Origin of the sequence: Methylobacterium sp. J-048, from assembly GCF_022829515.1 — a bacterium.
Classification (GTDB): Bacteria; Pseudomonadota; Alphaproteobacteria; order Rhizobiales; family Beijerinckiaceae; genus Methylobacterium.
The window spans coordinates 54,705-112,375 of sequence record NZ_JAKSYL010000243.1 but is presented as its reverse complement, the minus strand read 5'-3'; the positions used below and the strand labels follow the sequence as shown (position 1 = coordinate 112,375).

General features: G+C 67.8%; 41 protein-coding genes, 1 tRNA gene and 9 pseudogenes (1 of these 51 only partly in view). 32 read left to right on the top strand and 19 right to left on the bottom strand.

The annotated features are described in order from the left end of the window. A protein-coding gene (locus MKL09_RS24735; protein WP_244024649.1) for a beta strand repeat-containing protein crosses the window boundary here: on the bottom strand, positions 1-2,307 show its 5' portion. 1,923 nt of this gene lie to the left of the window's left edge; the window shows 2,307 of its 4,230 coding nt (coding positions 1-2,307); the start codon lies at positions 2,305-2,307; its stop codon lies beyond the left edge, outside the window. A gap of 792 nt (positions 2,308-3,099) precedes the next feature. On the opposite strand from MKL09_RS24735, the gene MKL09_RS24730 reads away from it, so the two are divergent. From MKL09_RS24730 to MKL09_RS24710, 5 genes and pseudogenes are all read left to right on the top strand, one after another. After that, positions 3,100-3,726, top strand: a complete 627-nt coding sequence (locus MKL09_RS24730; RefSeq protein ID WP_244024647.1) for a GNAT family N-acetyltransferase — start codon at positions 3,100-3,102, stop codon at positions 3,724-3,726. A 166-nt stretch (positions 3,727-3,892) separates the two neighbouring features. Beyond that, positions 3,893-4,972, top strand: a complete 1,080-nt coding sequence (locus MKL09_RS24725) for an NtaA/DmoA family FMN-dependent monooxygenase (RefSeq protein WP_244024645.1) — start codon at positions 3,893-3,895, stop codon at positions 4,970-4,972. A 70-nt stretch (positions 4,973-5,042) separates the two neighbouring features. Next, positions 5,043-5,948 (top strand): annotated as a pseudogene (locus tag MKL09_RS24720) (amino acid ABC transporter permease); the annotation flags it as partial. Positions 5,949-5,961: 13 nt separating this feature from the next. Next, positions 5,962-6,177: pseudogene (locus MKL09_RS24715) on the top strand (ABC transporter substrate-binding protein); the annotation flags it as partial. A gap of 152 nt (positions 6,178-6,329) precedes the next feature. Then, on the top strand, positions 6,330-7,397 hold the full coding sequence (locus tag MKL09_RS24710; protein WP_244024679.1) for a PLP-dependent cysteine synthase family protein: 1,068 nt from the start codon (positions 6,330-6,332) through the stop codon (positions 7,395-7,397). A 21-nt stretch (positions 7,398-7,418) separates the two neighbouring features. On the opposite strand, the gene MKL09_RS24705 is transcribed toward MKL09_RS24710, so the two are convergent. Then, a complete protein-coding gene (locus MKL09_RS24705) occupies positions 7,419-8,162 on the bottom strand; it encodes a VOC family protein (RefSeq protein ID WP_244024643.1) in 744 nt (247 codons plus the stop codon). 234 nt (positions 8,163-8,396) lie between these two features. Here MKL09_RS24705 and MKL09_RS24700 point away from each other — a divergent pair, with 234 nt between their 5' ends. The 4 genes from MKL09_RS24700 to MKL09_RS24685 are packed head-to-tail and all read left to right on the top strand — an operon-like array spanning position 8,397 to position 13,541. Next, a complete protein-coding gene (locus MKL09_RS24700) occupies positions 8,397-10,073 on the top strand; it encodes a TIGR04028 family ABC transporter substrate-binding protein (RefSeq protein ID WP_244024641.1) in 1,677 nt (558 codons plus the stop codon). Positions 10,074-10,084: 11 nt separating this feature from the next. Then, positions 10,085-11,023: an ABC transporter permease gene (locus tag MKL09_RS24695; protein ID WP_244024639.1), complete on the top strand. Its 939-nt coding sequence runs from the start codon at positions 10,085-10,087 to the stop codon at positions 11,021-11,023. Then, positions 11,020-11,916, top strand: coding sequence for an ABC transporter permease (locus MKL09_RS24690; RefSeq protein WP_244024637.1), 897 nt, complete (start codon positions 11,020-11,022; stop codon positions 11,914-11,916). Before MKL09_RS24695 ends, MKL09_RS24690 begins: the two co-directional genes overlap by 4 nt. Beyond that, complete coding sequence (locus MKL09_RS24685; protein WP_244024635.1) at positions 11,913-13,541, top strand: dipeptide ABC transporter ATP-binding protein; 1,629 nt, start codon at positions 11,913-11,915, stop codon at positions 13,539-13,541. The genes MKL09_RS24690 and MKL09_RS24685 overlap by 4 nt, the downstream gene beginning before the upstream one ends. 37 nt (positions 13,542-13,578) lie before the next feature. Here MKL09_RS24685 and MKL09_RS24680 read toward each other — a convergent pair whose 3' ends face one another. Next, positions 13,579-14,346: a Crp/Fnr family transcriptional regulator gene (locus MKL09_RS24680; RefSeq protein ID WP_244024633.1), complete on the bottom strand. Its 768-nt coding sequence runs from the start codon at positions 14,344-14,346 to the stop codon at positions 13,579-13,581. 275 nt (positions 14,347-14,621) lie between these two features. On the opposite strand from MKL09_RS24680, the gene MKL09_RS24675 reads away from it, so the two are divergent. The 7 genes and pseudogenes from MKL09_RS24675 to MKL09_RS24645 all read left to right on the top strand — a co-directional run bounded on the left by MKL09_RS24675 (position 14,622) and on the right by MKL09_RS24645 (position 20,262). Next, positions 14,622-16,037: an ABC transporter substrate-binding protein gene (locus MKL09_RS24675; protein ID WP_244024678.1), complete on the top strand. Its 1,416-nt coding sequence runs from the start codon at positions 14,622-14,624 to the stop codon at positions 16,035-16,037. Then, the gene (locus MKL09_RS24670) at positions 16,034-16,891 is read left to right on the top strand and encodes an ABC transporter permease (RefSeq protein WP_244024631.1); all 858 of its coding nucleotides are present in this window, start codon (positions 16,034-16,036) and stop codon (positions 16,889-16,891) included. The genes MKL09_RS24675 and MKL09_RS24670 overlap by 4 nt, the downstream gene beginning before the upstream one ends. Next, on the top strand, positions 16,888-17,727 hold the full coding sequence (locus MKL09_RS24665) for an ABC transporter ATP-binding protein (RefSeq protein ID WP_244024629.1): 840 nt from the start codon (positions 16,888-16,890) through the stop codon (positions 17,725-17,727). The genes MKL09_RS24670 and MKL09_RS24665 overlap by 4 nt, the downstream gene beginning before the upstream one ends. Positions 17,728-17,933: 206 nt before the next feature. Next, positions 17,934-18,653, top strand: a pseudogene (locus MKL09_RS24660) (FAD-binding protein); the annotation flags it as partial. A gap of 26 nt (positions 18,654-18,679) precedes the next feature. After that, positions 18,680-18,913: a ferredoxin family protein gene (locus MKL09_RS24655; protein ID WP_244024627.1), complete on the top strand. Its 234-nt coding sequence runs from the start codon at positions 18,680-18,682 to the stop codon at positions 18,911-18,913. 5 nt (positions 18,914-18,918) lie between these two features. Further along, positions 18,919-19,872 carry a HEAT repeat domain-containing protein gene (locus MKL09_RS24650; protein ID WP_244024626.1) on the top strand — a complete coding sequence of 318 codons (954 nt, stop codon included), beginning with the start codon at positions 18,919-18,921 and terminating at the stop codon, positions 19,870-19,872. A gap of 162 nt (positions 19,873-20,034) precedes the next feature. Continuing rightward, entirely contained in the window at positions 20,035-20,262 is a 228-nt protein-coding gene (locus MKL09_RS24645) for a transposase (protein ID WP_244024624.1), read from the top strand. A gap of 275 nt (positions 20,263-20,537) precedes the next feature. Here MKL09_RS24645 and MKL09_RS24640 read toward each other — a convergent pair. The 6 genes and pseudogenes from MKL09_RS24640 to MKL09_RS24615 all read right to left on the bottom strand — a co-directional run. Beyond that, positions 20,538-21,389: pseudogene (locus MKL09_RS24640) on the bottom strand (methyl-accepting chemotaxis protein); the annotation flags it as partial. A gap of 753 nt (positions 21,390-22,142) precedes the next feature. Further along, positions 22,143-22,403, bottom strand: a pseudogene (locus tag MKL09_RS24635) (IS5/IS1182 family transposase); the annotation flags it as partial. A gap of 77 nt (positions 22,404-22,480) precedes the next feature. Continuing rightward, positions 22,481-23,688, bottom strand: a pseudogene (locus MKL09_RS24630) (IS3 family transposase); the annotation flags it as partial. 106 nt (positions 23,689-23,794) lie between these two features. Beyond that, positions 23,795-24,412 (bottom strand): annotated as a pseudogene (locus MKL09_RS24625) (tyrosine-type recombinase/integrase). Positions 24,413-24,549: 137 nt separating this feature from the next. After that, positions 24,550-25,458, bottom strand: a complete 909-nt coding sequence (locus MKL09_RS24620; RefSeq protein WP_244024622.1) for an amino acid ABC transporter substrate-binding protein — start codon at positions 25,456-25,458, stop codon at positions 24,550-24,552. A gap of 47 nt (positions 25,459-25,505) precedes the next feature. After that, complete coding sequence (locus MKL09_RS24615) at positions 25,506-26,828, bottom strand: aspartate aminotransferase family protein (RefSeq protein WP_244024620.1); 1,323 nt, start codon at positions 26,826-26,828, stop codon at positions 25,506-25,508. A 119-nt stretch (positions 26,829-26,947) separates the two neighbouring features. Between MKL09_RS24615 and MKL09_RS24610 the strand changes: the two genes are divergently transcribed. From MKL09_RS24610 to MKL09_RS24595, 4 genes and pseudogenes are all read left to right on the top strand, one after another. After that, positions 26,948-27,934: a LysR substrate-binding domain-containing protein gene (locus MKL09_RS24610; protein WP_244024618.1), complete on the top strand. Its 987-nt coding sequence runs from the start codon at positions 26,948-26,950 to the stop codon at positions 27,932-27,934. Positions 27,935-28,181: 247 nt separating this feature from the next. Further along, a pseudogene (locus tag MKL09_RS24605) lies at positions 28,182-28,319 on the top strand (IS3 family transposase); the annotation flags it as partial. Positions 28,320-28,350: 31 nt separating this feature from the next. Continuing rightward, positions 28,351-28,461: pseudogene (locus tag MKL09_RS24600) on the top strand (IS5/IS1182 family transposase); the annotation flags it as partial. 167 nt (positions 28,462-28,628) lie between these two features. Next, the gene (locus MKL09_RS24595; RefSeq protein ID WP_244024616.1) at positions 28,629-29,477 is read left to right on the top strand and encodes a metal-dependent phosphohydrolase; all 849 of its coding nucleotides are present in this window, start codon (positions 28,629-28,631) and stop codon (positions 29,475-29,477) included. A gap of 481 nt (positions 29,478-29,958) precedes the next feature. Here MKL09_RS24595 and MKL09_RS24590 read toward each other — a convergent pair. Then, positions 29,959-30,035 (bottom strand) — tRNA-Met (locus MKL09_RS24590). A gap of 76 nt (positions 30,036-30,111) precedes the next feature. After that, a complete protein-coding gene (locus tag MKL09_RS24585; protein ID WP_244024614.1) occupies positions 30,112-32,127 on the bottom strand; it encodes an OPT family oligopeptide transporter in 2,016 nt (671 codons plus the stop codon). Positions 32,128-32,259: 132 nt separating this feature from the next. Here MKL09_RS24585 and MKL09_RS24580 point away from each other — a divergent pair, with 132 nt between their 5' ends. The 7 genes from MKL09_RS24580 (at position 32,260) to MKL09_RS24550 (ending at position 38,237) form a co-directional block, all read left to right on the top strand. After that, a complete protein-coding gene (locus MKL09_RS24580) occupies positions 32,260-32,703 on the top strand; it encodes a CHRD domain-containing protein (protein ID WP_244024612.1) in 444 nt (147 codons plus the stop codon). 270 nt (positions 32,704-32,973) lie between these two features. After that, positions 32,974-33,240 carry a hypothetical protein gene (locus MKL09_RS24575; protein WP_244024610.1) on the top strand — a complete coding sequence of 89 codons (267 nt, stop codon included), beginning with the start codon at positions 32,974-32,976 and terminating at the stop codon, positions 33,238-33,240. A gap of 253 nt (positions 33,241-33,493) precedes the next feature. Beyond that, complete coding sequence (gene mdcG, locus MKL09_RS24570; RefSeq protein ID WP_244024608.1) at positions 33,494-34,168, top strand: malonate decarboxylase holo-[acyl-carrier-protein] synthase; 675 nt, start codon at positions 33,494-33,496, stop codon at positions 34,166-34,168. Further along, entirely contained in the window at positions 34,165-35,085 is a 921-nt protein-coding gene (locus tag MKL09_RS24565; RefSeq protein WP_244024606.1) for an acyltransferase domain-containing protein, read from the top strand. The genes mdcG and MKL09_RS24565 overlap by 4 nt, the downstream gene beginning before the upstream one ends. A gap of 150 nt (positions 35,086-35,235) precedes the next feature. Then, complete coding sequence (gmd, locus tag MKL09_RS24560) at positions 35,236-36,219, top strand: GDP-mannose 4,6-dehydratase (RefSeq protein ID WP_244024604.1); 984 nt, start codon at positions 35,236-35,238, stop codon at positions 36,217-36,219. 79 nt (positions 36,220-36,298) lie between these two features. Beyond that, complete coding sequence (locus tag MKL09_RS24555; RefSeq protein WP_244024602.1) at positions 36,299-37,780, top strand: aldehyde dehydrogenase; 1,482 nt, start codon at positions 36,299-36,301, stop codon at positions 37,778-37,780. A gap of 148 nt (positions 37,781-37,928) precedes the next feature. Further along, on the top strand, positions 37,929-38,237 hold the full coding sequence (locus tag MKL09_RS24550) for a hypothetical protein (RefSeq protein WP_244024600.1): 309 nt from the start codon (positions 37,929-37,931) through the stop codon (positions 38,235-38,237). Positions 38,238-38,440: 203 nt separating this feature from the next. Here the strand turns inward: MKL09_RS24550 and MKL09_RS24545 are convergent, their stop codons facing one another. The 5 genes from MKL09_RS24545 to MKL09_RS24525 form a co-directional block, all read right to left on the bottom strand. Further along, positions 38,441-39,472, bottom strand: a complete 1,032-nt coding sequence (locus MKL09_RS24545; RefSeq protein WP_244024598.1) for a substrate-binding domain-containing protein — start codon at positions 39,470-39,472, stop codon at positions 38,441-38,443. A 160-nt stretch (positions 39,473-39,632) separates the two neighbouring features. Continuing rightward, positions 39,633-41,342 carry a methyl-accepting chemotaxis protein gene (locus MKL09_RS24540; protein ID WP_244024596.1) on the bottom strand — a complete coding sequence of 570 codons (1,710 nt, stop codon included), beginning with the start codon at positions 41,340-41,342 and terminating at the stop codon, positions 39,633-39,635. 298 nt (positions 41,343-41,640) lie between these two features. Further along, entirely contained in the window at positions 41,641-42,438 is a 798-nt protein-coding gene (locus MKL09_RS24535; RefSeq protein WP_244024594.1) for a MetQ/NlpA family ABC transporter substrate-binding protein, read from the bottom strand. 83 nt (positions 42,439-42,521) lie between these two features. Continuing rightward, complete coding sequence (locus MKL09_RS24530) at positions 42,522-43,778, bottom strand: hypothetical protein (RefSeq protein ID WP_244024592.1); 1,257 nt, start codon at positions 43,776-43,778, stop codon at positions 42,522-42,524. A 121-nt stretch (positions 43,779-43,899) separates the two neighbouring features. After that, entirely contained in the window at positions 43,900-44,196 is a 297-nt protein-coding gene (locus MKL09_RS24525) for a hypothetical protein (protein WP_244024590.1), read from the bottom strand. 316 nt (positions 44,197-44,512) lie between these two features. Between MKL09_RS24525 and MKL09_RS24520 the strand changes: the two genes are divergently transcribed. Next, the gene (locus MKL09_RS24520) at positions 44,513-44,809 is read left to right on the top strand and encodes a hypothetical protein (RefSeq protein ID WP_244024588.1); all 297 of its coding nucleotides are present in this window, start codon (positions 44,513-44,515) and stop codon (positions 44,807-44,809) included. Positions 44,810-45,022: 213 nt separating this feature from the next. Here the strand turns inward: MKL09_RS24520 and MKL09_RS24515 are convergent, their stop codons facing one another. Further along, positions 45,023-46,237: a glycosyltransferase gene (locus MKL09_RS24515; RefSeq protein ID WP_313901204.1), complete on the bottom strand. Its 1,215-nt coding sequence runs from the start codon at positions 46,235-46,237 to the stop codon at positions 45,023-45,025. Positions 46,238-46,650: 413 nt separating this feature from the next. Further along, complete coding sequence (pucL, locus tag MKL09_RS24510) at positions 46,651-47,493, bottom strand: factor-independent urate hydroxylase (RefSeq protein ID WP_244024586.1); 843 nt, start codon at positions 47,491-47,493, stop codon at positions 46,651-46,653. Positions 47,494-47,641: 148 nt separating this feature from the next. Here pucL and MKL09_RS24505 point away from each other — a divergent pair, with 148 nt between their 5' ends. Genes MKL09_RS24505 through MKL09_RS24495 form a run of 3 tightly spaced genes read left to right on the top strand, consistent with a single transcriptional unit; the run spans position 47,642 to position 52,544 of the window. After that, complete coding sequence (locus MKL09_RS24505; protein ID WP_244024584.1) at positions 47,642-48,469, top strand: FAD binding domain-containing protein; 828 nt, start codon at positions 47,642-47,644, stop codon at positions 48,467-48,469. Then, positions 48,466-51,198 (top strand): molybdopterin-dependent oxidoreductase, encoded by a 2,733-nt coding sequence (locus MKL09_RS24500; protein WP_244024582.1) that lies wholly within the window; start codon positions 48,466-48,468, stop codon positions 51,196-51,198. The genes MKL09_RS24505 and MKL09_RS24500 overlap by 4 nt, the downstream gene beginning before the upstream one ends. Further along, the gene (locus MKL09_RS24495; RefSeq protein ID WP_244024580.1) at positions 51,198-52,544 is read left to right on the top strand and encodes an NCS2 family permease; all 1,347 of its coding nucleotides are present in this window, start codon (positions 51,198-51,200) and stop codon (positions 52,542-52,544) included. Before MKL09_RS24500 ends, MKL09_RS24495 begins: the two co-directional genes overlap by 1 nt. A 287-nt stretch (positions 52,545-52,831) precedes the next feature. On the opposite strand, the gene MKL09_RS24490 is transcribed toward MKL09_RS24495, so the two are convergent. After that, the gene (locus tag MKL09_RS24490; RefSeq protein WP_244024578.1) at positions 52,832-56,563 is read right to left on the bottom strand and encodes a vitamin B12-dependent ribonucleotide reductase; all 3,732 of its coding nucleotides are present in this window, start codon (positions 56,561-56,563) and stop codon (positions 52,832-52,834) included. 513 nt (positions 56,564-57,076) lie between these two features. Here MKL09_RS24490 and MKL09_RS24485 point away from each other — a divergent pair. Further along, on the top strand, positions 57,077-57,493 hold the full coding sequence (locus MKL09_RS24485; protein ID WP_244024576.1) for an NADH:ubiquinone oxidoreductase subunit NDUFA12: 417 nt from the start codon (positions 57,077-57,079) through the stop codon (positions 57,491-57,493). The last annotated feature ends 178 nt before the right edge of the window (positions 57,494-57,671 follow it).

Here is a 57,671-nt window from a genome sequence, read left to right as displayed (position 1 = left end):
CGTGTCGGCCAGGCTCTTGTACGTGTCGCTGGTCTTGATGTCCTTCAGGAATTGATCGAGGGCCTGCTTGTCTTCCTTGTTGCTCTTGTCCTTCGCCCAAGCCTGATAGGCGGTGACGCCGATCGCCTGCTTGATCTGCGTCCAGATCGTACCCACGGCGTCGGGATCGGAATCCTCGCGCGCCGCGATGCTGCCGCCCGTGCCGCCGCCGCCGCCGATGCTCTGCGCGATGATCCCATGGGATCCGTCGCCCGAAGTCGTGATCACACCGGCCGCGGTATTGGTGACGGTCACGTCGCTGCCGCTGCCGCCGATGCCGCCCTTGCCGCCGAGCGTCAGGCTCATAGCGAGCTTGCCCACGGCCGAACCCGACGTGCCGCCGCCATTGCCGCCGCCGCCGCCGATGCTCTGGGCCTCGACGCCGGACGCATCCGAACCGCCGGTCGTGATCATGCCTTGGTTCGTGACCGCGACGAGACCGCCCCGGTTGCCGGTTCCGGACCCGCCGCCGACCGTCGTCGTCAGCGTGAGGGAATCGGCGATCGGAAGCTTGCCGAGGAGGCCGTTGACGGTCTTGTCGAGGGAGAAGCCGGGGGCTGCCAGCGTCGAGCCGGCGCCGCCGTTGCCGCCGCCGCCCCCGATGCTCTGGGCGAGGATGCCTGTGGCGTAGGCACCACCAGTCGTGACGCTGCCGGCCTGCGTGACCGTGACCGTGCCGCCGGTGCCGCCGCCGCCGCCCGTGCCGCCGATGGCTAGCGACGCGTTGACGTTGCGGCGAAGGCTGAGGCTGTTGCTCGTCGCGGTGGCGCCGCCGCCATTGCCGCCGCCGCCGCCGATGCTCTGAGCCTCGATGCCGATGGCGCCGTCGCCCGAGGTGCGCACCACACCGCGATTCTCGGCCTTCACGGTGCCGCCATTGCCGCCGCCGCCGCCCGTACCGCCCAGCGTCGCGGAGGTGGCTACGGCCATCTCGCCCGGCGGCGCGACCGCCAGCGCATAGGCGGCGGCATCGCCGCCGATGCCGCCGCCGCCGCCGACGCTGAGGGCGAGAAGGCCCACCGCCGCGTTGCCGTAGGTCGTGACTTGGCCGGTATTGACGAGGCCCGCGGTGCCGCCGTTGCCGCCATCCCCACCCGAGCCGCCGATCGCCGCCGAGAAGGCGAAGCTCGGCAGCGACTTGCCGCTCGGCGTCACCAGCGGCGCCGTGATCGCCGTCGCGCTCGCGACGCCCCCGACCCCGCCGCCGCCGCCGATGCTGAGGACGGACAGGCCGTTGGCCGCGTAACCCGCGGTGGTCACGGTCGTGCTGCTGTCGATCTGTGCTTCGCCGCCGTTCCCGCCCTTCCCACCGCTGCCGCCGATCGCCACGGAGGCCGAGATCACTGCGCCGGCCGCGATGCTCTTGACGTCGCCGCCCACCCCGCCGCCGCCGCCGATGCTCTGCACCAGCACGGCCGTCGAGCCGTCCCCGCCGGTCTCGATCGCGCCGCCCAGGCCGGTGAAGCGGGCGAGGCCGCCATCGCCGCCGCCGCCGCCGCTTCCACCCAGGCCGATCGAGAAGAAGGCGCCCGCCGGGAAGGCGCCGCCGCCGGTGCCGCCGCTGCCGCCGATGCTCTGCGCCAGGGCCCCGAAAGCGGTCTCGCCCTCGGTCGTGATCCGGCCCCCGTCGTTGATGATCGTAGCAGGACCGCCCGCGCCCCCGGTGCCACCGGCACCGCCGCGGCCGAACCAGTACGAGATGCCCCCGGCTCCGCCGCCGGTGGTCTTGGACACCACTTCGAGGGCGGACAGCGGCAGGGCCGAAAGGGCGCTGCCGCCGCCGATGCTCTGCGCGACGAGGCCGCTCGCCCCCGCGCCGGACGTCGTCACCGTGCCGCTGTTGGTCAGGGTTACCGTCCCGCCCGGTGCGGCATCGCCGCCGCTGCCGCCGCCGAAGACGCCGCCGCCGCCCTTGCCGCCCGGCCCGCCGACCGATTGCGCGACGAGGCCCAGGGCGTAATCGCCCGCCGTGACGATCGTGCCGCTCTGCGTGACCGTGACCGTGCCGCCGTTGCCACCCCGGGCGCCGGGCTGCCCACCGGCATCGGGCTGATTTCCGCCGTTGCCGCCGATGCTCTGGACGAGGCCGCCGAGGGCGTAGTCGCCGGAGGTCCGGATCGTCCCGGACAGGTCGAGGCGCGCGGTGCCGCCCGCGCCGCCCTGCGTCACGAAGGGGTTGCTGTAGGCGGTCCCGGATCCGCGGATCGAGCCCGCGCCGCCGATGGACTCGACGATCACGGCCGTCGCCCCGACGCCGTCGGTGATCACCTGCCCGGATCTGCTGATGTGAAGGCGGGAGGCAGCGACGGGTGCGCGCTATCGTGTGACGCTGACGGAAGAGGAGCTCGCTCGCAAAGACACCCTGGATCGGCACGTCCAGGCTTGGCAGGACCGACGCAACACGGCGGCCATCCGCTCTGACTGGCGCTTCACAACCGCTAATGCCCGCATCAAGCTCCGTAAACTCTACCCACCACTACAGACCTGACAGTGCACGAGTTTGTCGAGTTCCAAGCATCGACCAACCCAGTTTGGCCGTGCACGACGGCGCATTCTTCGGTGAATCGCTACCTAGACGTCCCGATCCTGGCCGCGATTCCCTGCTTCTCGCACGGCTGCGACGCCGGGTTGGCTGGGAAGGCCAACGCTTTCGCGTCGAATCCAAGCGTAGTGGTTCGCAAGTCATACAATCCGTGCGGCAGGGTCGATTCTTGTGCTGGGATAGAACGACGCCGGAAATGAACACGATACCTATTTTTGTCTTCTACAATAGATTAACGTTCTAAAATGCCAGCGCAATATGAAGTGAAACTTCATTGACTTACATAACATGCAAAGTATAATTTATACCATATTATAGCATGCATAATCGAGTTAAAAATTGCGTAATTCTAAGCGATTTTTCGTGTTTCGGATCGTTCAACAATTCCAAGATCTAAGCTCCGATGAGCGTGATCGCGGCCAAATCGAAGGCACGAGCGGGCGTCATCGGCGCACAGCCCGGATCGGACCGCACATTCCGCGTCTCAGCATCCTGTTAATCTCTGACGGAGGCATGCTTTGGCTGGCGTCATCATCCGATCATCTCCCCTGGAGCCGGCAGCGCAACCGCTCCTTGAGGCGCTCGTCGCCGAGTATGACAGCCGCTACGGCACGGCGGGTCGTGCCGGGGGCGCATGGTCCGAAATCCTCCGCTACCCGGCGGAGGTCTATCATCCGCCGCTCGGCGATTTCCTGCTGATCGTCCGGGATGGTGAGACCATCGCCGGCGGCGCCTTCATGAGCCACGACGACGAGACTGTGGAACTCAAGCGCATCTGGACCCGGGCCGACCTGCGCCGCCAGGGGCTGGCGCAACGCGTCGTGGCCGCGCTGGAGGAGAGTGCGGGCCGCCTCGGCTACACGCGCGCCTATCTGACGACGGGGTTTCGCCAACCGGAGGCGACCGCGCTCTATGGCACGCTCGGTTATCGGCCGCTGTTCGACACGGCGGTGGATCCCACCCTGTACCGCTCCCTGCCCTTCGAAAAGCGCATCGGGAGCCGAGCAGGCCAGGCCGGAAACGCGCCGCTCTATCCGCCCGCCGCCTCCTTCGAGGAGGCGACCGCGCGCGTCTTGGCCCTGAAGGAGGCGCAGGAACGGAAGGTGCTGGATCGCCTCGCGAATCGCCACGCGGCGGCGGCCTGAGCCGCATGGTCCAGACCTCGCCGAGCCCGGACGAGGGTTGGCACCTGCGCCACCTTCCCTTGAGGCCGCGCCCGTCGCGTCCCGCGACCATTTCTCCGTGTCCGCGCCATTGTCGTGCGGAACGCTCGGCGGCTGCGACGGCCGCCCCTGCGGCTCGGCGCCGGTCATGACCGCGCTGCGTCCCCGGCACCTCAAGACCCTCGTCGGTGCCGCCAACGTGGTCGCCGCGTCGAACGACGCCGATCCGACGGTCGGCGTGAAGCGCGCGGTCGAACTCGCCCGCAAGGCCGAGGCCGAGAAGATCACCGGCCTGTTCACCGCCGACCTCCTGCAGATCGACCCGGCTGGCCTGGCTGGAACCGCCGGCGCACAGGAACCGCTCATCGCGCTCGCCGCCCTCAGTCAGGCGACATCCCGGATCGGGTTGGTCGCGACCGTATCGACGAGCTTCCACCATCCCTACAATCTCGCCCGGCAGATCGGCACCCTGGACCATGTCAGCGGCGGCCGCGCGGCCTGGAACGCTGTGACCTCCTCGGTCGGCGAGGAGAATTTCGGCCAGGCGCTCCCAGGCCCGGAGGCGCGCTACGCCCGCGCCGCGGAGTTCATTGCGGTCGTCAATGCCCTCTTCGACGCGAACGCGCGGGATGCGGCCCACCGCAAGGACTCGGGCACGATCGCCGTCGATCCAGCGAAGTTCCACCGGATCGATTATCGCGGGGAACACTTCGCCGTCGCGGGGCCGCTGAACATCCCGCCGCCGCCGCAGGGGCGGCCGGTGCTGTTCCAGGCCGGGCAGTCGGAGGCGGGGGTGGATGTCGGAGCCCGCTACGCCGAGATCGTCTACACCGCGCAGCCGACCCTGGAGGGCGCCGTCGCCTTCGCGACGGAGCTTCGTCGCCGCGCCACCGCCTACGGGCGCGGCGAGGCGCTGCCGCGCGTGATGAACTCCTTCCACGCCGTCATCGGCGAGTCCGAAGCGGACGTGGCCCGTCGGCTCCGGGAGAAGCACGCGCGGATCGATTACGATCAGGGGCGCCTCAAGCTCGCGGATATGCTGGGCGGCCAGGTCGACCTCTCGGGCCTCCCGCTCGACGCGCCGCTCCCCGCGGCGCTGCTGCCGGAGCTCGAAAGCATCAACCGCCGGCGCGGCCGGGTGGAGATCTTCCGGCACTACGCCCGCCAGGGCCTGACCCTGCGCGCACTGATCATCGAGGCCCAGGAGACCGGCCACTGCCCCGCTTGAGTTCCGCCCCGCCGAGACGGCCATCCCGAGAGACCCTGCCCCGCGAGACCCTGCCCCGAGAGAGCCTGACATGACCTTCGCCAGCGACGTGGCGAGCCTGCCCGGGCACGCCCGCAATCCAGGCTCGGCCCGCGACTTCAGCCGCGCCCGGATCGTCCCGGCGCGCTATCCGGCGCGCAGCATCGGGACGGTGTTCGCCGGTCTGGTGATCGCGGCGATCCTGTACTCGGTCCTCACCAACCCGCGCTGGGGCTGGGAGGTCTTCGCCGAGTGGTTCTTCGCCGAACCGGTCCTGGCCGGGCTCGGGCGTACCCTGCTCCTGACCCTGATGAGCGCGGTCTTCGGTTTCCTGCTCGCCGGCCTCCTGGCCTTCGCCCGCATCTCCGGCTCACCGCTGCTCGCCGGCCTGTCCTGGGGGTACGTCTGGCTGTTCCGCTCGGTCCCGCTGATCGTGCTGCTGCTGATCCTCAACAACCTCGGATACCTCTACCCGACGCTCTCGGTCGGGGTGCCGTTCACCGGGATCAGCTTCGGACCCTGGCAGACGACCCAGCTGATCACGCCGTTCCTGGCGGCGGTGCTCGGCCTCACCCTTCACACCGCGGCCTTCTCGGCGGAGATCGTGCGCGGCGGCCTCCTTTCGGTCGACCAGGGCCAGCTCGAAGCCGCGGCGGCGCTGGGTCTGCCGTGGCGTCGGCAGATCACCCGGATCGTGCTGCCCCAGGCGATGCGCTCGATCCTGCCGGCCGCGTTCAATCAGATCACCGAGATCACGAAGTATACCTCGGTGGTCTACATCCTGGCGCTGCCGGATCTGTTCTACACGGTGCAGGTCATCTACCGGCGCAACCTCGAAGTCATCCCGCTGCTGATGGTGGCGACGGTCTGGTACCTCGTGGTCTTGAGCGTGCTGTCCTTCGTCCAGCGCCACGTCGAGCGCTACTACGCCCGCGGCGCGCTGCGCGAGCCGCCGCCCTCGCTGATCGCCCATCCGGCAGGCGGGCACGCTCAGCGCCGGCTGGCCGCTGACATCGGATGTGGCGATCGCGACCCGCAAGGGCAGCGGCCTGGTCGATGCGCTGACGCTCGCCACCAACGACTTGATCGCCAACGGTACGTATGGCCGGGCCCTGGCCCGCTGGGGTTTGGAGGAGGAGGCGCTGCCGCGCTCCGAGACCAACCCGCCCGGCCTGCCGAAGTTTTGAGCGATGGCGCAGGCTTCGATCCGGCAGATCGCCTTCCCGATACTGGGCGACCCCGACGATTCCGATCCGCACGCCGGTCAGGAGCGGAGCCGGCCGGCTCGGCACCGGAGGCAGCCGCCGAACCGATCGGTCCGGACGACGGAGATCGACGCGTGAGCGAGTGGCCCGATCATCTCGGCGCGCTGATCGGCAACACGCCGCTGCTTGAGCTCAAGCGCTTCGACGGCGGGCAGAGCGGCCTCTGCCGCATCCTGGCGAAGATCGAGTACCTGAACCCGGCCGGCAGCATCAAGGACCGCACCGCCTGGGGGATCATCCGCGCCGCGGAGGCCGAGGGTCATCTCCGGCCCGGCCAGACGCTGGTCGATCTCACCAGCGGCAATACCGGGATCGGGCTCGCGGCCCTGGCCGCGGCCCGAGGCTACCGGGCGAAGTTCTACCTGCGCGCCTCCACCAGCCCCGAGAAGATCGCCCTGATCCATCAGTACGGCGCCCGGACGATCCTGATCGACGATGCCGAGTTCCTGCAGCCCGGCGCCGTCGACCTCATCATCGATCGGATGCGACAGGCGAATCCGGACGCCTTCTACACCAACCAGCGCGGCAATCCGGCCAACCCCCGCATCCATTTCGAAACGACGGGGCCGGAGATCTGGCGCGATACGGCGGGAGCGGTCGACATCCTCGTGTCGGCGGTGGGAACCGGCGGCACGGTCTCGGGCACCGGCCGGTACCTGAAAGCGCAGAAGCCAAGCCTGAAGGTGGTGGTGGTCGAGCCGGCGGCCGGGTCCGTCCCGACCCCCGACCATCCGGACGTGGACACCGTCGAGGGCGTGCACAAGGTGACCGAGGTGGACGCGCAGCATCTTCCCGGGAACTACGATCCCGGCGTCGTCGACGCGGTGATCGCGTGCGAGACGGCCCAGGCTCGGCTCACGGCTCGGGCGCTGGCGCGGGATGAAGGGCTCACGGCAGGGCCGTCCTCGGGCGCGGTTCTGTTCGCGGCAGCCCAACTCGCCGCACGGCCGGAGAATGCGGGCCGGACCATCGTCGCCATCGTTGCCGATAGCGGCGAGCGGTATCTCTCCCAGCCTGGCGTCGATGGAGACCGGACGCCGCAGCCCGATCCCGCACCCGGCCTCCAGCGCCGATCGGGCGCGTGGTCGGGCCCGGCTGTCGGAACCGATCCGAAGCCGAGCTATCATGGTCCCCTCGGCTGAGGGAATCGGCCGTCAGCCGGATCAGGCGGCGCCGAGGTGAAGGCGCGCGCCGTGCGTGCGGGCCAGATCGAGCTCCGCCGCCGGGCCGGGCGACCGGAACCGCACGGCGTAAGGCCCCTCGTCCCTTGCGTCGAGAGCCCGCGCGACCTCAATGCCCGACTCGCGTGCCGCGAGCCGAAGGACGCTGCCGCCCAGAGTGAATGCTGTTTGTCCATGGTCTGTGGCCAGCAGGGCCTGGTACCGTCGCGCACTGACCGCCGGATCCCTCACGGCGACCGCGACCTCGGCGATGCCAGAGACCTCGTTAGCGTGGTGCCGAGCCGCGCCCTCCGGCACCCGCAGCGCCCGGGGCGTGAGGTCGCCGCACAGGAAGGGCACGTCCGAGCGCGGCGAGCGCGCCGTCTGCCACCGCAGCACGGCGCCGTCCGGGCGGGCGCGACCGCCGTCGAACGGCCCTTCGAAATCGAGGCCGCGCGCGTTGGCACGCGCGATCGCGGCGCCGACATCGTCGGGGCGCAACGCGTAATCGACGAAGCCTTCGCCCGCCCGGTCGAGCAGCCGCCACCAGCGGGAATCCGGATCGGGCCGGCGGAACGCGATCAATTCCAGGTAGGTGCCGTCGGCGAAGACCACGAGGGCGTTGTGGGTGACGCCGCCCGCATGCTCGCCGCCCGGGATCACCGTGAAGCCCAGCGCCTCGTAATCCCGGATCGCGGCGTCGAGATCGGCGACGGCGATGACGATGTGGTCCAGGCTGAGCGGCATGCGGCAGGTCCATCCTCGCTGCTTCGCCGTTCGGAAGCGAAGCCGTTCACAGCTGCGCAGCGTGCCACGAAGGTCCTCTGCAAACAAAGCGATGGTTCTTTACAAAATCCCGGCAAGCAATGGATGAGTCATTCCCTGAAATCCTGGCTGGATAGAAGGATTTAGTTTTGTGATCGACGCTTATTGCATCGCGACAAACGCCGGCCCTCTATGGTGGGAGACGGGAGATCGTAGATGGCCAGGGACGAAGCGAGCCGGCGCCGGATAGGCTGGGGCGGCGATGCGGCGACGCGTCGTGCCGCCCTCGGCGCCGTTGCGGCCGTGCTGGCGGCGTTCGTCGCGGCGCCGGCCTCGGCCGCGGAGGAGCCGGTGCAGGGCGGCACGCTGGTCTACCTGGAGCAGCAGGCGCATTCGAACCTCTATCCCCCGGCAGGCGGCTTCTACCCGAACGGCGGCGTCCTCAACCAGATCACCGACAAGCTCACCTATCAGAACCCAGAGACCCTCGAGATCGAACCGTGGATCGCCAAGTCCTGGACGGTCGACGCAGATGCCACGACCTACACGTTCGAGATCCGCGAGGGCGTGACCTTCTCCGACGGCACCCCCGTCGACGCCGCGGCGGTCGCCAAAAACTTCGACACGTTCGGTCTCGGCAACAAGGACCTCAAGCTGCCGGTCTCGGAGGCGGTCAACAATTACGCCCGCAGCGAGGTGCTCGGACCGCTCACGGTGCGCTTCCACTTCACCAAGCCCGCGCCGGGCTTCCTGCAGGCCACTTCGGTCATCGGCTCGGGGCTCGTCGCGCCGAAGACGCTGAGCCTGCCCTTCGATCAGCTCGGCGACGCGACCCGGATCGTCGGCTCGGGACCGTTCGTCGTCGTCCGCGAGACGCTCGGGCGCGAGATCGTGTTCGCTGCGCGCAAGGACTATGCCTGGGGGCCGCCGAAATCCAGCCACGGCGGGCGGGCCTATCTCGACGGGATCAAGCTGATCGTGACGCCGGAGGACAGCGTCCGGATCGGCGCGCTCCTGGCCGGTCAGGCGCATGTCATCCGCCAGATCCAGGCCTATGACGAGCGCGAGGTGGAGGCGAAAGGGTTTCCGATCTCCGCGCCCTCGACGCGGGGCGTCAACAATTCGATCGCCTTCCGGCCCGACAATCCGCTGGTCGCGGACCTGCGCGTGCGCCGGGCGCTGACGCTCGCCACCGACACCCGCGAAATCGTGGACACGCTCTACTCGGACCACTATCCCCGCGCGACGTCGGTGATCGCCGCGACGGCGACCGGCTACCGCGATCTCTCCGCGAAGCTCGCGCCGGACGAGGCGGCCGCGCGGAAGCTTCTCGACGAAGCCGGCTGGCGGGTCGGCCCCGACGGCATACGCCGCAAGGACGGCCGCGAACTCGCGCTCACCGCCTACGAATCCCTGCCGCAGCCTCAGAACAAGGACATGCTGCAGCTCGTCGCCCAGCAATGGGCGAAGGTCGGCGTGAAGCTGTCCGTGCTCGCCGGCGATTCCGGCAGCCGCACCCTCGACATGCTCGACCCGCTCAAGACCGGCGTCGCGCCCGTGATGGTCGGCCGCGCCGACCCGGACGTGATCAAAAGCCAGTTCTATCCGAAGAACCGCGACGCGCTCCTCCAGAAGGGCGGATCGTCGACGAAGGTCCAGGCCTTCGTCGACGAAAGGCTGAACGGCCTTTTCGACGCGATTGCGGGCGAGCCGGACCGGGCGAAGCGCCTCCGGCTGGTCGGCGAAGTCCAGGAATACCTGCTCGACCAAGCCTACGTGATCCCGATCTTCGAGGAGCCCCAGGCCTTCGCGGCCTCACCCCTGGTCAAGGGGCTGGCCTTCGAGGCGGTCGGGCGGCCGAGCTTCTACGGCACCTGGCTCACCCGGCCGTGAGGGGTTTGCCGATGGTGCGGCGGCTCCTCGCGCGCATCGGACAGGCCCTGATCGTCCTGCTCGCCGCGTTCACGGCCTCGTTCCTGCTTCTGCAGGCGCTGCCCGCCGACGCGATCCTGATCAAGTTCATGAATCCGGATCTGGGGCTGAGCCCGGAGCAGATCGCCGAGATCCACGCCGCCTACGGCGCCGGCACGCCGCTCTGGAGCCAGTACCTGCGCGCGCTCGGCAGCTTCCTGACCGGCGATTTCGGCACTTCGGTGCAGGCCGGGGTGCCGGTGCGAGACAGTCTCGCGGCGAACCTGCCCGCGACCCTGACGCTCGCCGGGCTCGGCTTCCTGGCGGCGGTGATCCTGGCGCTCACCGTATCCGTCCTGTCGAACCTCACCGGGCTCGTCTGGCTGCGCAACGGTCTCGCCGCTTTGCCGTCGCTGTTCGTCTCGGTGCCGGTGTTCTGGCTCGGCATCCTGCTGATCCAGGTGTTCTCGTTCCAGCTCAAGCTCGTCCCCGTGATCGATCCGGGCCCGTGGGAGCGGCTGATCCTGCCGGTCGCGGCGCTGGCGGTGCCGATCTCGGCGCCACTCGCGCAGATCCTGATGCGCAACATCGACGCCGTGCTGACCCAGCCCTTCGTCGCCGTGGCGCGGGCGAAGGGCGCGAGCCGCCACTCCGTCCTGTGGCGCCACGTCGTCCCGAATGCGCTCCTGCCGACACTGACGATCGCGGGCGTGCTCTTCGGCGAACTCCTCGCCGGCGCGGTCGTGACCGAGACGGTGTTCGGCCTCAACGGGCTCGGCACCCTGACCCAGCAGGCCGTCGCCAACCAGGACGTGGCGGTGCTCCAGGCCGTGGTGGTGATCTCGGCCACGGCTTTCGTGCTCATCAATCTCGCGGTCGATCTCCTTTACCCGCTGCTCGACCCGCGCATCGCCGAGGCGGAAGCTCGATGAGTACGGTCCCGACGGGCATCTTCGCATCCGGCTCCGAGGCCGGCCGGACGGCCCCCGCCGCGGCGGCCTGGCGGATCACGCGAGGCGGATTCGCCGTCCTGCGTCGCACGCCGCCGGGGCTGGCGCTGGCCTGGCTCGTCATCGCGACCGTCGTGCTCTGGGCGCTGGCGCCCGGCTTGTTCGCCGGCCAGAACCCGGTCGCCGGCATCGGCCGCGAGAAGCTGTTGCCGCCGAGCGCCGCCCACCTCCTCGGCACCGACGCCTTGGGCCGCGACCTGTATGCCCGGATCGTGCACGGCGCGGTCCACTCGCTGTCCGGGGCCTTCGTCGCCGTGACCGTCGGGCTCTTCGCCGGGACGATTCTCGGCCTGGTGGCGGGCGCGAAGGGCGGGCTCGTGGACATTCTGGTGATGCGGCTCGTGGACACCTTGCTGGCGATCCCGACGCTCCTGCTGTCGCTGACCATCATCGTGCTCCTCGGCTTCGGCACGGTGAATGCCGCGATCGCGGTCGGGCTCGCCTCGGTGGCGAGCTTCGCCCGGCTGACCCGCTCCGAAGTCGTGCGGGTGCGCGGCGCCGACTACGTCGAGGCCGCCTACGGCTCCGGGGGCACCTTCTGGCGCGTGCTCTGGCGGCACGTGCTCCCGAACTCGCTGACCTCGGTCATCGGCCTCGCGGCGCTCCAGTTCGGCACCGCGATCCTGTCGATCTCGACCCTGGGCTTCCTCGGCTACGGCGCGCCGCCGCCGACCCCGGAATGGGGCCTGCTGATCGCGGAGGGCCGCAACTACATCTCCCGCGCGTGGCTCACCACGGCGCCGGGGATCGTGGTGGTCCTGGTGGTGCTCTCGGCGAACCGCATCAGCCGCTCGCTCGCCGGCAACGCCCGATGAGCGCGCCGCTCCTCGCGATCGACAATCTCGACGTCTCCTACGCCGACGGGGCGGAGCGCCGCCGGGTGGTGCACGGGATCTCGCTGGACATCGCCGCCGGCGAGGTCGTGGCCCTGGTCGGCGAGTCGGGCTCCGGCAAGACGACCCTTGTCCAGGCGGTGATCGGCCTTCTGCCCGAGGGGGGACGGGTCGACGGCGGCGCGATCCGGTTCGCCGGCACCGACATCGCCGGCTGGTCACAGCGCCGCCTCGACGCCCTGCGCGGCGAACGGATCAGCCTGATCCCGCAGGATCCAGGCTCGTCCCTGAACCCGGTCAAGACGATCGGGGCCCAGGTCGGCGAGATCCTGCGGCTGCATCGCCGGCTGGGACGCGCCGAGCTCCGGGAGGCCACCCTGGACCTGCTCGCGCAGGTCGGGCTGTCACAGCCGGCCCTGCGGCTCGGCCAGTATCCGCACCAGCTCTCCGGCGGCATGAAGCAGCGCGTGCTGATCGCCATCGCCACGGCCCTGCGCCCGAGCCTCATCATCGCCGATGAGCCGACCAGCGCCCTCGACGTCACGGTCCAGAAGCGCATCCTCGACCTCATCGACACGCTGCGACGCGAGAGCGGCACCGCGCTCCTCCTCGTCACCCACGATCTGGGCGTCGCCGCCGACCGCGCCGACCGGATCGTGGTGCTGCGCGACGGCAGCGTTCAGGAGCGCGGCCCGGCTGCTTCGGTGCTGTCCGCACCGCGCAGCGCCTATACAAGCCAACTCCTCGCCGATATCCCGTCGCTCGCCGCGCCCCGGCTTCGCTCGATGCCGGCGCCGCGCGAAGGGCCGCCGGCCGTCATCGTCGAGACCCTCGTCCGGGATTACCCCGGCGCCGGCCGGCGCCCGTTCCGGGCCGTGGACGGGCTGTCCTTCACGGTCGCGCCGGGCACCACCCACGCCATCGTCGGGGAATCCGGCTCGGGCAAGTCCACGACGATCCGGGCGATCGTCGGCCTGGAGCGGCCGTCCGCCGGCCGGATCCTGGTCGACGGGCTGGACCTCGCGACCCTGCGCGGCGACACGCTGCGGACGTTCCGGCGCCGCATCCAGCTCGTCTACCAAAATCCGTTCTCCTCCCTCGACCCGCGCCAGACGATCGAGGCGATCGTCGAGGAGCCGCTCCTCAACTTCGAGCCGGTCGCCCGGGCCGAGCGGGCCCGGCGCGTGGCCGAGATCGTCGAGCGGGTCGGCCTGCCGTCCGGCCTCCTCCGGCGGCATCCGGCGGCGCTTTCGGGCGGCCAGCGCCAGCGCGTCGCGATCGCCCGCGCCCTGGTACTCGAACCGAAGATCTTGGTCCTCGACGAGGCGGTCTCGGCGCTCGACGTGACCGTGCAGGCGCAGATCCTGCGCCTCCTCGACGCCATGCAGGCCGAGCGCCGGCTGACCTACCTGTTCGTGTCGCACGACCTCGCGGTGGTCCGGCGGATCGCCGATACCGTCACGGTCCTTCGCGATGGCCGCGCGGTCGAGCAAGGCTCGGTCGAGGCGGTCTTCGAACGGCCCCGCGATCCCTATACCCGCGACCTCATCGCGGCGATTCCCGGCCAGCGCCTGCCGGCGCCCCAACCCGTCGCCGCGGAGGCGTGATCCGTGAGCGCCTTTACGATTCGGCCTGGGTCCCGACTCAAGACGCCGCTTGAACGATGGCGATCAAACGCTCCGGGTGGAGGATGCGGATGGACGCCTTGTCCACGGCGACGATGCCGTCGGCCTGAAAGCGCTTGAGCATCATCGTCACCCATTGCCGGGTCGACCCGATGAGCGCCGCGATCTCGTCATGCGTAATGCGCCGCTCAATGACGCGGGCGCCCGCTTCCTTCCTCCCGTAGAGATCGCCGAGATTGAGGAGGAGCTGTGCCAAACGCTCGATCACCGAGCGGGTGCCCAGCATCTGCGCCATCGCGGTGTAGCAGCGGCCCTTCGCCTCCAGCGCCTCGATCAGGCACAGGGCGAAATCCGGCATCTGGCGAATCAGGCTGCGCAAGGTCGCGGCCGAGAGCGCGGTGACCCGTGAGGGCTCGATCGCCTCGCCCGACCATTGATGGACGCCGCCGCCGGTCAGGCTCGGGCCGCCGATGAAATGACCCGGCGTCCAGTAGGCCAGGGTGATCTGCCGGCCGGACGGCCCGGTATAGAACACCCGGACCCGTCCGGCCTCGATCAGAAAGATGCCGCCATGCGGTTCGCCCTGGCGGAACACGCTCTGGCCCTGCGCGAGGGTAAGGCTGCGCCCGGCCGCCCGCATGCGCGCGACGTCGGCCGGGGGCAGGGCATCAAGGAAGGCCGCCCCGTCGTCCAGCCCCTCGATGGTCTCGCTCAGGAACAGGGCACTGACGATCAGGGGCGCGGGCGCTCGTGACGGTGCAGTCAGGGCGGCGAGCGCGGGCGGCATGAGGAAGATCCGGTTCGGCAGAGTCCAACACCCCGACTATGCGCGCCGCAAGATTTCGAACCAGTCCAAACATGTCTCGCGCCGGAGAATTTTGTGTCCGGTGCCCGGCATTGAAGAGACTCTTCTTTCCGTCACGCAGGCGGCGCGGACTGAAGCAAGATCTTCGAAGAGACCGCAATTAATTGCTGTCTTGCCGGTCCCCGCGGCGGCGAACATTGCGCCAGCTCCCGTGCGCCGCCGGGACGCAGCCCCTTCGCTCCGGAGCCGCCCGCGTGATCTCCCTTCGCCGCCTCGCCGCAATCGTGCTCGCGGCCTCCACCTTCGCGACGACGGTGCAGGCGGAGACCATCCGTGTCGCCGTAGGCACGCAGGACACCACGATCAACTGCGCGACCGGCGGCCTGCTGATCCGCGAATTGAAGCTCCTCGAAAAGTTTCTGCCGCAGGACGGCAAGTACAAGGATGCCACCTACGACATCCAGTGGCGCAACTTCACCAGCGGCGCGCCGCTGACCAACGAAATGGTCGCCGGCAAGCTCGATCTCGGTGCGATGGCCGACTTCCCGGGCTCCCTGAACGGCGCCGCCTTCGCCAAAGCCGGTCGGCGCAGCCTGTTCCTCAGCGTGCTCTCGGGCAGCCTCACGGGCAGCGGCAACGGCGTTGTCGTGCCCGTCGCCTCCCCGGTGCAGGCCTTCACTGAGCTCAAGGGCAAGACCATCTCGGTGCCCTTCGCCTCCACCGCCCACGGCCTGTTGCTGCGGGCCGTGAAGGCGCAAGGGTGGGATCCGGAGCGGGACGTCACCATCATCACGCAGGCGCCGGAGGTCGCGGGCTCGGCGCTGAAGGCCGACAAGATCGACGCGCATGCCGATTTCGTGCCCTTCGCCGAACTGTTCCCCTGGCGCGGCATCGCCCGGAAGATCTACGACGGCTCGCAGTCGAACGCCCCGACCTTCCACGGCGCGCTGGTCGACGCGGCCTATGCGGAGCGCTACCCCGAGATCGTCACGGCCTACCTGCGCGCGGCGATCGAGGCGGATCGGCTGATCGCGGCCGAGCCCGAGCGCTACGCCGAACTGATCGCGCGCGTGACGGGTATCGAGGCGGAGGTCGTCTACCTGTTCCACGGGCCGCTGGGCCTGCAGACCCGCGACATAACCTGGAAGCCTGAATACCGGCAGGCCCTGAAGACCTCGATCGAGACCCTGACGCTCCTGAAGAAGGCTGATGGCGATCTCGACGTCGACCGGTTCGTCGACGACCGCTTCGTGCGCGCGGCCGCCGCACGGGCCGGGATCGACTACGAGGCCCGGCTGAAGGACTATGCCCAGGCGCCGCTCAAGGCCGTGGACGCCGGGACCGGCCAGCCGATCACCGACGTCTCGCGCGTCGCCCAGATCTGGGTGACGGGCGAGGACAAGGTCCGCCACTACGCCTCGCCCGAGGCGGCGCTCGCGGCCCTGGCCGCGCTGGAGCAGGGGGGCGGCAGCGCGCGCGTCGTCTACGCGCAGGACCGAAACAGCGGCATCAAGCTGTTCGCCGCGCAGGCCTGGTACGTGCGCGATCCCGAGCATCGCCTCAGCGCCTTCCTGCTCAAGGGCGATGCCGAGGCTTTCGCCAAGGCCAAGGGCGGCGAGGTGCTCGATTTCGCCGCCGCCCGTGCAGGCGCGGCGCGGCTCAGCGCCCGATGAGCGCCGGAACCCTCGGCGCCCCGGGCGTCGCCCTGACGGCGCGGCCGCCCGCGCGGGCTGAGCCGCGCCGGCTCTCCCCGTTGCCGGTTCACCGCCTCGCGATCCAGGCCGGTGCGCTCGGTCTCGGCCTCCTCGCCTGGCATCTCGCCGCGAGCCTGAAGCTCGATCTCAGCTTCGTCACCTTCCGCAACGTCCCGACCCCCGCCGCGGTGGCGCGGGCGGCTTGGGCGCTGGCGCATGCGCCGAAGCTCGGCGCCCATCTCGGGGCCAGCCTCGCGCGGGTGCTCGGCGGCTTCCTGGCGGCGCTCGTCGCCGGAATCGGCCTCGGCCTCGCCATCGGCCGCTCGCGCCTCGCGGGCGACCTCCTGCTGCCGCCCCTCGAAGTGCTGCGTCCGATCCCGGCGGTCGCCTGGATCCCGCTCGCGATCCTGATGTTCCCGTCGTCGGAGGCTTCGATGGTGTTCATCACCTTCACGGGCGCGCTGTTCCCGATCCTCTTGAACACCGTGCACGGGGCGGAGGCGGCCAGCCCGCGCCTCGTGGCATCCGCCCGGAGTCTCGGTGCCGGGCCGGCCGCGATCCTGCGCGAGGTGGTAATTCCGGCAGCGCTGCCGAGCATCGTCACGGGTGGGGCCATCGGCATGGGTACGGCCTGGTTCTGCCTGGTCACCGCCGAGATGATCTCGGGGCAATACGGGATCGGCTACTTCACCTGGGAATCCTACACGCTGCAGAACTACGACGACATCGTCGTCGGCATGCTGCTGATCGGCCTCCTCGGCATGGGCTCGAGCGTCGCGGTGCGCGGGCTCGGCCGCCTGGCCATGCCGTGGACCCGGGGAGGCCGCCCGTGAGCCTCGCTTCGGCGCCGACCGCGGGCCGCATCGACATCGCCGGTGCCGCGATCCGGCTCGGGGCGGGTGCCGCCGCCTTCGAGGTCGTGCGCGACATCGACCTCACCATCCCGCCGCGCCAGTTCGTGTGCCTGCTCGGGCCGTCGGGCTGCGGGAAGTCGACCCTGCTCGGCGCCCTCGCCGGCCATCTCGATCTCGCCCGCGGCAGCCTCGCGCTGGACGGACGGCCCGTGGCCGGCCCGCACCCGGAGCGCGGCATCGTCTTCCAGCAGCACACGCTGCTGCCGTGGCGGCGGGTCGTGGACAACGTCGCATTCGGGCCGAAGATGCGCGGCGTCGGTCGAGCCGAGCGGCTGGCCCGGGCGCGCGAGTTCCTGGCGGTGGTCGGGCTGGCGGACTTCGCCGAGCGCTATCCCGCGGAGCTATCGGGCGGCATGCAGCAGCGGGTCGAGATCGCCCGCGTGCTGATCAACCGGCCCCGCATTCTGCTGATGGACGAGCCCTTCGGGGCACTGGACGCGCAGACGCGCCTGATGATGCAGGAATTGCTGCTCGACATCTGGACGCGCCTGCCGACCACGGTGGTCTTCGTGACCCACGATATCGACGAGGCCCTGTTCCTGGGCGACCGGGTGCTGGTGATGTCGGCCCGGCCCGGGCGCATCCTGGAGGACATCCCGCTCGCCTTTCCGCGCCCGCGCGGCCGCGAGCTCGTCACCGAGCCGGACTTCGTCGCCCTGAAGCGGCGCTGCCTCGACCTGCTGCGCCCCCGGGACGGCCAACCCCCGCTGCCGCGCCTGACCCCGCTCGGCCTGCCGCTCGCGGGGGCGGCCTGACATGTTCGATCGCGTTTCACGCTGCAATCCGGCCCATAGGGACAAGGGCGGCCGGGATTCGTCGTGCATGCGGGGTGCGGTCTCGACATCCTGTGGCGCAGCCCGCTCCGGAAACAGCTGGAAAGGAATTGCTATCGCGCGTCGGTCCTTCGGTCCCAACGTGGCCCGTCCGCGACCAGACCGATGACGGATCCAACCATGTCGTTCCGGTGGAGATGCATATCTCCGAGATCGGCTTCTGCTCCGGCCACTCGGCCTCGGGTGTCTGGGTGGACGAGCAGGCCCGCACCACCATCCCCGGCCTCTACGCGGTCGGCGACATGGCGAGCGTGCCGCACAACTACATGCTCGGCGCCTTCGTGAACGGCGGCATCGCCGGTGCGGACGCCGCCGCCTATTGCGCGGCCACGAGCCTCCCCGAGTACGATGCCGGCGACCTTCTGGTCGAACAGGAGCGCGTGCTGGCGCCGACCCGACGCGCGGACGGGCTGACGCCGCACGAGATGGAGTTCAAGACCCGACGCTTCGTCAACGACTACCTGGAGCCGCCGAAGGTCACGGCCAAGATGGAGCTCGGTCAGCGCCGCTTCGCGGAGATCCGGGAGGATCTCGACCATCTCTGCGCCCGCGATCCGCACGAATTGCTGCGCGCCCTCGAGATGCAGACGATCCTGGACTGCGCCGACATGGCGGCGGCGGCCTCGCTCTACCGGACCGAGAGTCGCTGGGGCTTCTACCACCTGCGCACCGACCATCCCGAGACCGACAACCGCAACTGGAATTGCCACACCGTCCTCTACAAGGACGCGAGCGGCCGGATGGCCCACGCCAAGCGCGCCGTCGATCCCTTCATCGTGCCGGTCGCCGCAGCAGAGATGGGCGCCTACCACCAGCTCCGCGTCAAGACGCCGGCCGCCGCCGAGTAAGTCACCCGTCTATCCAGGGACATCCCATGCCGATCATCACTCAGGCCAAGAGCGCCGCGGTCGTCATCGACGACGAGAAGTGCATCGCCGAGAAGGGCTGTCGCGTCTGCGTCGATGTCTGTCCGCTCGACATCCTCGCGATCGATGAGAGGCGGCAGAAGGCGTACATGAAGTACGACGAGTGCTGGTATTGCATGCCGTGCGAAGTCGACTGCCCGACGAACGCCGTCAAGGTGAACATTCCCTACCTGCTGCGGTGAGCGCCATGCCCGTATTCGACAGCTTCGACGACGATCTCGACGACTTGGCCGAGCGGTGCACCGATCCCGATCCCGGCATTCGCCGCGTGGCGATGATGGACCTGGCCGAGGCGGTGGGACTCGAGGCCAAGGTGCTGCTGCTGAAGGGGCTCGCCGACGACGATGCCACGGTCCGCGCCGCCGCTGCGAAGGCCCTGGACGAGCATGACGGCCCCGACGTGGTCGAAGGTCTCGTCCGCTCCCTGGAGGATGCGGATCCCGCGGTGCGTCGCACCGCCGCCGACACGCTGGCCGAGAAGAAGGAGCCCGCCTGCGGTCCGCTCCTGATCGCGCGGGCCGGCCATGCCGATCCCTTCGTGCAGGCGGCTGCCCTCCGGGCCTTGCGCGAGCTGGTGCTGCCGGACGCGCTCGCCGCGGCGCTCGAAGCGCTCCGCAGCCCCTGGCCGGAGGTGCGCCGCGAGGGGCTCGGCGTCGTCGGCTATCTCAAAGCCGAGGTCGCGCTGCCCGCCCTGATCGCGACGGCGAGCGACGCGGATGCGGGGGTGCGCCGGGCCACAATGGCGGCGCTCGTCTTCCTGCGTCCGGGCGGCCCCGGTGTCGCCACGCTGATCGCCGGCCTTGATGACGCGCATTGGCAGGTGCGCGAGGAGGCCGCGATCTCGGCCGCCAAGATCCGCCTGCCCGAGGCGGTCGAGCCGCTGATCGCCCGCCTGGACGATCCCGTCTGGCAGGTGCGCACCAAGGCCGCGAACGCCCTCGGCCGGATCCGGGCGGTGGCCGCCATCGAGGCGTTGGGCCGCGCGCTGGGATCGGACGTCAGCAACCTCCGAAAGGAGGCCGCAGCCGCCCTCGGCGAGATCGCCGATCCGCGCGCGCTGCCCGCCCTCGAAGCGGATTTCGACGATCCCGATCCGGATGTGCGCAAGCTCGTGCGCTGGGCGATCGGGCGCTGCCGTTAACCGGAGCCAACAGGACTCCATTCCCTTGATATCGAAGATGCTGTGGCGATGAGCCCGCCAGTTGTTGAGACCACAACCTCGGACGTACGGTCATGCGCATCTGTTTCGCGACACGGGACTGCAAATCTTGCGCCGTGCTGCACGCGCTCGGAGCGCTCCCTAGTGACTCCGCGTTTGCGTGAGGAACGCGAGGCACTCGTCGCGGCAGGGGCACACGAGGGCCGGCGGGCGTTCGCGGCCGATCGGCGGCGAGCCGGCGTCGGGGCCACGCTCTCGTGCGAGGTGCGGGCGATGGGCCTACGCCGCAGTCGCTATCTCGGCGTGGCCAAGACGCACCTGGAGCACCTGCTGACGGCCGCAGCGATCAACCTCAGCCGCCTCGCCGCCTAAATAGACGACGCGCCCGTTGCCCGAACCCGGCGCCCCGCCTGCACGCGCCTCATGGCTCAGCCGACACGCGCATAGGTGTTCGCCGGCAGTATCCAAACCGGGGCAATCCCACACAAGGTGAGTAGCAGCCACGCCGCCACCGTGCCGCTCTCACGCCGAGATCCATCAACCCGCCTGTACCGGAAGTGAGTCAAACCCAGGCTTCGACGCCGATCCACAAACGTCTGTCTCAGGCGCCCACGACGCCTGATCCGGAAAGGGCGCCGAACCGCGGGTTAGGCGGCACGCAGCGTATTGAGAAAGCGAGCGATTTCCTCGGAGAGGTGCCCGGACTGGTGCGAGAGTTCGCTGGAGGCAGACAGCACTTGGCTGGCCACGGTGCCGGTATCTCTTGATGCGTGGGCCATACCGGCGATGTTGCTGGTAACCTCCCCGGTGCCGGTCGAAGCCTGGGCCACGTTGCGCACGATCTCCTGGGTCGCCGCTCCTTGCTGTTCGACGGCCGCAGCGATGTTGGTGGTCACGTCGCTGATCTCCCGGATCCGGCCCGTGATCGATCCGATGGCCGACACCGCTTGATCTGTCACCCCTTGGATCTCGCCGATTTGCGCAGAAATCTCCTCGGTCGCCTTGGCAGTCTGCTTCGCCAACTCTTTCACCTCGGCGGCGACCACCGCGAAGCCGCGACCCGCGTCACCGGCACGCGCTGCTTCGATCGTCGCATTGAGTGCCAACAGGTTGGTCTGGCCTGCTATGCTAGAGATCAGCCCGACCATATCTCCGATCCGCGCCGAGGCTTGGCACAGTGCCCCGACGAGGGCCGCGGTCCGATCAGCCTCGCCCACGGCAGTCTGAGCCAATCCCGCCGAACCCTGAACCTGGCGGCCGATCTCTCGGACGGAGCTGCCGAGCTCTTCGGCCGCGGCGGCCACCATGCTGACGTTGGAGGCCGTTTGCTCGGCGGCTGCAAATACTGTGGACGACTGTTCGGCGGTTGCCGTCGCGGTTTTCGTCATCGTCTGCGCAGCGGACTGCAGCTCTGTCGCGAAGGACTTTACAGATTCGACGACCTTGCCCACCGTTTGATCAAAATCTTTAGCTATGTTTTCGACGTATGTTTGTCGCTCCTGTTGCAGTTCTATTCTCTTTGAATCTTCAACGAAAGATACGCCAAATCTGCGGCCATTAATAATTAGCAGCTTGCAGTGAATGTCGACTTCAAATTCTGATTTGTCGTGCCGAATAAATCTGAGAGTTCCCTGTGCCCAACCGTTCAGGTCCAGGTGCTCCACGAAGGCGCCGGCCAGACTTTCGATCGTCAGCCCGTCACCCTGATCATGGGTGTAGTACGACAAAACCGGGATATTCGTCAGCACACCGACAGAATCGGCGCGCATCGCATCCTTGAAGCTGTTGTTGGCATACACGACGTTGAACGTCGGGGAATCCCTGTCGAAGACGTGAATGGCGCAAGACATGACGTCAAGAATTTTCGCGTAATCGTGCTGCGAAAACAGATCTGGCTTGTTCTTGTGCGCGAGTTTGGCGAATATTTTCATGCGCTTGCACTTCAGCGTTTTGTACAGATAAGTCGAAAACGATCTAAAAGTAATTTGTTAAAAAATTCACTCACTTCTCGCCAGGTGCGGCTTCAAAATTTGAATCTCTACGGTTCACATTCTGGAGATAATGGCGAGGCTGATCGAACGTTCGTAATGGGCTCGACACCGTCGACCTTCGGTTGCCAAGCAGACGTCAGATTTTTCGATTTTGCTTCCCTGGACCGGACAGTTTGAAACTCACCGAGACCGTATAACAATGCAGATTCCTTAGGCTTGGGGTAAACACCTGATTCGCATCGCGGATCTAAGGCGCGGGTCTCAAGGCCGGATGACCGCCATCAGCGGACCGACCCCGAAAATCTGGATCATCCGCTTCATGGTGTACACCGGAACCTGCAGGCTCATCGCGGTCCGGACCTTGGCCAAGGTCCGGGTCAGGACGTGGGTGGCTCCCATCTAGGCCTTCAGGGTGCCGAACGGGTGTTCCACGGTCTGGCGACGAATCTTCATCGCGTCCGGCAGTCGGTCGAACCGCTCCTACATCGCGTCGAGCACGCCCTCGTGCACCCAGCGTTTCACCGCCGCGTCTCCGCCGGCAGCGTGACCTGACCGGTATTTTGGACCTGGCTAGCCGCGAGGCTGCTGCATTGTAGCGGCATGGATAGCCGGAAGGCCTGATCCGGGAAGCTGCCAGGCGCGGGCGGCCGATAGCCCAGCGACAAATGCGGTCGGATGCGGTTGTACGTATTCTGCCGGAGGCCGATCACGATCCGTGCCTCCTTCAACGAGTAGAATATCTCCTGGCGCAGGCACGCGTTGCGCAGCTTGCCGTCGAAGTTCTCGCAATACTCGTTCTCTCACAGCGATCCCGGCACGATGTACTGGATCTGTGGCCTCGTCTTGGCGACCCACTTGCGCAGCGCCTTCGAGATCATCTCGCTTCGCGGTCCTTCGGTTCAGGGCCATTGTCGCAGCGGATATTCTCCGGGATGCCGTGCAGGCACATGGCCTCTGCCGAGGCCTCGATCACGCCGACGCTGTTGATGCGGCGAGCCATCTTCAGCGCGAGACAAGTTCGGCTGTCCCTTCGACAAGCTCAGGGTGAGGTCGTCGATCAGCGTCAGGATGCGCAGGCTCCGGCCGTCATGGGTCTGGGCCTGTACGAAGTCCAAGCTCCAGACGGGGTTGCGGTGGAGCGGCCGCAGGCGTTTGCCCGAGCCGTCGTTCAGCCACAGGCGCCTGCGGAGCTTATGTCGGCTGGGGACCTTCAGCCCCTCGCGACGCCAGAAGCCCTCATGGTGAGCCTGTCGAACCATGAACCCGGTCCTTGCTCACCTGCCAGCCGTCCGCCTGCAGCAGCGCGGTGACACGGCGGTAGCCATAGCGCCCGTTCGCGGACGCCAGGGCAACGATGGCTCGGGTCAGCCCATCCTCGTCGGCCGGCACGGGGGGCACGGAGCGCTGCGTGCCCCGGTGCTGGCCGACGATCCGGCAGGCTTGACGTTTCGAGAGACCGTACGTCTCCCGAATGCCGTCGACCGCCTGCCTGCGTCGCTCGGGGGCTACAAGTTTTGCTGGCGTTGCCCTTCGGGTCCCGAGGCGACGTCCGCCAGAACCTGATTCTCCAAAGAGAGGTCCGCCGCGATCCGACGAAGCCGTGTGTTCTCCCGCTTCAGATCTTTCATTTTCCTGGCCTGATCGACCTTCAGACCGCCGTACTCCTTACGCCAGCGGTAGTCGCCTTGCTCCGAGACATTCGTCTCTTGCACGCGACGGCGATGCTCTTGCCTTGCGCCGTCTGCACCTCGTTCTGGCGCAGCGTCAGAACGACCTGTTCCGCGCTCGACCTCTGTCCTCGCTTCATCCCCAACTCCTTTGGTCCAGGCTGATCCTCTCAATCAGCCCGGTCCAAAGCCAGCGGGTCAGGTCAGACCTGGGTGCAGCGGCCTTCGACGCCGCCGCGGTGATCGTTAGATGTCGGTCGGCTCGGACATCATCAGCGCGTCATCTGCTTTTATGCTGAGGTAGCGCACCGTGCTTTCGAGCTGCGTATGCCCCAGCAGCAACTGGCAGGCCTGCAAGTTGCCCGTCCCCCGGTAGGTCAGTGCCACCTTCGTCCGGGGCAGGCTGTGTGTTCCATAGCCTGCCGGGTCAAGGCCAATCAGCGCCACCCACTCATCGACGAGCCTCCCATACTCGCGTCGTGAGGTGCTCGCCCGGCCGGCTACGGTTCGGGAAGAGCCAGTCACTCGTACGAAGCTCGCGCAGCTTGAGCCAAGCCGCCAGCGTCTCACGGGTCGTTTCGGTCAGCTCGAACGGGACTGGTCGTCCGGTCTTCTGTTGCACGATGGTAGTGCGTAGGCGAACGCCGTCGCCAAGGTGGACATCGGCACGCGCAGGCTGACGAGGTCGCAGCTGCGCAGCTTGCTGTCGATTGCAGTGTTGAAAAGGAGGAGGTCGCGTGTGCGGCCCTCGTGCTGCAGACGAGTGCGGATGGCCCAGATGCGCTTAGGCTTGAACGACGGCTTGGGGCCGATGGGGCGCCCGAGGTTCCAGGGCCGGCGCGTAGCCTCTATCGTCGCTGACATGATGGTACTCCATTCGAGGAGCCATCAGCATCCCTCTCCAAATGGCGATTCGCCCCCGCTGCAGCGTGCCATAATCGGACTTTGGTGACCGGCCCGAAACCAGATTTTCATCTGCACGGTCTGGTCGGATCTTACACTCAGGGTTTCAGTGCGTCGCTCGGGTTCCTCACGCGGAACTGCAGCGCTTCGCTCATCGGCAGGTCCAGGTTCTGTCCGGCCGGTGGAATTGAGTTGAGGAACCACTGCTCGTACAGCTTGGCGAAGGTGCCGGAGGCCATCTGCGCCTTCAAGGCTCCATCGACGAGCGCTTTGAACTCAGGATCGTCGCGCGCGAGCATGAGGCCGTAGTAGTAGTTGGCGCCGGGCGACGCTGGCAGGAACGCTAACGCTTTAGGATCCAAGGCCGTCGCCCGTGCGCCAGCGAGTAGAACATCGTCCTCGCACCACGCCGCCGCTCGGCCGGTGCGCAGCATCAGCAGCGACTCAGCGTGGTCGCGCGCCTGGAGAATCGTCAGATCGAGACCGTCCGCGGCGTTCAGCTTCTGCGCCAGAAGCATGTTGAGCGAGCCCTGCGTGATCACCACCGTGCGGCCCCGTAAGCCGTGCACATCTGCGATCCCGGACGCCCGCAGGGTAAGCCAGCGCGGCTGGCTGACGAAGGTCGCGACGGAGAAGGCGACCTGCTTCTGCCGCTCGGCGGTGTTCGTCGTGCTGCCGCACTCGATATCCACCGTGCCGTTCTGGAGAAGTGGGATCCGGTTCGAGGCGTTCACCGCGACGAAGGCGGTCTTCAGCTCCGGCAGCTTGAGCTCTGTTCGGACCCGCTGCGCCACAGCGGCGCAGAGATCGAGCGACATCCCGACAGGCTTCTGATCCGGACCGAGATAGGAGAACGGGATCGACGCCTCGCGATAGCCCAATGTCAGTGTGCCCGAGGACCGGATCTTCTCGAGCGTCGGGCTTGCAGCGATCGCCGCCCCGAGGCCGGAGACGATCGCGAGGGCTGACAGGGCCGGACGGAGAGCACACGCGAGCTTGGGCGTCATGAGGGCGTCTCCAGGCGACAGGACATTGGATCTAAAGGCGCTCGCCTTCAGGCGGTGCCGCCGGCCGCGATCTCGTCGAGGCTCTCGCGCAGCGCCGCCTCGAGGATCTCGACGGCCCGGTCGATCTCATTGGTGGAGACTGTGAGCGGGGGGGCGATCCGCCAGACCGAGCCGCGTTCGGGCCGGCGACGGATGTTCATGCTCAAGCCTTTCTCGAAGCACTTGCGCGTGGTCAGAGCGCCGAGCGCATGCGCCGGGCTGCGCGACACCCGATCCGTCACCAGTTCGACCCCGATGAGCAGGCCGAGCCCACGCACGTCGCCGATCACCTCGTAGCGCTGCTGCAGGTCTTCGAACCGGCCGCGCAGATAAGCGCCCATCGCGTTGGCCCGGTCGACGAGCTTTTCCTGCTCGATCACCTTCAGAACCGCGAGGCCGACCTCGGCGGTAAGCGGGTCGGAAACGTGGCTGGTGTAGTAAGTGAAGTGCTTCTCGTAGATGTCCGCCTCGATCGCGGCGGTGGTCGCGACGGCCGCGAGCGGCAGGCCGCCGCCCAGCGTCTTCGACATCGTCATGATGTCCGGCACGACGTCGAAGTGCTCGGCTCCGGTGCGCGTGCCGATCCGACCGAAGGCGGTCTGCGCCTCGTCGAAGATCAGCAGCATGCCGCGGGCATCGGCAGCCTGTCTGAGGGCGACCAGGAACGAACGCGGCGGCACCAGCACGCCGCCCGCGCTGATCACCGGCTCGACGATGATCGCGGCGCCCTTGCCCGCCGACTGCATGTCGTAGAGCTTCAGCGCGAGATCGAGGTTGGCGAGCGCCGCCGCCTCCTCGTCCATCCCCGGAAAGTAGGGGCGGTAAGCGTTGGGTTCGGGGATGACGAACACGCCGGGTGCGGGCACGCCGTAGCCCTTGCGGTCGCTGGCCATCGAGACGGAGCTCGCGCCGCCGGTGATGCCGTGCCACGAACCGCCGAGAGCCAGGACCTCGTACCCGCCAGTGTACATCTTGGCCATGCGAAGGGCGACCTCGGTCGCCTCGGAGCCGGTGTTGACGAAGATCGTCTTCGTGAGGTCGCCGGGCAGCCAGTCGCGGGCCAGCACCTGGGCGAGCTCGGCCACCACTTCCGGAATCATCCCGCTGAAGAAGTGGAACGCCTTCTCCCCGGCCCGGTGGACCGCCTCGACGATGGCGGGATGGTTGTGACCGATCGTGGCGCACATCTGGCCGGAGGTGAAATCCAGGTATTCCCGTCCCTGGCTGTCAGTGACGACGGTGCCCCGGGCTTTCGTGAAGAGGTTCGGGAAGGTATCGCCGCCGTAGCGGACCAGATGGTCCTTAGCTGCCGCCTCAAGGGATCCGCTCATCGTCCGCTCCATCGGCAGGGTGCCGGAGTCGAGCCGACTCCGAAGCAGCGCTCGTTGCGGCCTTGGTTCCGGCACCGGCGTTGCGTGGTGTCGGCAGTACGGTTAGGTCGGAGGTGCCGATGCGCGCCAACGCAAAAAACTCATCGGCCGCTGAGGCTGGCTCACCGACAGACCCGGGGCGACGCAGGACGCCGCCGCTGCGGGCGCTCGCGGCGTTTGAAGCCGCCGCCCGGCACGGCAGCTTCGCGAAAGGCGCCGAGGAACTGGGCGTCACGCCTTCGGCGATCAGCCATCAGGTTCAGCAGCTCGAGGACTTTCTCGGCCTGCCGCTGTTCCGACGGCGGGCGGGCCGTGCCTTCCTGACGGAGGCGGGCAGGACTTACGCCGCCGAGATCGAACACGCCTTCGGCGTCATCGCAGGTGCAACGGAACGGGTCGCCCCACAATCCCAGCACGAGCCCCTTGTCATCGCATCGGGGCCTAGCTTCGCGGCGAAATGGTTGCAGCCTAGGCTGCCGGATTTCCTCCATTCCCACCCCGAGGCGCGGATCCGTCTGTCGACGTTGTCGGATCGCGACGACATCGAGACGGAGCGATTCGATCTCGCCATCACCTACGGCCGACCGCCGCAGACGGCTCTGCGCGTCGAGCCGCTCCTGATCGAGCGGCTGCGCCCACTGTGCAGTCCCTCCCTCGCCGATTCGGTTGGGCTGTACACACCGCGAGACCTCGCGACCACGACCCTGATCCATTCCGCCAACGCGTTGACGTGGGCGCACTACCTGCGACGTGTCGGAGAACGGGACCTACGCCCGCGCAACGAGATGTGGCTGGACCGTTCAGTGATGGCGGTGGAAGCTGCGGTTGCTGGCCTCGGCGTCGTTCTGGAGAGCGAGGTCCTGGCGGCGGATGAACTCCGTGACGGTCGGCTGATCGCTCCCTTCAGGGATCATGCATTCGAGGTGGAGACGACGTCGTACTTCCTTGTCAAACCACGCGGTGTGAAGCGCGGGTCACTGGCAGGCCCGTTCGAGGCCTGGCTGAGGGGAGCGATCGCGGCAGAAAATCTCACTGCTCCGGCAGTCGATGCCTCAGTCGGCGGGTGAGCGCCATAAGCAGAGGCTGGCCGCCTGCCCAGAAGCGGACGTTCAGCATTCGGCTCATCCTCGTCGACGTCACGTAGCTCAACAGTTCTTGGAAGCTGACAAGACCCAATAGGAAGAAATCAACACCAGATCTGATTGTGGGGCGAATTTCACGCAGCTGATTGATGACCGGATCGGCAAACTGGCCTGCCCCCTGAGAAGCGGTCCTCCCTGAGGCATGGCTTTGAGCCATGTGGAGGATGTCTTCATGGGACGGAACAAGCATACGGCTGAAGAGATTGTTGCCAAGCTGCGCCAAGTTGACGTTTTGGTCTCGCAGGGTCGTAAGGTAGCCGAGGCAATCCGGTCTATCGAGGTGACGGAAGGTAGGTATTACCGCTGGCGCATCGTCCTTCGACAGGCTCAGGACGATGGCGATCTTCAACCGCCTTAAGGACTTCCGCCGGATCGCAACCCGCTACGATAAGCTCGCTCGCAACTACGCCTCGGCCTTAGCCCTGGCAGCTGTCATCGCCTTCTGGTGCTGATCGAGTCCAGACCCTAACTTCGAACCTGGGCCACCGAACGGGGGCAGGCCACTTCGGGTCGATCTCCAGCAGACGGTGGATCGTCTTGGCCTCGTGCCCGGTCTGCCATGAAGCTGATCGACACCGCAGGCCGTATAGGCGTTTGCTCGATTTGTGAGAGACCAGGCATGTTCGACGTGACGAAGATGCTGGCCGACGCGCTGGGCGAGCACCTCGCGCTCACCTACCAGCGCACCTTCGGCAGTCGTGAACCGCGTTTCGCCGAGGTGATCGAGGCGTCCGCACGTCTGACCATCGAGCGTATCGTCGGCAGCGATGCGCTCTACCACGACGGCGACCACACCGCCCTCGTCACCCTCGTGGCTCAGGACATCCTGCGCGGCCGGTTCCTCGACAAGGGCATCACGCCGGAGGACTGGCTGCACATGATCCTGGCGGCCCTGTACCACGACATTGGCTACGTGCGCGGTGTCTGCTCAGGTGACCGGGCGAACGCCTTCGTCATCGACGCGCAGGGCGCCACCGTCGGTTTGCCGCGGGGTGCCTCGGACGCGGCTTTGGCGCCCTACCACATCGAACGCTCGAAGCTGGCGGTGCAGGAGCGCTTCGGCACGCATGATCTTGTCGATGCGCAGCGCGTGATGCGGGCCATCGAGTTGACTCGTTTCCCCGTGCCCGCGGACGATGAGCACCGAGAGACCGGGACCGAAGCCGGCTTGATGCGTGCGGCGGACCTGATCGGGCAACTCGGTGATCCGCTCTATCCGCGCAAGTTGAACGCATTGTTCCACGAGTTCGCCGAGGTCGGCCTCGACGACCAGCTCGGCTATGCCAGCCCGGCCGACCTCGCGGAGCGGTATCCGGCGTTCTTCTGGGGCAAGATCGAGCCAGTCATCGGCGACGCGGTTCGCTTTCTTGATCTGACGGTCGAGGGGCGGAGCTGGGTGGCCAACCTCTACAGCCATGTGTTCGCGATCGAGCATGACCGCCGCCGCATGGGTCCTCACCCCGGCTGAGCTGCAGAAGTAGCTCTCAGCGATATCGGACATGATGAAGCGAGCGGCAGGGTTCACAGTCGCGCGCGCGAAGCCACATCGTCCATTGGTGTCCGGTATGAGCCGGTACAAGCCGCTTTAAAATGTGGGGCGAAACGTGGGCAGGGCGTACCCGGCGTTTCGATTTATCAAGCTACAACAAGTGCTTCCGCCACATCAGTGGCGAGACGGAGGGAATCGAACCGTCGTATCCAATTTGGAAAACGGGACGAGCGGAAAGTGCCGATGCGACCTGCCTGATGCCGTAAGCTCGCGGGCGGCCGACGTACCCACCGCCGTTGGAGCGGGTTCCGAATGATGGTCAATTGAGCTGAAGGAGTGAAAACACCCGCGCGAAGCAATGGATCTCGAGTGGTCCACGCACATCGACAACTGCAGTACCAAGTCGGTGCGGACTCACTACTTAATTCGTTCGCAGCGCCGAATAGCTCAATAAAATCAATGGTAGCGAGGGAGGGATTTGAACCCCCGACACAAGGATTATGATTCCTCTGCTCTAACCAGCTGAGCTACCCCGCCACAAGCCGCGCAGGCCCCGGAAGGCTGCGACCAGCGGGCGGGGTATAGGGAGGGCGGGCGCGGGCTGTCAACGGTTCTACGCGCGGAATTTGGGGGTGCGGACAGCTCTTCCCCGCGACGAGACCGCGAAGGAACCACGGATGAACCGGAACGCTGTGAAGAAACCGGCGGCGAAGACCGCGGAGCCTAGCCAAATCGCCGTTTGGGCGAAATCCGGCCCGACCAAGCTGAGGGTCGAAGATCGGCCGGAAGCCGCGTCGACGGCGGTCAAGCCGATCCCGACAAAGCTCTCGCCGACCAGGAATCCGGAGGCGATCAGCACGCCCCGGCGGCGGGAGGCCTCCAGGGTCTCGGGATCGGCGCCGCAGCGGCGCAGGGCGCGGGTGCACAGGAAGCCGAGCAGGCCGCCGAGCCCGATGGTCATCTCGACCGAGAGCGGCAGGTACATGCCGATCCCCACGGTGAGCGCGGGGAAGCTGAACGCCCGCCGCTTGAGCGCGACTTCGAGCCCGACCATCACGGCGCCGAGGCTGCAGCCGATCAGCAGCATCGGCCAGGGCAGGGTGCGGGCGACGATGCCGTCGGCGATCTGGGTGACCAGCGAGGCCTGCGGCACGGTGAGCGCCAGGGCCGGGTCCATGCCGGGGCGGGGGAGGGACCCGACGAAGCCGTAGGCGCCGTAGAGCAGCGACAGCAGCGGCACGATCACCAGCGACCCGACGGCGACGCCGACGATCAGCACGGCCTGCTGGCGCCAGGGCGTGGCGTCGACGATCTGGCCGGTCTTGAGGTCCTGCAGGTTGTCGTTGGCGATGGAGCAGGCGGTGATGATCACCGAGGCCGCGAGCAGCACCAAGGCGACCGTGACGCGCCGGGCCTCCGGGCTGTCGGCCGGCCCGAGGAGCAGCGGCAGCAGGGCGGCGCCGACCATGGCCGTGAGGATGCCGATCCCGGAGATCGGGCTGGTCGAGGAGCCGAGGAGGCCGGCGAGGTAGCCGCAGACCGCCGCCATCGCGGCGCCGAACACGAGGCAGAACACCAGGCCCGCCGCAACCACGGCGGCGAGCATCGGCCCGGCGATCCCGAGATCCGCCGCGAAGCCGGCAAACAGCGCGCCGAGCGGCAGGCACAAGGCGAGCGCGGCCCCGCCGACCAGGGGCAGCGGCAGGTCGCGATCCTGCCGGGCGGCGGCGTGCGCGGGATTGCCGGCGGCCAAAGCCGCCCGGATGCTCCGGGCGATCGGCCGGATTAGCGTCGCCACAGTCCAGAACCCGCCGACCGCGATGATGCCGGCGCCGACGAGCCGGACCTGCCCCGACCAGACGGCCTGCGCCGCCTCCCCGGGCGAGAGGCCGGGCTGGGGCGTCAGGGCGGTCAGCACCGGGACCATGACGCCCCAGGCGATCACCACCCCGGTCAGCAGGGCGAGGCACGCCCCGATCCCGACCAGGTAGCCGACTCCGACCAGGGCCAGGGAGAAGCCGCTGCCGATGCTGAACACCGCGCCGCCCAGGGTCACAGCCGTGAGCACGCCGTCGGCCAGGATGCGCAGGCCGCTGGTGGCGAAGGCGACGAGGCCGGAGCCGGCCGCGGCGATCAGCAAAGTCGTGAGGCCGCGCTCGCCGGTCTCGGCATGGCCGGCGCGCAGAACCTCGGCGGCGGCGAGGCCCTCGGGGTAGGGGAGGTCGCTACCCGTGACCAATGCCCGGCGCAGGGGGATCGAGAACGCGACGCCGAGCCAGCCGCCGATCAGGCAGACCAGGCTCGTCTCCCAGAACGGAAAGCCGTGCCAATGCCCGATCAGCACCAAGCCCGGCAGGACCAGGATGACGTTGCACAGGGTGCCGGCCGCCGAGGCCTGGGTCTGGACGATGTTGGTCTCGAGGATGCCGGCGCCGCCCACGAGCCGCAGGGCGCCCATCGCGATCAGCGCGGCCGGGATCGAGGACGAGAAGGTCATCCCGGTCTTGAGGCCGAGATAGATGTTGGCGGCCATGAACACGATGGTGATCAGCGCGCCGAGCACGATTCCCCGGGCCGTGATCTCCCGCCTGTGCCCGCTCACCGGGGCGCCCGCGTCCATAACCGCCATCGCGCCCCCTCCGGCTTCAGCGGCCGGACATTTGTCCCGGGATGAACGATAACCCGATGGCCCGCGCCGCGCCGCCCCTCTATCTTGCGACACGTGGCCCCGCTCGGGGGCCGCGCTGAAGCGGAGCGTTCGATGACACGCCTTGCCAGAACCGGTTTTGCCGCCCTCTTCGCACTTGCCGTGCCGCTCGCCATCCCCGGCGCCCGCGCGGCGGGGGAGAGCATCACCTACAAGGCCGCGCTGACCGGCGGCAGCGAGGTTCCGGCGACCGACTCGAAGGGCACCGGCGCCGTCACGGCCACCTACGATCCGGCCACCAAGCGCCTGAGCTGGAACGGCACCTATGGCGGCCTGACCGGCCCGGTCACGGCGGCGCATTTCCATGGCCCGGCTCAAGCCGGCGCCAATGCCGGCGTGCTCGTACCGGTGACCGCCACCAGCAGCCCGTTCTCCGGGGAGGCGACCCTGGACGAGGCCAAGGCCGCCGACCTCGAAGCCGGCAAGCTCTATTTCAACATCCACACCGCGGCGAACCCGAAGGGCGAGATCCGCGGCCAGGTCGAGCGGGCGCGGTAGGATCCCGGTCGACGCCGGTTCGACGGGCCGTCTCAGTCGACCACCTCATCCTTTGGTGACGAGACGAAGCGGAAGCGTAAGAGGCGGGGTGGGATCCTGACGGCTCCAAAAGTCGGCAACCGCCTCGGTCTTGCTGTGCAGGTTCACAAATCCGCTGATTGCGGCACGCTGCCCTAGGAGAGCTTGGCGATGCGCGACAACAGTTTTGACCGGACGATCGAGCGGAACGACGTCCAGAAATGGCGTTTCCTGATCAAGGAAGTATGAGGAGTGAAGGCCGACCGATCGCAGACATTCGGGTCGGTCCGCGCGTTCTATCGACAACACGGCACTTGTTCGCGGACGTTCTGTAAGTATGACAGCCGCGAACTGTCGAACAGCCAGGTGGAGGACCTGCTGCCTCAGAAACGCGGTCCGCGCTGGGCAGCGCAGCGCATGTCAGCCGCGTTTGTGAACCTGCAAAGAAATGACGATGAGGTTTGCTGGCGATTTTCGATCCAGATGAACCCGACCGAAATTCAGCTCGCGTCGCCGTAGCTTGGACGGGGCAAGGTAAACTACATCGTCGTTCCGGGGCGTCGCAAGCGACCCAGGAATTTGGAGACGCTGACCGCCCCAGCTCATGACACGACGGCATTTCTGGATGCCTGGCTCCGCTGAGCAGCTCCGGAATGACGGGGTACCAGCTCCGCCGTCCACGATGTGTCAGAACCGGGCTCAAAATCGTGCTCCCGGCACGATTGCCCGATATCTTGGAATTGGGTCGAGGATGGCAAGCACCGACCCAAACGTGTCCGAACCCATCACGCCCAGCGCCTTCACCCGGCAGGATCTCGTCCGCGCCGATCCCCGCGCCTGGGCCTCCTGGCTCTGTACGCGCGAAGACCTAGCCGACGTGCCGCATCTCGCGGGCTGGGCCGAGGCGGCCCGGCCGCTGATCGTCCGCCGCCGGGTCCCGGGGGAGGGCGCCGAGGTTGTGCCGCTCGGCCTGCCGCTCCCGCCCGCCGACGGCAAGCGCCGGATCGGTCTCGCCCTGCCGGCCGAACACCTCACCGGCATTGCCGGTCCGAGCCTGGCCGAGGCCGCCGCCCACGCCCCCGCCGCCTGGCACGAAACCATCGCGGCTGCTGTGGCGCTGGGCAAACGCTACGGCCTGACTCCGCGGCCGTTCGGCGGCTTGCTGTGGCAGGCGGTGACCGGGCTCGCCTACCTGAGTGCGACCTCCGACCTCGACCTGCTCTGGCCCTGCACGGAGCCGTTCCCGACCGGCCTGCTCGACGGGCTCGCGTCCATCGCGGATAACGCCCCGATACGCCTCGACGGCGAGATCCTGCTGCCGGGCGGGACCGGCCTGCACTGGCGCGAGCTGCGCGACGCCCCGGAGGGTGGGACGGTGCTGGCCAAGGGCCTCGACACGTTGGCGATGCGGCCGGTCGCCGGCCTACGAATCCGGGACCCCGCATGACCCTCGCGATCCTGCTCTCCGGCCAGGGCGGCCAGCATCCCGGGATGTTCGACCTCACCGCCGACCACCCGGCCGCGCAGGCGGTTTTCGCCGCCGCAACGCCGCTCCTCCATGGCACAGACCCGCGCGACCTCGCGCGCAGCGGCGGCGACGCGCTCCACGCCAACCGAGCCGGGCAGATCCTGTGCTGCACCGCCGCGCTGGCCGCCTGGCGGGCGCTAGGCTTCACCGGCCGCGCCATCGTGGCCGGCTACAGCATCGGTGACCTCGCCGCCTGGGGCGTTGCCGGCCGGATCGCGGATGCCGACATCCTCGCCCTAGCCGGCCGCCGCGCCGAGGCGATGGATGCCGCCTCCGGGGAGGGGTTCGGGCTGGCCGGGATCCGGGGACTCGGCCTCGACGCGCTGGGAGCCCTGGCCGGCCGGCACGACTGCCATCTCGCAATCCGCAACGCCCCCGATAGCGGCGTGGCCGGCGGCCGTCGCGACGCCCTCGAAGCCCTGTGCCGGGACGCCGCCGCGGCCGGCGCGCAGCGGGAGGTGCTGCTGCCGGTCCACACCCCCTCGCACACCCCGCTGCTGGCGGAGGCGAGCAAGGCGTTCCGAAGCGCACTCAGTGCCGTCACCCTGCACCGCCCGCCCACCGGCGCGCCCCGCCTGATCAGCGGGCTCGACGGGGCGACCCTGTTCCGGCCCGATGACGGGATCGACAAGCTCGCCCGCCAAATCTCCCAAACGATCGACTGGGCCGCCTGCCTGGAAGCCTGCCGGGAATACGGGGCCGACCGTGTTCTGGAACTCGGCCCCGGCCACGCCTTGGCGACGATGGCGCGCGCGGCCTTGCCCGATGCGCGGGTCCACGCGCTGGACGAGTTCCGGTCGCTCGGTGGTGCGGCTGCCTGGCTCGCCCAACTGTAACGCGTAGCGCGCCGCGCATTTCTTCGCGGGAACGGGCACCCGCACGTCCGATATCGCCAGTCTGCGAAGACGATGCGCAGTCTGGCGTCACCTTGACGCGAAGGCCGCCGCGGTCGTAGCAGCCGGGCAGCAACGGGACGGGACTGGTTCATGACGGGCAAGCGCGCGCTGATCACGGGGGTGACGGGCCAGGACGGCGCGTACCTGGCGCAGCTGCTGCTGCAGAAGGGCTACACGGTCACCGGGATCGTGCGCCGCTCCAGCCATGCCGGCGTGTTCGACCACCGGTTGAAGTGGCTCGGCATCCTGGACGACGTCGAACTCATGGACGGCAACCTGCTGGATCAGTCGGCGCTGCTGCGCATCGTCCAGACCGCCAAGCCCGACGAGATCTACAACCTCGCCGCGCAATCCTTCGTCACCTCGTCCTGGCAGCAGCCCCTGCTCACCGGCCAAGTGACCGGCTTGGGCGCCGTGCACATGCTCGAATGCCTGCGCTCGGTCGCCCCCCAGGCCCGGTACTACCAGGCCTCGACCTCGGAGATGTTCGGGCTGATCCAGGAGGCGCAGCAGAGCGAGACGACGCCGTTCTACCCGCGCTCGCCCTACGGCGTGGCCAAGCTCTACGCCCACTGGATGACCATCAACTACCGCGAGAGCTTCGGGCTGCACGCCTCGAACGGCATCCTGTTCAACCACGAGAGCCCGCTGCGGGGCGTCGAGTTCGTCACCCGCAAGGTCACGGACGCGGTGGCGCGAATCAAGCTCGGCAAGCAGAAGGAGCTGCGGCTGGGCAACATCGACGCCAAGCGCGACTGGGGCCATGCCCGGGACTACGTCGAGGCGATGTGGCTGATGCTGCAGCAGGACAAGCCGGACGACTATGTCATCGCCACCGGCCGGACCACGACGGTGCGGGACATGTGCGTGATCGCGTTCAAGCATGTCGGCCTCAACATCGACGACCATCTGATCATCGACCCGGCCTTCTTCCGCCCTGCCGAGGTCGAGGTGCTGCTGGGCAATCCGGCCAAGGCCAAGGCGACCTTCGGCTGGGAGGCGCAGACCAGCCTCGAATCGCTGATCACCGAGATGGTCGACGCCGACATCAAGCGCCTCAGCGCCAACGCCTGAACGGCCCTGCGCCGGCCGGCCTCGTCACCGGCCGGGTTCGGGCCCATATCGCGCGCGTCATTCGCGAGAGAGGCGCGCCGTGAAAACCTATCAGCTCTACATCGACGGCCAGGACGTCGATCCGGTCGAGGGCTCGTGGTTCGAGTCCGTCGACCCGTATCGGGGCGAGCCTTGGGCCCGGATCCCGCGCGCCTCCAAGGCCGATGTCGACAAGGCGGTGGCGGCGGCCAAGCGCGCCATGTGGGACGGGCCGTGGGCGACCATGACCGCCTCGGCCCGGGGCAAGGTGCTCCGACGGATCGGCGACCTCGTTGAGCGCGAGGCCAAGGCCCTCGCCGAGGTCGAGGTCCGCGACAACGGCAAGCTGTTCGCCGAGATGTACGGCCAGACCCGCTACCAGCCGGAATGGTGGTGGTACTATGCGGGCCTCGCCGACAAGGTCGAAGGCGCCCAGGTGCCGATCGACAAGCCCGAGACCTTCGCGTTCACCCGGCATGAGCCGGTCGGCGTGGTCGGCGCGCTCACCGCTTGGAACTCGCCACTGCTGTTCGTGGCCTGGAAATGCGCGCCGGCCCTCGCCGCCGGCTGCGCCGTCGTGGTCAAGCCGTCGGAATTCGCGTCCGCCAGCACACTCGAATTCGCCCGCCTGACCAAGGAGGCCGGGCTGCCGGACGGCATGTTCAACGTCGTCACCGGCTACGGCGGCGAGGCCGGCAGCGCCATCGTCGAGCACCCGGACGTGGCCAAGATCACCTTCACGGGCTCGGACGTGACAGGCGCGAAGGTCTACGAGGCGGCCGCCCGCCAGATCAAGCGGCTGTCGCTCGAACTCGGCGGCAAGTCGCCCAACATCGTGTTCGCCGATGCCGACCTGAAGGCCGCCGCCGCGGGCGCGATCTCGGGAATCTTCGCCGCCACCGGCCAGACCTGCATCGCCGGCTCGCGGCTGCTGGTGCAGAACAGCATCCGCGAGGCGTTCGTCGAGCGACTGGTCGAACTGGCGCGCACGGCCCGGCTCGGTGACCCGATGCAGGCCGAGACCAATATCGGGCCGATCACCACGCCGCCGCAATACGCCAAGGTGCTGGACTACATCGCGCTCGCCAAGAGCGAAGGCGCGCGCTGCGTGCTCGGCGGCAACCCGGCCTCCGGTCCCGGCGTGATCGGCGGCCAGTTCGTCGAGCCGACGATCTTCACCGGCGTGACCAACGACATGCGGATCGCCCAGGAGGAGGTGTTCGGCCCGGTCCTGTCGATCATCGGGTTCGAGGATGAGGCCGAGGCGCTCAAGCTCGGCAACGACGTGATCTACGGTCTCGCGGCCGGCGTCTGGACGCAAGATATCGGCCGGGCGCTACGCATGTCGAAGGGCCTGCGCGCCGGCACGGTCTGGGTGAACACCTACCGGGCGGTGAGCTACATGATGCCGTTCGGCGGCATGAAGCGCTCCGGTATCGGCCGCGAGAGCGGCATCGAGTCGATCCGCGAGTATCTGGAGACCAAGAGCATCTGGATCTCCACCAGCCGCGACGCGCCCGAGAACCCGTTCGTGATGCGGTAGGGTTTTAAGCCGCGTCGCCGGCCGCCGACCCGGGGCAGGGGCGTTTGCCCTCTGCAACGGGTCGGTGGCAATTCCGGCGCAAGGAAGGCCCTGGCGATGGCAACGCCGTCAGTGCAGAGCACGGGCCATTGCGATGATCGCACCCACGATGATCAACGCCTGGAAGCCGAAGGCCGACAGCACCCCATTTGATGATGTCGGCCTTCGTAGCCTCGATCTTGGACTCAAGCCGGAGCTCGGCCTCGCGGAAATCCGTCTTCGCGGCGAGCGCTGTGAGGTCGGCGTCGCGGCTGTCTCGAATCGCACCGGTGATGGCCTCTGCCTGATCTTCGGGCAGGCCGGAAGCGCGGAGCTTGCGGACGATGGAAAGTGTGTCAAGGGCGACGACAGTCATGCCGATCGCCCTGTTGCCACCATCCAGACGCGCCGCGCCCTGTCTTGCGCCCAACGACATTGAGCGTTGCCGATCAGCACGCCGCTCATCCCTTCAGACACCATCGCCGGTCGCCCTCAATCGGCAAACGGGGCCCTACGATAGGGCATCCGTCGCCTATCTCTTCCTGTACGTCCGCGGCCGACGAAGGCGCCCTGCGCCGCCACAATCCGATTATGGGATCGGCGAGACGGCACGCAATACGATATTGCTGAGGCCCGAAACGCCTACTTCGAAAAATGCGTGGTCGACATCCGGTCGGTCACGAGCTCGAACGGCACCCAATCGTATTGCTGCACGGTCTCGCGCCGGATCAGCTTCCGGGCATCGTCGACCGCACGGCGGGCCTGCAAGCCGGCGTCCTGATAGACCGTCACGGCCATGCGCTTGCGCTGCATCGCCTTGAGGCCGTCGGGCGTGGCATCGACCCCGCCGATCAGGATCCGATCGGACGGGATCCCGGCAGCCTCAACGGCGTCGGCCGCCCCGATCGCCATCTCGTCGTTGTTGGCGACGATCGCGTCGATCGCGGTCCCGTTCGCCAGCCATCCGGCCACGAGCGCCGCAGCCTTCTTGCGATCCCAATCCGCGGTGCCTTCCTCGACCACCCGCAGCCCCGGGAACGTGGCGGCAACCTCCTTGACGCCCTGCGTGCGCAGCACGGTCGCCGAGTGGCTCGGATGCCCCTTGATGATCGCGATCCGGCCTTTGTCGCCCAGCATCTGCGCGAGCTTCCGCATCTGGAGCCGACCCGCTACGAGATCGTTCGGCAGGACAAACGCCACGCGGCCATCAAACCAGTCCTCGCGGGGGCCGTTGTTGGCGTAGACCAGCGGGATGTCGACCTCCTGGGCGAGTCGCGTGATCGTCGCGTTTGCCACCGGATCGACCGGAAGGATCACCAAGGCATCGACTTTCGCGGCGATGAACTGCCGGACCTGCTCGATCTGCTTCTCGCCGGCGCCCTCGGGGGCGTAGGCGAATTGCACGGCTAGGTCGGGGAGGGACTTCGCGTAGGTCTCGATGCGGTCGCGCAGAAGCTGCGTAAAGCCGTCCGGCTGGACCATCGCGACGCCGATCGTGACCGACAGGGCCGGCGTCGCCAAGCTGGCGAACACGACGGCACAGGCCGCCGGCCACCAAGCCCTGCCGACGATCGGGGTCCGGGATCGACCGGGACGCCCGATGCACGAGCGGAGCCCCTGCCATAGGTCGTCGAGTTTCCGGACGATGGCCCAGCCGCGGAGCGTTCGGATCATGGCACTTGCACCTGCCTGAGGCGCTCGCCGCCGAGTCGATGCCGGTGCGGCGCGAGCGTGTGAAATCGAGTGTTTCGGGTCAAGCCCGATGGCGATGGTCCTCGTCGGCGACGGCGCCCGGCTGGGGCCTGACCCGCTCCCGCTCGGCGAAAGGGCGCCGTCAGGCGGCCCGGATGCTGTTCAGGAACCGCTGGACTTCGTCGCCCAGGCGCTCGGCATCGCGCGACAGCGCGCTGGCCGAGGTCAGCATCCGGTCGGCCGCCGCGCCGGTATGCTTCGCCGTGCCGGCGACCGTGGTGATATTCGCCGTTACCTCGCCGGTGCCGTTGGCGGCCTGTGCGATGTTGAGCACGATCTCCTGAGCGGCGGCGCCCTGCTCCTCGACGGCCGCGGCAATCGAGGCGGCGGTCCCGCTCATGTCCTTGACCCGCGTAGCGATCCCCTCGATCGCCGCAACGGCGTCGGAGGTGGACGCCTTGATGACCGAGACATGGCTGGCGATCTCGTCCGTGGCGCGCTTCGCCTCGCCCGCCAATTGCTTGACCTCTGCGGCGACCACCGCGAAGCCCCGCCCGGCGTCGCCGGCCCGGGCCGCCTCGATGGCGGCGTTGAGGGCGAGCAGATTGGTCTGTGCCGCGATCTTGGCGATCAAGCGGACCACGTCTCCGATCCGATCCGCCGCACCGCTGAGCACCTGCACGAACGCGATGGTCTGGGCCGCTTCGTCGGCGGCGCCGTTGGCCATGGCGGCGGAGAGTTCGGCCTGGCGCCCGACCTCCTGAACCGAGGCCCCGAGCTCATCGGCGGCGGCCGCGATCATCCGCACATTGGATTCGGCCTGTTCGGCGGCGGCGGCCACCGTCGTCGACTGACTCGCCGTCTGCCCGGCGACCGCGCTCATCTGGTGCGCCGTTCCCTGGAGCTGCGTTACCGCGGAGGCGACGGTGCCGACGATGCCGCCCACCGTTTCCTCGAACCGCTCCGCCATGTCGCGCAACACGAGCTTGCGCTGCCGCTCCGCCTCCTCGCGAACCCGGGTGGCCTCCTCTTCCAGGGATTTGGCGTGCAGCATGTTCTCCTTGAACACCTGCACCGCCCCGGCGATGGCACCGATCTCGTCGCAGCGGTCGCCGCCGGGGATCGCGACGGCGAGATCGTTCTCGGCGAGACGGGCCATCACCCGGGTGATCGTGGCGATCGGCGCGGCCACCCGGCGAACGATGAACCAGCTGATCGCCAGGGTCAGAATCGCTGCGACGGCCAGGGCTATGATCACCGCCAAGCGCGACGTGGCGCCGACCGCATCGGCGGCAGCCGTCTGCTCGAAGGCCCGCGCCTGCCGATGGACCAGCACGGAGTCCACCGACTGGGTGAACGCGACGGCGTCGGTTTGAAACGGCTCGGCGAACACCGTGTCGGCCAGTTCGCGTTCGCCGGCCCGGTCCAGCGCGGTCGCCTCGGCCTCCACAGCCAGGAAGTGCTGCCAGGCCTCGCGCAACCGATGCGCCAGTTTCTGCTCATCAGCCCCGGCGATGGTCGGCGCGTAGGTGCTCCAGGCCGCGGCGAAGGCCTCCTGGGCATGGGCGGCATCGGCGATATAGCGGCGGCGCTCATCGTCCGAGCGCGCGTTGTGGGCCAGGACGTCCAAGGCTCGCAATTCCTGGCTCAATTCCTTCATGCGGCCGAGGATCGTCACCGCCTTGATCTCGCCGGAGATCGACCGGCTGACCTCGTTGATCATGCCGATGCGGAAGACAGAAAAAAGTCCGATTGCCGCTGATATGATGAAAAGGGCGACCGAAGACCCGATGATGATTGAACGCAGATTGATGGATGATGCTTTTCGCGGCGGTGACAAATCGGCGACCATAAACTAAACCTGATAATACTATCAGTAACTTGCTAGCACATTCTCGTTAATCGATCAATAAGTTATTGTAAAGTTTTTGATATAAAGCTTATTTATAGTCGCATCGGATCGAAAACTGCATCAATTGCCATCAACGGCAATCGCATCTGTTCAGTTCGCTAATTGATATGAGAAAACAGTACGTACCGCCGGCTGCCCGGCAAGGCATACTCGTTCGCGGCGCAGGCGCGATCGATGCGGCCTCGTCTCACGAACGACCGGAGGCGAAGCGCGGATTGCCCCGTTGCCGCGGACTCGATCAGGCTGTCCGGACCGGAATCACCGAACCGCGATAGCGATCGCGAATGAAGCCGGCGACGTCCGCGGATGTCAGCAGCGCGGCGAGGCGCAAGATTCGCTCGTCCCTCGCCAGGGCCTGCGTGGTCACCAGGACATTCGCGTAGGGATTGCCCTCGGCGCGCTCGAGGGCGAGCGCATCCCGAGCCGGGACGAGCCCGAATTCGAGCGCGTAATTGCCGTTGATGACCGCCAGGACGACGTCGTCGAGGGAGCGGGGCAATTGTGCTGACAGGACTTCGATGAAGCGAAGGCTCTTCGGATTCTCGGCGATGTCCTGGACGGTCGCGAAGGTCCCGTCGCCCCCCGGACGCAGCCGGATCAGTCCGTTCCCCTGAAGAAGCTTCAGGCCACGGCTGAAGTTCGTGACGTTGTTCGGGAGGGCGACGCTCGCCCCCTTTGGAACCTCGGCCAGGGTCTTCACGCGCCGGGAATAGATCCCGAGCGGCTCGATATGCACGGCCGCCACCACTGCGAACGTAACCCCGAGTTGCGCTTCTTCCGAATGGAGGAACGGCACGTGCTGGAAGAAATTCGCGTCGGCATCGCCGTCACGCAACAGGGCGTTCGGCCGGATATCGCCGCTCGTCTCGATCAGCTTCAGGGGAAAATCAGGCGCCAGCGAGCGCGTGACGAATTCCAGGATCTCCGCATGCGGCACCGAGGAGGCCACCACCCGCAGGGCGCTCGCCGCCCTGGCCCCGCTGGCGGCCAGGGCCAGCGATCCGGCCAGGACGGCGCGGCGTGTCGTCGATCGCATCGGTGTCTCACGGGCAGGATTGCGGGGCAGGGCCGGTCAGACGCCAGGGCGCATTCCCACCGACTCGGAAGCATCTGGCTCGATCACGGGAGGGCGGCGCTGGCGATCGTCGCCGGCGGGTCACCCAGCAGGATCGTCCGCAAGGCCAGCGCCGCCTCGTGCGGCGCGCGTCCAAGGGCGCGGCGCACGGCCGCGAGCGGCCCGGCGCAGATCGGCGGGACGAGGCGGTGCTTCGCTTGCGCCGTGCGGCTCCGGTTCGCCCGGGCACCCGCAGCGATTCCGGCATCCGGCGCGTTCCGCGCCAGGAGCGGGGCCAGCCCGGGGCTACCCGGCCGCGCGCGCTTGAGCGTCTCGTCGAGGGTAACGAGGTCGCCCTCCGCGAGGGCAGCACAGGCATCGGCTACCGCCGCGCTTGTGAGGACGACCTGCCCCAAGGCAAGGATCGTCGCTTCGTCGGTCGCGCGGAACCTCCGCCGCAACGCCGCCGATCCCCTCTGGTGCAGGCCGGCGATGGCCTCCGCCTCCGTGCGGCCGGCCAGATACCCATCTCGATACCAGCTCGCGGCTTCATCGACCGCAGCGGGATCCGCGGCAGACAGGATCGGGAAATTGCGGAGAATTTCGGCCCGGGCGGCCGGCAGGCTCGGATCTGCGTCGAGGGTGGAATCCGGGAAGCGGTCGCTCCCCACCATCTCGGTCACGACGCCCGCTTCGCGCAGCCGCGCCGGCTCGGGTATCCAGATGTCCTCGGGCGCCACCGTCATGGTCCGCGCCACGAAATCCGCCGTCAGGCCGGCGGCGAGATAGGCCGCGCGCTCGGCACCGGGATCGACCGCCTCCATCCGACCGCCCGCTCCGAGTTCGTAGGGGGCGTGAAATCCGAGCTGCGCGCCGGTGACGAGGTAACGGACCCGTCCGCGCACGAAAACGAGCGTGCAGGCCGAGGCGCAGGCATCGGGCACGTAGGTGGCGAGACCCCGCTCGGCGACCAGCGCCCCGATCGCCTCCGCCTCATCGACCAGGCCGCCATCGCTGGTGAGATGGATGCGCTCCACGCCCGGGTTCGCCTTGAGCAGGGTCGCGACGCGGGCCGCCACGCCTTCGGTGAGATCGCCGGCCAGCCGGATATCCCGCCCCCCAGGCCCGAGGGCCACCCGCGCCTCGACCTCCGGCGGCTCGCTGCGCGGCCCATCGGGTTGCGGGGCGAGAGCCGGCACCGGTACGGACGCCGTCACGTCCGCCAGGGGCGCGATCGCGGCGACGCCGGCGACCCCGATCACGAGGGCGCGCAGGGCCGCCTTCGCCGGGCGACCCCACCCAGGCGTTTCCATCATCGGCATGGTGAGAGACTCCAGCCCCTGTCGCTGCGCGCGGGCAGGCTGCGGCCAAGAATGCGCCGCCGCTTCCACCGAGGCGGCAGCCGCGTTCTTGGGGTGATTGCGTTGGGTGGGGGCGGAGAGCTTATTGCAGGTAGGCGACGAACATCTCGGCTACGGCGCGCGCCGCGTAATCCGCCGGGCTCTCGCCCCGCCAGACCGGGAAGGCGTCGACGATCTTCCGCCCGTCGAGGATCTGCTCGACCTCGTCGGCCATCAGCCCTTCGTCGAGGGCATTCGCCAGGGCGGCACGTCCATGCGCGTGATAACGGGGTAGATCGCCAACCGGCGCCGCATCGCGCGCGGGCTCGAAGAACAGGATCCCTTGGGGGGCTGCCGGATTACGGGGCGTTGTGAAATTCAGAGTGGCTTGCGTGCGCATCGTCGGTCGTCTCCAGTGCGGGGCTACGTGTCTGCGTCGGTTCATCGAACCGACAACACCGCGCCCAAGACGACATCGCCGCGATGGCTTTGCGTGTATCAACGATCACTCGAGCCTCCATCCGACAGCTTTGTCGATCTGCATCGGGGACGAAGGCAGATTAGTCTCGCGGACCGGAAATGTGCTCCCAAATAAAGCCGTCGCCACAGGGCAGATCCCTCGCCCAACCGGCGTGCGGGAGCAGGGATGGGTTTCAGCGGAGACGAGAGCGGTTCGACCGTCGCAGGCTACGCGTGGCGTAGCGAGCCGACTTGGTGTGATCGAGGAAATGTTGGAGGAACTGCGTCTCCCGCGCTTGCAGGACGATCGACGACGGCCTGCGCCGATGGCAATTCTCGTCACTGCGCAGACGACATCGAGAACCGTTGGGCGGTTTTCTCGGATGTCGGTCGTTCAAGCGCTCGGGCTGCACCGAAACACAGTCAGCTGTGGCGGACGCCTGACCCGTTTGGCCATCTGGAACGATGATCCGCCATACAGCAACATCGCTTCAAGTCACCAACGGGTGATGCTTGAAACGATGTCGATCCTTTCCGCGGGCGGATTTGGCTGAGCGCGAAAAGGCGGGACCCTGCAGGTGTGCAACCAGCGCTGTTCATGTTTTAACAGCGCAAATCACTGCAGTATCGGCATTGGTACCGAGCCGCGCCTCGCAGCAACAATCGGCTCGCGTTTCGACAACGTTAAGCACACCGTCGTTGCACGCTGCACGTTCTCTTCAAAAATCTGGCCGATTACCCTGAACAGCAATTTTGCTCAGTCAAATTCATGTAAATTGCCACTCCGGATTATACACTGAGATGTAGGAAGAGTGGTTGGCGCCCCAGGCCGGATCGACCATCTTGGCAAGTGCTTTACGGGCAATCTCGACGCGTTGCGGTCGATCCTCATCGGGAAAATCCGGGCACCCGAGAGCAGCGAGGCACGCCGAAAGGCAGGCCCGATACTGCCCTGTATTGAAAGCAATGACCGAAAATTTGTCTTGCAAGCCGTATTTATACATCCATGGTTGAAGGAAAAGCCCGTCCGTCGGCATCGTCAGCTCGAGCCCAGCTTCGGCATAATGGTACGCCTCGACGTGGCGGCTCTCGCTTTGACAATACCGGCTGGCATGGAAGCGCGCCTCGACGCGGCGTGGGTTGATGGCAATAGCTTCGTCGTAAGCAGCAAGAACTTGATCAAATGGATCGCCGAGACTCTCCATCAACAGAGCCGCACCCACGAAACTGATATAAATTTCCTCGGTCCAGAAACCCAGTTGTGTACGTTTCAGATAGACTTCAAGTGCCTTGCGTTTTTCGCCGCAATCACGATAGCTGTTCGCGAGATAGAACATATATCGCGAGACCAGAAACTTGTCTTTCTCAGTTCTGATGGCTTTCTCAAGGATCTCGGCATCGCGCACATACGTGGATTCATCGCGACGACGCGCGCCATCGTGACCCCGACGCATCGCGATCGGTAGCGTATCGGTCCAAGTCAATTCTTGGCAGTTAGCGAACTCGTGCAGGACCCCCCGGAAGCGCCAGGGCATCGAGTTCTTGAACAGCTGCGTGCGCGGATACCGAGTCGTGGTGTCATGAATCTGCATATTGTAGCCGGGCGCACCGAGATCCGGCATGACGAAGGAAGCCGGGATGGGTAATCCCTCTTCGGTGATCAACTCGTCATCCGCATCAATAACGAGCGTGTAGTCACCGTGCGGCCGGGCGAGATCCAGGGCCTCGGTGCGGTTATGGGCGAAGTCGACCCACGGCCGCTCCAGCAGGGTGCCCGGCACATCAGCCAGGGCAGCGCGGATGAGGTCCTGCGTTCCGTCGGTGGAGCCGGTGTCGACGATGATCCAATGATCAATGATCGATCGCACAGAATCGAGACACCGGCGAATAACCGGCGCCTCATTCTTAACAATCATCGAGAGGCAGATTTTTTGACCGGAAGGAGTCATCTCAGAAAGACTTCCCGACGCGATGGTGCGCAAGACCCGTTGTTCGTGATTCCAGCTTGTACAGCGGCACCATCACTTCCGCAAAGGGCATAGACGTTGATTTCCTCATGATCCGTCTATCAAAACGACATAGAATGTGCGATTTTTGGAATACATACTGCACTTAATTGGTAATTACGAAAGTAGTACAATCGTTTCTGATTAAATAGCTTGAATTATATGGTGATTACATCTTCAAACGTGGTATATATTGCGTCAAATTACAGCGAGCGCAGCCTATCGCTGCCGTGAATTCGGTCCATGGACTCACGATCTTGAGACACGTGCGTAGAGGCGACGCTCGACACCATGCGACCCGGCCGCGTCGCGTTACACTCCCGAACACGAGGGGCAATCCGTCTTGGTCGGCAGAACACGACCACACCGGCGCGCCCCCGAAATAGCGCTCAACCGGTCCGGCCGATCGTCGCCTCGATCCGGCCATGCGGCTCGTCGGTCGGCAGGAACACCGTCCCGGGACTCGCGAGCCCGAACGGCGTCAGGTCGATCGGCACGTAGTGCTTGTTCGGCATCACGAAGGCGATTTCGGCCACGTCCGGAACCGCCGCAAGCGCGGCTTCCCCCATCCGGTACATGCTGTCCTGGACGCCCCGGCTGTAGGTCGTGCCGAACACCGTGAGCAGGGTCGCGAGAATCCGCGCATTGGCAGCCTCGCAGTCGGCCGGGACGGCCGACCAAGTCCAGGTCGCGTCCATGCTGGTGGCGGCGATGCGGTCGGTGGCGTCCGGAAGCGTGCGGTAGCCGTCCGCGACGAAGCCGGCCCAGCCCGATTGCGTCGTCTTCATGAAGGTGTAGCCGCGAATCCCCGACTTCAGGATCGATCCGGCCCGGCCGGCCTCCAGCCCCACATAGCCGGCCCCGTTGCCGTCCCGCGTGAAGGTATGGCCGTGCGGTACGCCGTCGACGGCATGGCGCAGCCAGCGCGTCTCCTCGGCCTCGAGGGTGACGGTCTCCACCTGCGGATAGGTCTCGAGCAGCAGGCGCGCCACCGCCGCCGCGAAGCCCTCCGCGTCGAGGGACAGGTTCTTGGCCGCCGTGACGTTGACGATGTTCTTGATGCTGTCGGTGGCGATGCAGGCCCGGTTGTCGCCCGCGGTCCAGGCGGCGTCGAAGCGCCCGGTCAGGAGCACGGAGAGCGTCAGCTCCCGCGGCACGTGGTCGTCGCCCGAGCGGGTCAGCCGCATCACCCGGACCCGGTCCTTGCCGTATCGCGATGCCGTCAGAGCCATGATGATCTCCGGGAGGAAGCCCGAGGCGGGGCCGTGCGGAAACGGAGCTTACGGCCGGAACGACGGCCGCTCCACTCTGCGGCAAACCACCGGCAGGCATATTGCTAGGCCGGGGGGTATCCTGTCGAAGGGAGGCCATGGAGGGGCCGTGGACCTCAACACGATCGAGACCGTCATCCGGCCCGAAGCCCGGTCCGACTTGCCGCCGTGGCAGGACGGCGACGCCTGCCTGGCCGGCGGGACCTGGCTGTTCTCGGAACCGCAGCCAGGCACGTGCCGCCTCGTCGACCTGACCGCGCTCGGCTGGACGCCTCACGCGATCACGGCGCGGGGGGTGACGCTGGCAGCGACCTGCACCATCGCCCAGCTCGACCGGCTGGAACTGCCGCCGGACTGGATCGCTGCCCCGCTGGTCGGGCAATGCTGCCGGGCCCTGCTCGGGTCGTTCAAGATCTGGAACGTCGCCACCGTGGGCGGCAACCTGTGCATGGCTCTGCCTGCCGGACCGATGATCGCCCTGGCCACCGCCCTGGAGGGGACCTGCACGATCTGGGCACCGGACGGGAGCGAGCGCCACTTGCCGGTGACGGATTTCGTCCTGGGGCCGCAGCAGACTGCGCTCCGCCCGGGGGAGATCCTGCGCGGCTTGATCCTTCCGGCTGCCGCCCTGACTCGTCGTACCGCCTTCCGGCGCATCAGCCTGAGCCCGAATGGCCGCTCCGGCGCGCTCCTGATCGGCATGCGCGATCCGAGCGGCGGCTTCGCGCTCACCGTCACGGCCTCGATCCGCCGGCCCCTGCGCCTCGCTTTCACCGACCTGCCGGATCGCGACGCCCTCGCGCGGGCGCTCAGCCAGGCGATCCCGGACGATCTCTATTACGACGACGTGCACGGACGGCCGGATTGGCGTCGGCACATGACCCGGCACCTGGCCGAAGAGATCCGCGACGCGCTGGCCGATGAGGCCTCAGTATGAGGCTCACGATCAACGGCCACGCCCATGCCGGCGCGCCGCGCCCCGGCCAGTGCCTGCGCACCTATCTGCGCGAGGCCGGCTGGTTCGGCGTGAAGAAGGGCTGCGACGCGGGCGATTGCGGCGCCTGCACGATCCATCTCGACGGCGAGCCCGTCCATAGCTGCCTGCTCCCGGCCTTCCGGGCCGAGGGGCGCAGCGTCACCACCATCGAGGGGCTCGGCGGCGGTTGCCGGCCGGGGGATCCGGCGCCCGACGCGATGCATCCGGTACAGACGGCCTTCCTGGCGGCCCAGGGCTTCCAGTGCGGCTTCTGTACGCCGGGCATGATCATGACCGCCGCCGCGCTGAATCAGGCCCAGCAGCGGGATCTCGGCACCGCCCTGAAGGGCAATCTCTGCCGCTGCACCGGCTACCGCGCCATCCGGGATGCCATCGCGGGGATCGCCCATCGCGACACCGTCGAGCACGGCGATCCGATCGGCCGGAACCTGCCCGCCCCGGCCGCCCCTCAGGTGGTGACCGGGCGCGCCCGCTTCACCCTCGACGCGCCGCCGGCCGACGCGCTCCATCTCAAGGTCCTGCGCTCGCCCCACGCCCATGCCCGCATCGCGGCGATCGACACCGCGGACGCCTATGCCGTTCCCGGCGTCGTCGCGGTCCTAACCCATGCGGATTCACCGCAAAGGCTGTTCTCCACCGGCCGCCACCAGGATCCGCGCGACGACGCGGCCGACACGCGGGTGCTCGATCCGATCCTGCGCTTCGTCGGCCAGCGGGTCGCCGCGGTGGTGGCCGAGTCCGTCGCGGCCGCGGAGGCCGGCTGCCGGGCGCTGCGCGTCACCTACGCGGTCCGACCGGCGCTCCTCGACCCGGATCAGGCCCTCGTGGCCGACGCCCCGAAGGTCCACGATCCGGTCGACCGGCCGAGCGAAGATGCGCCGCCGCTGACGCGCCACCCGAACCTGGCCGCGGAAGTCCACGGCGAAGTCGGCGATGTCGAGGCGGGTTTCGCCGAGGCCGATTGGGTCTACGAAAACACCTTCCGGTCACAGCGGGTCCAGCACGTCGCCCTGGAGACCCATGGCTGCGTTGGCTGGCGCGATCCCGACGGGCGCCTCACGCTCCGGACCAGCAGCCAAGTGCCGTTCCTGACCCGGGACGCCCTGTGCGACCTGTTCGGCCTCGATCGCGACGCCGTGCGCGTGGTCTGCAACCGCGTCGGCGGCGGGTTCGGCGGCAAGCAGGAGATGCTCACCGAGGATCTCGTCGCACTCGCGGTCCTGCGCACCGGCCGCCCGGTGATGTGGGAGCTGACCCGCCAGGAGCAATTCACCGCCACCACCACCCGTCACCCCATGAGGGTTGCCGTGAAGGTCGGCGCCCGCCGGGACGGGCGGCTCACCGCGATCAGCCTCGCCGTGCTTTCGGACACGGGTGCCTACGGCAACCACGCCGGCGGCGTGATCCATCACGGCTGCAACGAGGTGCTGGCCGCCTATGCCTGCCCGAACAAACGGGTCGATGGCTACGCCGTCTACACCAACACGGTGCCGGCCGGCGCCTTCCGAGGCTACGGCCTGAGCCAGACGATCTTTGCCTTGGAATCGGCCCTCGACGAGGTCGCGCGGTCCCTCGGCATCGACCCCTTCGACCTGCGCCGGATCAACGCCGTGCGGCCGGGCGACCCGATGGTGTCGAACAGCCTGGAGCCGCACGATGTCGTCTTTGGCAGCTACGGCCTCGACCAGTGCCTGGACCGGGTCCAGCAAGCCCTGCGGGCCGATCCGGGACCGGAGCCGGAAACCGGCTGGCGTGCGGGCACCGGCATGGCGATGGCCATGATCGACACGATCCCGCCCCGCGGCCACCACGCCGACGCGCAGGTCAGCCTGGATCAGGACGGCCGCGTCACCGTGCGGATCGGGACAGCCGAGTTCGGCAACGGCACCACCACGGTCCATCGCCAGATCGCCGCCTCGGCGCTCGGCCTCGCGCCGGACCGCGTCCGCGTCGCCGGCGCCGACACGGATGCGGTCGGCCACGACACCGGCGCCTATGGCAGCACCGGCACCGTCGTCGCCGGCCTCGCGGTGCTCCGCGCGGCCGAGGCGCTGGCGGCGCTGATCCGGGAGCGCGCCGCGGAGCTATCCGGCGTAGGGTTGGCCGCCTGCCGGCTTGCGGACGGTGTGATGACGACGCCGCGCGGTCCGTTGGACCTCGAAAAACTCGGCCCGCTCGCGGCCCGGGGCCGGGCTGACGGCAGCCCCCGCTCGGTGGCGTTCAACGTCCAGGCGTTCCGGGTGGCGGTCCATCCGGTGAGCGGCGAGGTCCGCATCCTCCGCAGCATCCACGCTGCGGACGCCGGCACGGTGATCAACCCGATGCAGTGCCGCGGCCAGGTCGAGGGCGGGGTCGCGCAGGCGATCGGAGCCGCACTCTACGAGGACCTTTCGATCGATCCCGACGGCCGGGTCGTCACCCAGGCGCTGCGCGACTACCACATCCCGGCCTGCGCCGACGTGCCGGAGACCGAGGTGCTGTTCGCGAAGACCCATGACAGCGTCGGGCCACTCGGCGCGAAATCGATGAGCGAATCGCCCTACAATCCGGTGGCAGCGGCGCTGGGCAACGCGATTCGTGACGCCACCGGAGCCCGGCTCACCGCCACGCCGTTCGCGCCCGACAGGATCTTTCGCGCCGTGATGGCCGGTGTGAGCGGGGAGGGGTGATGGACGTCAAACGTGAGGCCGCGATCCAGTATTCCGGCCGGGCGGGCTTCCTGGAGCGCCGGTTCCGGCTCGCCGAGCACGGCACCACCGTGCGCACGGAGCTGCTCGCCGGCCTGACCACCTTCCTGACGATGGCCTACATCGTCTTCATCAACCCCAACATCCTGGCCGATGCCGGCATGCCCAGGGGCGCCGTGTTCGTGGCGACCTGCCTGGTGGCGGCGCTGGGCTCACTGGTGATGGCGCTCTACGCCAATTACCCGATCGCCCTGGCCCCCGGGATGGGGCTCAACGCCTATTTCGCCTACGTCGTCGTGCTCGGCATGGGTTTCACCTGGCAAGCCGCGCTCGGGGCGGTGTTCATCTCCGGGCTGTGCTTCCTGGTGGTCACGCTCACGGGCCTGCGCGCGATCATCGTCGACGGCATCCCGCGCTCGATGCGGATCGCCCTCACGGTCGGGATCGGGCTGTTCCTGGCCGTGATCGCGCTCAAGAATGCCGGCATCATCGCCGCGAGCCCTGCGACCTTCGTGACGCTCGGCGACCTGCACAAGCCGAGCACGGTGCTGGCGGTGATCGGCTTCCTGATGGTCGCCGCGCTCTCCGCCCGGAAGGTGAAGGCGGCGCTGCTCACCAGCATCCTCACCGTGACGGTCCTGAGCTTCATCTGGGCCGGCAACACCTTCCAGGGCGTGGTCTCGCTGCCGCCCTCGATCGCCCCGACGCTGTTCGCCCTCGACCTCTCCGGCGCCCTGTCGGGCGGCCTGCTCCACGTCGTCCTGGTGCTCTTTTTGGTCGAGCTGTTCGACGCCACCGGCACGCTGATGGGCGTGGCGAGCCGCGCCGGCCTGCTCATCGACGGACGGATGCAGCGCCTCGACCGGGCCCTGATGGCCGATTCCGCCGCGATCTTCGTGGGCTCGCTGCTCGGCACGTCGAGCACCACCGCCTATCTGGAGAGCGCCTCCGGGGTGGCGGAGGGCGGCCGCACCGGGCTCACCGCTGCCACCGTTGCCGTCCTGTTCCTCGCCTGCCTGTTCTTCGCGCCGCTGGCCGGCGCGGTCCCGCCCTACGCCACCGCACCGGCGCTGTTCTACGTCGCCTGCCTGATGCTGCGGGACCTCGTCGACCTCGCCTGGGACGACCCCACCGAGGTGATCCCAGCCTGCGTGACCGCGCTGCTGATGCCGTTCACCTACTCGATCGCCACCGGTGTCGCCTTCGGCTTCATCACCTACGCGGCCCTCAAGCTGCTGACCGGCCGGGCGCGCGAGGTGAAGCCGGTGGTCTGGGTGATTGCGGCGGTGTTTGTGTTCAAATTCGTCGAGACCGGCAGCGCGCATTGAGGGCACGCGAGATGGGTTTCTGCCCGTTGCGCCGAAGGCCGCTCATCTTGCCGGGGCGCCGGAGGTGGCAATCCAGAATCGCTTGAGATGCAAGTGCTTGAACTGCGGGGGGCTGGATTCCTGGCTGCGCTGCGCAGCCCCGGGATGACAGATTGCAAGCTTAGGTTTGGGTATGAGCCACCCGGAAGAGCCTGCGATCTAGCGGCTTGGACGGCTTGGCCCGACACAAGAAAACGCCGCCCCCGATCGGGGGCGGCGTTTCACATCAGAGTCGCGGCTCGGCGCGGTTACGAGCAGCCGGTGGTCGACCCGCAGGTGTCGCACTTCAGGCAGGTACCGTTGCGGACCAGCGTGAAGTTCGCGCATTCCGGGCAGGCCTCGCCGACATAGCCCTTCATCTTCGCCTCGGCGCGGCGGTCCGCGACGGTGCGCTCCGCCCTGGCGAAGGGGAGGGTGTCGGCGATCGTCTCGGACTGCCCGGCGATTGCCGGCTCAGCCTTCAACGCCGAGGTGCCGTGGATCGCGTGGACCGTGCCGCCGGCCGGGACCGACTGGCCGGTGCTCGGGGCGCCGACCCCGACCGTGCCGCCGGCCGGGCCGCCCTGGATCAGGGTGAGCCGGTCGGCCGAGCCGCGCAGCAGGCCGCGCGAAACGACCGAGGAGGCCGGGGCGGGCTTGGACCCCTCGCGGGTGGTGTCGCCCGCCTCACCGCCGCCGAGCACCGTGCCGCCGATCTCGGCGGGGCTGACATGGGCGAGGTCGGCGCGGCCGAGATACGAGACCGCCAGCTCCCGGAACACGTAGTCGAGGAGCGAGGTCGCGTTCTTGATCGCGTCGTTGCCCTGCACGAAGCCGGCCGGCTCGAACCGGGTGAAGGTGAACGCCTCGACATACTCCTCCAGCGGCACTCCGTACTGGAGGCCGAGCGAGATCGCGATGGCGAAGTTGTTCATCAGGCTCCGGAAGGTCGCGCCCTCCTTGTGCATGTCGATGAAGATTTCGCCGAGGCGGCCGTCGTCGTACTCGCCGGTGCGCAGGTAGACCTTGTGGCCGCCCACCACGGCCTTCTGGGTGTAGCCCTTGCGCCGGGACGGGAGCTTCTCCCGCGACCGGATGTGCTCGACCCGCTCGATCACCCGCTCGACGATCTTTTCCGCGATTTGCGCGGCCTTGGCCGCCGCGGGCGCCTGGATCAGGGCCTCCAGGGCGTCGTCGGCCTCGTCGTCCTCATCAGCGATCAGGGCGGCGTTGAGCGGCTGCGACAGCTTCGAGCCGTCGCGGTAGAGGGCGTTCGCCTTCAGCGCCAGGGTCCAGGACAGCCGGTAGGCCGCCTTGCAATCCTCGACGGTGGCGTCGTTGGGCATGTTGATGGTCTTGGAAATCGCCCCCGAGATGAACGGCTGGGCCGCCGCCATCATGCGGATGTGGCTCTCCACCGACAGGTAGCGCTTGCCGATGCGGCCGCACGGGTTGGCGCAATCGAACACCGGGTAGTGCTCGGGCTTGAGGCCCGGCGCGCCCTCCAGCGTCATCGCCCCGCAGATATGCGTGTTGGCGACCTCGATGTCCTTCTTCGAGAAGCCCAGGAACGGCAGCAGCTCGAAGGTCAGGTCCGACAGTTTTTCGACCGGGACTTTGAGGGTCTGGGTCAAAAAATCGTCGCCGAGCGTCCAGCGGTTGAACACGAACTTGATGTCGAAGGCCGACTTCAAGCCCTTCTCCACCGCGGCGATCTTGTCGTCGGTGAAGCCTTTGCCGCGCAGGGTTGTGGGGTTGATCGCCGGGGCCTGGCCCATGGAGCCGTGGCCGACCGCGTAGGCCTCGATCTCGGCGATCTCGGACTCCCGGTAGCCCAGCGCCCGCAGGGCGTCCGGCGCCGCCTGGTTGATGATCTTGAAGTAACCGCCGCCGGCCAGCTTCTTGAACTTCACCAGGGCGAAGTCGGGCTCGATGCCGGTGGTGTCGCAATCCATCACCAAGCCGATCGTGCCGGTGGGCGCGATCACCGTCGCCTGGGCGTTGCGGTAGCCGTGGGCCTCGCCGAGCTCGAGAGCCCGGTCCCAGGCCGCGCGGGCATGGGCGCCGAGATCCGCCTGCGGGATGTTGGCGTGGTCGAGCGGCACCGGGGCGATGCTGAGGAACTCGTAGCCCTCGGCCTCGCCATGGGCGGCGCGGCGGTGATTGCGGATCACCTTCAGCATCGCGTCGGCGTTGTCGTCATAGGCCGCGAACGGCCCGAGCTCGGCCGCCATCTCGGCCGAGGTGGCATAGGCCACGCCGGTCATGATCGCGGTGAGCGCGCCGGCGAGCGCACGGCCCTCATGCGAGTCATAAGGCAGGCCCATGGTCATCAGCAGGCCGCCGATATTGGCGTAGCCGAGGCCGAGCGTCCGGTACCGGTAGGACAGCTCCGCGATCTCCTTCGACGGGAACTGCGCCATCATCACCGAGATTTCGAGCACCACCGTCCAGAGGCGGTTCAGGTGCTCGAACGCCTCGACGTCGAAGCGCTTGGTCTGCCGGTCGTACATCGTCAGCAGGTTGGCCGAGGCCAGGTTGCAGGCGGTGTCGTCCAAGAACATGTATTCGGAGCACGGGTTCGAGGCCCGGATCCGGCCGCCCGACGGGCAAGTGTGCCAGTCGTTCATGGTGGTGTTGAAGTGCAGGCCCGGATCGGCCGAGGCCCAGGCCGCCTCGCCGATCTTCTCCCACAGCTCCCGCGCCGGGATGGTCTTGGCGACCTTGCCGGTGGTGCGCTGGGTCAGGTGCCACTCGGCACCGGCATCGACCGCCCGCAGGAAGTCGTCGGTCAGCGAGACCGAGTTGTTCGAGTTCTGGCCGGCGACCGTGAGGTAGGCCTCGGAATCCCAGTCCGTGTCGTAGACGGGGAAATCGATCTTGGTGAAGCCCTGGCGGGCGAACTGGACGACGCGCTTGATGTAGGCATCCGGCACGGAGGCCTTGCGGGCGGCCTTGATCTCGCGCTTCAGGGCCGGGTTGCGCTCCGGGTCGAAGCAGGCATCGCCCTCGGCCTCGCACTGGGTGCAGGCCTTCATGACCAAGCCGAGATGCTTGGAGACGACCTTGGAGCCGGTCACCAGGGCGGCGACCTTCTGCTCCTCCTTCACCTTCCAGTCGATGAACGCCTCGATATCCGGGTGGTCGATATCGACGATCACCATCTTGGCCGCACGACGCGTCGTGCCGCCGGACTTGATCGCCCCGGCCGCCCGGTCGCCGATCTTGAGGAAGCTCATCAGGCCCGACGACTTGCCGCCGCCGCCCAGCTTTTCGTTCTCACCGCGGAGCGCGGAGAAGTTCGAGCCGGTGCCGGACCCGTACTTGAACAGGCGCGCCTCGCGGACCCACAGGTCCATGATGCCGCCGTCGTTGACAAGGTCGTCCTGCACGCCCTGGATGAAGCAGGCATGCGGCTGCGGATGCTCGTAGCTGGAGGCCGAGCGGGTCAGCTCGCCGGTGCGGTAGTCGCAGTAGAAATGGCCCTGGCTCGGGCCGTCGATCCCATAGGCCCAGTGCAGGCCGGTGTTGAACCATTGCGGCGAGTTCGGCGCCACCATCTGCTTGGCCAGCATGTAGCGCAGCTCGTCGAAGAACGCCGAGGCATCTTCCTCGGCGGAGAAGTAGCGGCCCTTCCAGCCCCAATAGGTCCAGCAGCCGGCAAGACGGTCGAACACCTGCGTGGCGGAGGATTCCGAGCCGATGCGCTCCTCTTCGGGCAGCTCAGCTAGGGCGGCTTCGTCGGCGACCGAGCGCCACAGGAAGGAGGGGACGTCGTTCTCCTCGACCTTCCTCAGCCGCACTGGCACGCCGGCCTTGCGGAAGTATTTTTGGGCCAGCACGTCGCTGGCGACCTGGCTCCAGCTCTCCGGCACGTCGATGCCGTCCAGGCGGAACACCACGGAGCCGTCGGGGTTGCGGATCTCACTCAGGGCCTTGCGGAACGGGATGCCCGTATAAGGCGACTGTCCGGCCGTGGTGTAGCGACGCTCGAACCGCATGAAACACACCTCTCCCGTCGGGACACGAATGTCCCGGCCCCGCTGGAAGCGGAGTCTATGCCCGATGATGGGGTCGCGTTCGCTCGCGCCCGGAAACCGGGCACGCGGCGATTCTGCGAACATGAATTAGGGTCGATTGAACCTGCCGAACGCACCACAGGGGCGGCGCAACCGATGCAGGGACATTACCGCCGCCATCGCTCTCACGTCAACAAGTGGTGTGCGGCAAGGCGGTTCCCCGCTAGATGTTGTGCTGGCAACCAAAAGTCTGTGGATATCTGGAACGACCCGGGTAAGTGCCCTTCAGGCATTCGGGATTCGGATCGAAAAAATTTTCGATCCACACCCCTAAGTAGAGGCGGCTCCTCGGAGCACGCGAATACGCCGCAGATGGCGGAAACCGGCGTTGCCGCGCAGCGACAGTTGGGCCGAACCGCTGGACTCGGGCGCGCGCGCTCACCATAACGGCGCCACCATGCGCCCGCGCGGCGCGGCTAGACTCCGGGACGGGCGATGGCGCTGAAGGACACTTTGCTGCGCGTCTTCACGTGGTGGAACGGCCAGACCGTCTCGCTGGCGCTCCAGACCGCGCGCACCGGCATCTTCGTCGGCGAGGACGATTTCGGAAACAAGTATTACAAGGCCGAAGGCGCGCTGATCGACCGCTCGGTCGGCTCGGAGCGGCGCTGGGTCGTCTATAACGGCTACGCCGACGCCTCGAAGGTGCCCCCTGGCTGGCGCGGCTGGCTGTGCCACAACGTCGATCTCGCCCCAAGCGAGGAGGACTACAAGCCCCGCGCCTGGCAGCAGCCCCACGTCGAGAACCAGACCGGCACGCCGAACGCCTACCGGCCGCAGGGCTCGCAGCTGTCCTGGGGCTCCCGGCCGGCGGCGACCGGCGATTACGTTTCTTGGACGCCGGGCGAGTAGGCTTGGACGCCGGGCGACTAGGCTTGCGGCTCCGGCGCCCTTTTGCCGCCACCGTTCCGGTGTTCACCTCGGTGCCATCCGATCCGACCGCCGCAAACGTGACGGCGCGACCGGCCTTCCTCTAGAGCCACGTCCCGGATCCGGGCCGGAGCCCTGAGGTCCTTGTTTCGCATCGTCG

Excerpts from the sequence above, each read along its gene's own strand:
- MKL09_RS24650 (WP_244024626.1), top strand. The coding sequence starts at position 18,919 with ATGCCCGTATTCGACAGCTTCGACGACGATCTCGACGACTTGGCCGAG.
- MKL09_RS24705 (WP_244024643.1), bottom strand. The coding sequence starts at position 8,162 with ATGCCGCTCAGCCTGGACCACATCGTCATCGCCGTCGCCGATCTCGAC.
- MKL09_RS24620 (WP_244024622.1), bottom strand. The coding sequence starts at position 25,458 with ATGACGCCCAAGCTCGCGTGTGCTCTCCGTCCGGCCCTGTCAGCCCTC.
- MKL09_RS24550 (WP_244024600.1), top strand. The coding sequence starts at position 37,929 with ATGATCAACGCCTGGAAGCCGAAGGCCGACAGCACCCCATTTGATGAT.
- MKL09_RS24485 (WP_244024576.1), top strand. The coding sequence starts at position 57,077 with ATGGCGCTGAAGGACACTTTGCTGCGCGTCTTCACGTGGTGGAACGGC.
- pucL (WP_244024586.1), bottom strand. The coding sequence starts at position 47,493 with ATGGCTCTGACGGCATCGCGATACGGCAAGGACCGGGTCCGGGTGATG.
- MKL09_RS24695 (WP_244024639.1), top strand. The coding sequence starts at position 10,085 with ATGGTGCGGCGGCTCCTCGCGCGCATCGGACAGGCCCTGATCGTCCTG.
- MKL09_RS24535 (WP_244024594.1), bottom strand. The coding sequence starts at position 42,438 with ATGCGATCGACGACACGCCGCGCCGTCCTGGCCGGATCGCTGGCCCTG.
- MKL09_RS24680 (WP_244024633.1), bottom strand. The coding sequence starts at position 14,346 with ATGCCGCCCGCGCTCGCCGCCCTGACTGCACCGTCACGAGCGCCCGCG.
- MKL09_RS24595 (WP_244024616.1), top strand. The coding sequence starts at position 28,629 with ATGTTCGACGTGACGAAGATGCTGGCCGACGCGCTGGGCGAGCACCTC.
- MKL09_RS24545 (WP_244024598.1), bottom strand. The coding sequence starts at position 39,472 with ATGATCCGAACGCTCCGCGGCTGGGCCATCGTCCGGAAACTCGACGAC.
- MKL09_RS24690 (WP_244024637.1), top strand. The coding sequence starts at position 11,020 with ATGAGTACGGTCCCGACGGGCATCTTCGCATCCGGCTCCGAGGCCGGC.
- MKL09_RS24580 (WP_244024612.1), top strand. The coding sequence starts at position 32,260 with ATGACACGCCTTGCCAGAACCGGTTTTGCCGCCCTCTTCGCACTTGCC.
- MKL09_RS24685 (WP_244024635.1), top strand. The coding sequence starts at position 11,913 with ATGAGCGCGCCGCTCCTCGCGATCGACAATCTCGACGTCTCCTACGCC.
- MKL09_RS24500 (WP_244024582.1), top strand. The coding sequence starts at position 48,466 with ATGAGGCTCACGATCAACGGCCACGCCCATGCCGGCGCGCCGCGCCCC.
- gmd (WP_244024604.1), top strand. The coding sequence starts at position 35,236 with ATGACGGGCAAGCGCGCGCTGATCACGGGGGTGACGGGCCAGGACGGC.
- MKL09_RS24725 (WP_244024645.1), top strand. The coding sequence starts at position 3,893 with ATGACCGCGCTGCGTCCCCGGCACCTCAAGACCCTCGTCGGTGCCGCC.
- MKL09_RS24540 (WP_244024596.1), bottom strand. The coding sequence starts at position 41,342 with ATGGTCGCCGATTTGTCACCGCCGCGAAAAGCATCATCCATCAATCTG.
- MKL09_RS24490 (WP_244024578.1), bottom strand. The coding sequence starts at position 56,563 with ATGCGGTTCGAGCGTCGCTACACCACGGCCGGACAGTCGCCTTATACG.
- MKL09_RS24655 (WP_244024627.1), top strand. The coding sequence starts at position 18,680 with ATGCCGATCATCACTCAGGCCAAGAGCGCCGCGGTCGTCATCGACGAC.
- MKL09_RS24565 (WP_244024606.1), top strand. The coding sequence starts at position 34,165 with ATGACCCTCGCGATCCTGCTCTCCGGCCAGGGCGGCCAGCATCCCGGG.
- MKL09_RS24610 (WP_244024618.1), top strand. The coding sequence starts at position 26,948 with ATGCGCGCCAACGCAAAAAACTCATCGGCCGCTGAGGCTGGCTCACCG.
- MKL09_RS24495 (WP_244024580.1), top strand. The coding sequence starts at position 51,198 with ATGGACGTCAAACGTGAGGCCGCGATCCAGTATTCCGGCCGGGCGGGC.
- MKL09_RS24615 (WP_244024620.1), bottom strand. The coding sequence starts at position 26,828 with ATGAGCGGATCCCTTGAGGCGGCAGCTAAGGACCATCTGGTCCGCTAC.
- MKL09_RS24530 (WP_244024592.1), bottom strand. The coding sequence starts at position 43,778 with ATGCCGATGATGGAAACGCCTGGGTGGGGTCGCCCGGCGAAGGCGGCC.
- MKL09_RS24585 (WP_244024614.1), bottom strand. The coding sequence starts at position 32,127 with ATGGCGGTTATGGACGCGGGCGCCCCGGTGAGCGGGCACAGGCGGGAG.
- MKL09_RS24670 (WP_244024631.1), top strand. The coding sequence starts at position 16,034 with ATGAGCGCCGGAACCCTCGGCGCCCCGGGCGTCGCCCTGACGGCGCGG.
- MKL09_RS24525 (WP_244024590.1), bottom strand. The coding sequence starts at position 44,196 with ATGCGCACGCAAGCCACTCTGAATTTCACAACGCCCCGTAATCCGGCA.
- MKL09_RS24700 (WP_244024641.1), top strand. The coding sequence starts at position 8,397 with ATGGCCAGGGACGAAGCGAGCCGGCGCCGGATAGGCTGGGGCGGCGAT.